46 protein-coding genes and 1 pseudogene (2 of these 47 running past the window's edge) are annotated in these 57,671 nt (G+C 72.8%); 28 read left to right on the top strand and 19 right to left on the bottom strand.

Annotated elements, in window-relative coordinates:
- The 4 genes from Q5762_RS18685 to pepN form a co-directional block, all read left to right on the top strand.
- Nucleotides 1-2,106 carry the 3' portion of a S8 family serine peptidase gene (locus Q5762_RS18685; RefSeq protein ID WP_315893278.1) on the top strand. The gene continues 1,212 nt to the left of window position 1, outside the view, so 2,106 of the gene's 3,318 nt are visible here — the last part of the coding sequence; its start codon lies off the left edge, out of view; its stop codon occupies nucleotides 2,104-2,106.
- Nucleotides 2,107-2,252: 146 nt separating this feature from the next.
- The gene (locus Q5762_RS18680; protein ID WP_315893277.1) at nucleotides 2,253-3,269 is read left to right on the top strand and encodes an aspartate-semialdehyde dehydrogenase; all 1,017 of its coding nucleotides are present in this window, start codon (nucleotides 2,253-2,255) and stop codon (nucleotides 3,267-3,269) included.
- Nucleotides 3,270-3,396: 127 nt separating this feature from the next.
- Nucleotides 3,397-4,563, top strand: a complete 1,167-nt coding sequence (locus Q5762_RS18675; RefSeq protein WP_315893276.1) for a TerD family protein — start codon at nucleotides 3,397-3,399, stop codon at nucleotides 4,561-4,563.
- Nucleotides 4,564-4,615: 52 nt separating this feature from the next.
- A complete protein-coding gene (pepN, locus tag Q5762_RS18670; protein ID WP_315893275.1) occupies nucleotides 4,616-7,189 on the top strand; it encodes an aminopeptidase N in 2,574 nt (857 codons plus the stop codon).
- 130 nt (nucleotides 7,190-7,319) lie between these two features.
- Here the strand turns inward: pepN and alc are convergent, their stop codons facing one another.
- Together alc and Q5762_RS18660 are read right to left on the bottom strand one after the other, a co-directional pair.
- Entirely contained in the window at nucleotides 7,320-8,456 is a 1,137-nt protein-coding gene (alc, locus tag Q5762_RS18665; protein ID WP_315893274.1) for an allantoicase, read from the bottom strand.
- A gap of 81 nt (nucleotides 8,457-8,537) precedes the next feature.
- Entirely contained in the window at nucleotides 8,538-9,458 is a 921-nt protein-coding gene (locus Q5762_RS18660) for a LysR family transcriptional regulator (RefSeq protein WP_315893273.1), read from the bottom strand.
- A 94-nt stretch (nucleotides 9,459-9,552) separates the two neighbouring features.
- Between Q5762_RS18660 and Q5762_RS18655 the strand changes: the two genes are divergently transcribed.
- Nucleotides 9,553-9,942, top strand: coding sequence for a hypothetical protein (locus Q5762_RS18655; protein WP_315893272.1), 390 nt, complete (start codon nucleotides 9,553-9,555; stop codon nucleotides 9,940-9,942).
- 14 nt (nucleotides 9,943-9,956) lie between these two features.
- Here Q5762_RS18655 and Q5762_RS18650 read toward each other — a convergent pair whose 3' ends face one another.
- Together Q5762_RS18650 and Q5762_RS18645 are read right to left on the bottom strand one after the other, a co-directional pair.
- Complete coding sequence (locus Q5762_RS18650) at nucleotides 9,957-10,892, bottom strand: DMT family transporter (protein WP_399495201.1); 936 nt, start codon at nucleotides 10,890-10,892, stop codon at nucleotides 9,957-9,959.
- A gap of 26 nt (nucleotides 10,893-10,918) precedes the next feature.
- The gene (locus Q5762_RS18645) at nucleotides 10,919-11,380 is read right to left on the bottom strand and encodes an EamA family transporter (protein ID WP_399495200.1); all 462 of its coding nucleotides are present in this window, start codon (nucleotides 11,378-11,380) and stop codon (nucleotides 10,919-10,921) included.
- Nucleotides 11,381-11,406: 26 nt separating this feature from the next.
- Here Q5762_RS18645 and Q5762_RS18640 point away from each other — a divergent pair.
- Nucleotides 11,407-11,547, top strand: a pseudogene (locus Q5762_RS18640) (MarR family transcriptional regulator); the annotation flags it as partial.
- 87 nt (nucleotides 11,548-11,634) lie between these two features.
- On the opposite strand, the gene Q5762_RS18635 reads toward Q5762_RS18640, so the two are convergent.
- The 3 genes from Q5762_RS18635 to Q5762_RS18625 all read right to left on the bottom strand — a co-directional run bounded on the left by Q5762_RS18635 (nucleotide 11,635) and on the right by Q5762_RS18625 (nucleotide 14,272).
- Nucleotides 11,635-11,862: a hypothetical protein gene (locus Q5762_RS18635; protein ID WP_315893271.1), complete on the bottom strand. Its 228-nt coding sequence runs from the start codon at nucleotides 11,860-11,862 to the stop codon at nucleotides 11,635-11,637.
- Between the two features lie 20 nt (nucleotides 11,863-11,882).
- Nucleotides 11,883-13,988: a 4-alpha-glucanotransferase gene (malQ, locus tag Q5762_RS18630; RefSeq protein WP_315893270.1), complete on the bottom strand. Its 2,106-nt coding sequence runs from the start codon at nucleotides 13,986-13,988 to the stop codon at nucleotides 11,883-11,885.
- Nucleotides 13,989-14,050: 62 nt separating this feature from the next.
- The gene (locus Q5762_RS18625) at nucleotides 14,051-14,272 is read right to left on the bottom strand and encodes a hypothetical protein (RefSeq protein WP_399495199.1); all 222 of its coding nucleotides are present in this window, start codon (nucleotides 14,270-14,272) and stop codon (nucleotides 14,051-14,053) included.
- 246 nt (nucleotides 14,273-14,518) lie between these two features.
- Between Q5762_RS18625 and Q5762_RS18620 the strand changes: the two genes are divergently transcribed.
- Nucleotides 14,519-17,584, top strand: coding sequence for a beta-N-acetylglucosaminidase domain-containing protein (locus Q5762_RS18620; RefSeq protein ID WP_315893269.1), 3,066 nt, complete (start codon nucleotides 14,519-14,521; stop codon nucleotides 17,582-17,584).
- 83 nt (nucleotides 17,585-17,667) lie between these two features.
- On the opposite strand, the gene Q5762_RS18615 is transcribed toward Q5762_RS18620, so the two are convergent.
- Nucleotides 17,668-18,231, bottom strand: a complete 564-nt coding sequence (locus Q5762_RS18615; protein ID WP_315893268.1) for an HNH endonuclease — start codon at nucleotides 18,229-18,231, stop codon at nucleotides 17,668-17,670.
- Nucleotides 18,232-18,478: 247 nt separating this feature from the next.
- Here Q5762_RS18615 and Q5762_RS18610 point away from each other — a divergent pair, with 247 nt between their 5' ends.
- Nucleotides 18,479-19,540 (top strand): mechanosensitive ion channel family protein, encoded by a 1,062-nt coding sequence (locus Q5762_RS18610; protein WP_315893267.1) that lies wholly within the window; start codon nucleotides 18,479-18,481, stop codon nucleotides 19,538-19,540.
- A gap of 66 nt (nucleotides 19,541-19,606) precedes the next feature.
- On the opposite strand, the gene Q5762_RS18605 is transcribed toward Q5762_RS18610, so the two are convergent.
- Both Q5762_RS18605 and Q5762_RS18600 read right to left on the bottom strand, forming a co-directional pair.
- Nucleotides 19,607-19,813: a DUF397 domain-containing protein gene (locus Q5762_RS18605; RefSeq protein WP_315893266.1), complete on the bottom strand. Its 207-nt coding sequence runs from the start codon at nucleotides 19,811-19,813 to the stop codon at nucleotides 19,607-19,609.
- Nucleotides 19,810-20,649, bottom strand: coding sequence for a helix-turn-helix transcriptional regulator (locus tag Q5762_RS18600; RefSeq protein ID WP_315893265.1), 840 nt, complete (start codon nucleotides 20,647-20,649; stop codon nucleotides 19,810-19,812). The genes Q5762_RS18605 and Q5762_RS18600 overlap by 4 nt, the downstream gene beginning before the upstream one ends.
- Nucleotides 20,650-20,743: 94 nt before the next feature.
- On the opposite strand from Q5762_RS18600, the gene Q5762_RS18595 reads away from it, so the two are divergent.
- The 15 genes from Q5762_RS18595 (at nucleotide 20,744) to Q5762_RS18525 (ending at nucleotide 39,201) form a co-directional block, all read left to right on the top strand.
- Nucleotides 20,744-21,172: a hypothetical protein gene (locus Q5762_RS18595; RefSeq protein ID WP_315893264.1), complete on the top strand. Its 429-nt coding sequence runs from the start codon at nucleotides 20,744-20,746 to the stop codon at nucleotides 21,170-21,172.
- A 66-nt stretch (nucleotides 21,173-21,238) separates the two neighbouring features.
- Entirely contained in the window at nucleotides 21,239-21,493 is a 255-nt protein-coding gene (locus Q5762_RS18590) for a hypothetical protein (RefSeq protein ID WP_315893263.1), read from the top strand.
- 162 nt (nucleotides 21,494-21,655) lie between these two features.
- The gene (locus tag Q5762_RS18585) at nucleotides 21,656-22,870 is read left to right on the top strand and encodes an ROK family transcriptional regulator (RefSeq protein WP_315893262.1); all 1,215 of its coding nucleotides are present in this window, start codon (nucleotides 21,656-21,658) and stop codon (nucleotides 22,868-22,870) included.
- Nucleotides 22,871-22,943: 73 nt separating this feature from the next.
- Nucleotides 22,944-24,281 (top strand): ABC transporter substrate-binding protein, encoded by a 1,338-nt coding sequence (locus tag Q5762_RS18580; protein WP_315893261.1) that lies wholly within the window; start codon nucleotides 22,944-22,946, stop codon nucleotides 24,279-24,281.
- Nucleotides 24,282-24,299: 18 nt separating this feature from the next.
- Nucleotides 24,300-25,262, top strand: coding sequence for a sugar ABC transporter permease (locus Q5762_RS18575; protein WP_315893260.1), 963 nt, complete (start codon nucleotides 24,300-24,302; stop codon nucleotides 25,260-25,262).
- Nucleotides 25,263-25,264: 2 nt separating this feature from the next.
- On the top strand, nucleotides 25,265-26,176 hold the full coding sequence (locus Q5762_RS18570) for a carbohydrate ABC transporter permease (RefSeq protein ID WP_315893259.1): 912 nt from the start codon (nucleotides 25,265-25,267) through the stop codon (nucleotides 26,174-26,176).
- Between the two features lie 9 nt (nucleotides 26,177-26,185).
- Nucleotides 26,186-27,451, top strand: a complete 1,266-nt coding sequence (locus tag Q5762_RS18565; protein WP_315893258.1) for a 6-phospho-beta-glucosidase — start codon at nucleotides 26,186-26,188, stop codon at nucleotides 27,449-27,451.
- Nucleotides 27,442-28,419, top strand: coding sequence for a BadF/BadG/BcrA/BcrD ATPase family protein (locus Q5762_RS18560; protein WP_315893257.1), 978 nt, complete (start codon nucleotides 27,442-27,444; stop codon nucleotides 28,417-28,419). Before Q5762_RS18565 ends, Q5762_RS18560 begins: the two co-directional genes overlap by 10 nt.
- A gap of 294 nt (nucleotides 28,420-28,713) precedes the next feature.
- On the top strand, nucleotides 28,714-30,063 hold the full coding sequence (locus tag Q5762_RS18555; protein ID WP_399495203.1) for a hypothetical protein: 1,350 nt from the start codon (nucleotides 28,714-28,716) through the stop codon (nucleotides 30,061-30,063).
- Nucleotides 30,064-30,074: 11 nt separating this feature from the next.
- Nucleotides 30,075-31,145 carry a glutamate ABC transporter substrate-binding protein gene (locus Q5762_RS18550; protein WP_399495198.1) on the top strand — a complete coding sequence of 357 codons (1,071 nt, stop codon included), beginning with the start codon at nucleotides 30,075-30,077 and terminating at the stop codon, nucleotides 31,143-31,145.
- Between the two features lie 15 nt (nucleotides 31,146-31,160).
- Complete coding sequence (locus tag Q5762_RS18545; protein ID WP_315893256.1) at nucleotides 31,161-32,462, top strand: hypothetical protein; 1,302 nt, start codon at nucleotides 31,161-31,163, stop codon at nucleotides 32,460-32,462.
- A 77-nt stretch (nucleotides 32,463-32,539) separates the two neighbouring features.
- The gene (locus Q5762_RS18540) at nucleotides 32,540-35,209 is read left to right on the top strand and encodes a tetratricopeptide repeat protein (protein WP_315893319.1); all 2,670 of its coding nucleotides are present in this window, start codon (nucleotides 32,540-32,542) and stop codon (nucleotides 35,207-35,209) included.
- A 2-nt stretch (nucleotides 35,210-35,211) separates the two neighbouring features.
- Nucleotides 35,212-36,555: a PP2C family serine/threonine-protein phosphatase gene (locus Q5762_RS18535; RefSeq protein ID WP_315893255.1), complete on the top strand. Its 1,344-nt coding sequence runs from the start codon at nucleotides 35,212-35,214 to the stop codon at nucleotides 36,553-36,555.
- 52 nt (nucleotides 36,556-36,607) lie between these two features.
- Nucleotides 36,608-37,936, top strand: coding sequence for a VWA domain-containing protein (locus Q5762_RS18530; RefSeq protein WP_315893254.1), 1,329 nt, complete (start codon nucleotides 36,608-36,610; stop codon nucleotides 37,934-37,936).
- Nucleotides 37,937-37,977: 41 nt separating this feature from the next.
- Entirely contained in the window at nucleotides 37,978-39,201 is a 1,224-nt protein-coding gene (locus tag Q5762_RS18525) for an FHA domain-containing protein (protein ID WP_315893253.1), read from the top strand.
- A 154-nt stretch (nucleotides 39,202-39,355) separates the two neighbouring features.
- Here Q5762_RS18525 and Q5762_RS18520 read toward each other — a convergent pair whose 3' ends face one another.
- Nucleotides 39,356-40,330 (bottom strand): methyltransferase domain-containing protein, encoded by a 975-nt coding sequence (locus Q5762_RS18520; protein ID WP_315893252.1) that lies wholly within the window; start codon nucleotides 40,328-40,330, stop codon nucleotides 39,356-39,358.
- A gap of 109 nt (nucleotides 40,331-40,439) precedes the next feature.
- Between Q5762_RS18520 and Q5762_RS18515 the strand changes: the two genes are divergently transcribed.
- The 4 genes from Q5762_RS18515 to Q5762_RS18500 all read left to right on the top strand — a co-directional run bounded on the left by Q5762_RS18515 (nucleotide 40,440) and on the right by Q5762_RS18500 (nucleotide 48,259).
- Entirely contained in the window at nucleotides 40,440-40,844 is a 405-nt protein-coding gene (locus Q5762_RS18515; RefSeq protein WP_315893251.1) for a globin, read from the top strand.
- A gap of 205 nt (nucleotides 40,845-41,049) precedes the next feature.
- Entirely contained in the window at nucleotides 41,050-44,421 is a 3,372-nt protein-coding gene (locus Q5762_RS18510) for an ABC transporter permease (protein WP_315893250.1), read from the top strand.
- Nucleotides 44,422-44,465: 44 nt separating this feature from the next.
- Nucleotides 44,466-47,318, top strand: coding sequence for an FtsX-like permease family protein (locus Q5762_RS18505; protein WP_315893249.1), 2,853 nt, complete (start codon nucleotides 44,466-44,468; stop codon nucleotides 47,316-47,318).
- Nucleotides 47,315-48,259 carry an ABC transporter ATP-binding protein gene (locus Q5762_RS18500; RefSeq protein WP_315893248.1) on the top strand — a complete coding sequence of 315 codons (945 nt, stop codon included), beginning with the start codon at nucleotides 47,315-47,317 and terminating at the stop codon, nucleotides 48,257-48,259. Before Q5762_RS18505 ends, Q5762_RS18500 begins: the two co-directional genes overlap by 4 nt.
- Before the next feature lie 128 nt (nucleotides 48,260-48,387).
- Here the strand turns inward: Q5762_RS18500 and Q5762_RS18495 are convergent, their stop codons facing one another.
- The 4 genes from Q5762_RS18495 to Q5762_RS18480 all read right to left on the bottom strand — a co-directional run bounded on the left by Q5762_RS18495 (nucleotide 48,388) and on the right by Q5762_RS18480 (nucleotide 52,351).
- Nucleotides 48,388-49,041: a hypothetical protein gene (locus tag Q5762_RS18495; protein WP_315893247.1), complete on the bottom strand. Its 654-nt coding sequence runs from the start codon at nucleotides 49,039-49,041 to the stop codon at nucleotides 48,388-48,390.
- The gene (locus Q5762_RS18490; protein WP_315893246.1) at nucleotides 49,038-49,460 is read right to left on the bottom strand and encodes a thioesterase family protein; all 423 of its coding nucleotides are present in this window, start codon (nucleotides 49,458-49,460) and stop codon (nucleotides 49,038-49,040) included. The genes Q5762_RS18495 and Q5762_RS18490 overlap by 4 nt, the downstream gene beginning before the upstream one ends.
- 2 nt (nucleotides 49,461-49,462) lie before the next feature.
- The gene (ettA, locus tag Q5762_RS18485) at nucleotides 49,463-51,127 is read right to left on the bottom strand and encodes an energy-dependent translational throttle protein EttA (RefSeq protein ID WP_315893245.1); all 1,665 of its coding nucleotides are present in this window, start codon (nucleotides 51,125-51,127) and stop codon (nucleotides 49,463-49,465) included.
- Between the two features lie 132 nt (nucleotides 51,128-51,259).
- A complete protein-coding gene (locus Q5762_RS18480; protein WP_315893244.1) occupies nucleotides 51,260-52,351 on the bottom strand; it encodes an RNA polymerase subunit sigma-70 in 1,092 nt (363 codons plus the stop codon).
- A gap of 130 nt (nucleotides 52,352-52,481) precedes the next feature.
- Here Q5762_RS18480 and Q5762_RS18475 point away from each other — a divergent pair, with 130 nt between their 5' ends.
- Nucleotides 52,482-53,273 (top strand): SDR family oxidoreductase, encoded by a 792-nt coding sequence (locus Q5762_RS18475; protein ID WP_315893243.1) that lies wholly within the window; start codon nucleotides 52,482-52,484, stop codon nucleotides 53,271-53,273.
- Between the two features lie 170 nt (nucleotides 53,274-53,443).
- On the opposite strand, the gene Q5762_RS18470 is transcribed toward Q5762_RS18475, so the two are convergent.
- The 4 genes from Q5762_RS18470 to Q5762_RS18455 form a co-directional block, all read right to left on the bottom strand.
- Nucleotides 53,444-54,850: a Cys-Gln thioester bond-forming surface protein gene (locus tag Q5762_RS18470; RefSeq protein ID WP_315893242.1), complete on the bottom strand. Its 1,407-nt coding sequence runs from the start codon at nucleotides 54,848-54,850 to the stop codon at nucleotides 53,444-53,446.
- Nucleotides 54,851-55,121: 271 nt separating this feature from the next.
- A complete protein-coding gene (locus tag Q5762_RS18465) occupies nucleotides 55,122-55,628 on the bottom strand; it encodes a single-stranded DNA-binding protein (protein ID WP_315893241.1) in 507 nt (168 codons plus the stop codon).
- 167 nt (nucleotides 55,629-55,795) lie between these two features.
- On the bottom strand, nucleotides 55,796-57,589 hold the full coding sequence (locus Q5762_RS18460) for a GTPase (RefSeq protein ID WP_315893240.1): 1,794 nt from the start codon (nucleotides 57,587-57,589) through the stop codon (nucleotides 55,796-55,798).
- Between the two features lie 6 nt (nucleotides 57,590-57,595).
- Nucleotides 57,596-57,671: the end of a dynamin family protein gene (locus Q5762_RS18455; RefSeq protein WP_315893239.1), read on the bottom strand. The gene runs 1,523 nt beyond the window's last position; only the last 76 of its 1,599 coding nucleotides appear in the window; the start codon falls outside the window, past its right edge; the stop codon is at nucleotides 57,596-57,598.

Below are 57,671 nucleotides of genomic sequence, written 5' to 3'. Positions count from 1 at the left end.
GCGAATGGCCTCTTCGGCGGCAGGATGAACGGTGCCGCGCCCGGCGCGAAGATCGTCTCCTCGCGTGCCTGCACGTGGACCGGCGGCTGCACCAACACCGCCCTCACCGAGGGCATGACGGACCTCGTCGTCAACCGTGGCGTCGACATCGTCAACATGTCGATCGGCGGTCTGCCCGCGCAGAACGACGGCGACAACGTCCGCGCCCGCCTCTACACCCGGCTGATCGACCAGTACGGCGTGCAGCTGGTCATCTCGGCCGGCAACTCCGGTCCGGGCATCAACACCATCGGCGACCCCGGCCTGGCCGACAAGGTCGTCTCGGTCGGCGCGGCGATCTCCCAGTCGACCTGGGCCGCCAACTACGGCTCGGCCGTCAGCAAGTCGTACGCGATGTTCCCCTTCTCCTCGCGCGGCCCGCGTGAGGACGGCGGCTTCACCCCGACCATCACCGGTCCGGGCTCGGCCGTGAACACCATCCCGACCTGGCAGGCCGGTTCCGGCGTCGCCGAGGCGGGCTACGCGCTGCCCGCCGGTTACGGGATGCTCAACGGCACCTCGATGTCCTCCCCGCAGGTCGCGGGCGCGAGCGCGCTGCTGATCTCGGCCGCGAAGCAGAAGCGGATCGAGCTCGACCCGCTGACCCTGCGCACCGCGCTGACCTCGACCGCCGACCGGATCCCCGGTGTCGCGGCCCACGAGCAGGGCTCGGGCCGGATCGACATCAACGACGCCTGGGAGTCGATCAAGGACGGCGCCACGGCGCACGACTACAAGGTCCAGGCCCCGGTCGACACCGCGATCTTCCCGGCCCCGCACACCGGCACCGGTGTGTACGACCGTGAGGGCGGCCTCAAGGTCGGCCAGAAGAAGGTCTACGACGTCACCGTCACGCGCACGAGCGGCCCGAACCGGCCGATCGAGCACGATCTGAAGCTGAAGTACAACGACGGCACCTTCCGGATCCTCGGCGACGACGAGGTCGACCTGCCGCTGAACACGCCGGTCACCGTCAAGGTCCAGGCCGCGCCGCGCAGTGCCGGTGTGCACAGCGTGATCCTGGAGGCCGACGACGACCGCACCGAGGGCGTCGACAAGCAGATCCTCGCCACCTCGGTCGTCGCGTCCGACCTGGTCGCGCCCGGCTACGGCCTCTCCGCGACCGGCTCGGTCCAGCGCAACAGCCACAAGTCGTACTTCGTGACCGTTCCGGCGGGCGCCAAGACCCTTGAGGTCGCCCTCGGCGGTCTGAAGGAGAAGAGCCAGACCCGGTTCATCGCGATCCACCCGTACGGTGTGGCGTTCGAGTCGACCGCGTCCACCGCGTGCTACCCGCACTACAACCCGGCCAACACCTGCCGTCCGGACCTGCGTTCGTACGCCAACCCGACGCCGGGCGTCTGGGAGATCGAGGTCGAGTCGCGTCGCACCTCGCCCGACCTGGACAACCCGTTCAAGCTGGACGTCTCGGTGCTCGGCGCCGACTTCGACCCGGCCACGCAGACCGTCGCCGAGGCGAAGGTCGGCACCCCGGCCGCCGTCGAGTGGACCGTCACCAACAAGTTCGCCGGCATCGACGGCAAGCTGAAGGGCGGCCCGCTGGGCTCCGTGAAGGCCGAGACGCCGACGATCAAGCACCACGAGCAGCAGACGAAGACCGTCACCATCGGTGAAGGTGTCGAGCGGCTCGACGTGGCGATCGGCAACACCTCCGACAAGGCCGCCGACCTGGACCTGACGGTCCTGCTCAACGGTGTCCAGGTGGGCCAGGCCGCGGACGGTGACTCGGAGGAGGCCGTCTCGCTGCTGAAGCCGGCCGCCGGCACGTACACGGTCGTGATCGACGGCTACTCGGTGCAGGCCGAGGGCGGTACGACCTACGACTACAAGGACGTGTTCTACTCGGCCGCGCTCGGCAGCGTCCAGGTCGACGCGGCCAAGAGCTACCCGCTGGCCAACGGCGGGACCGCGAAGGTCGGCGCCGAGGTCCTCGTCGCCGGTGCCGCGCCCGAGGGCCGGCAGTTCTTCGGTGAGGTCCAGCTGGTGAACGCGCGCGGCACGGTCGCGGGCGTGGGCAGCGTCGTGATCGGCAAGGTCACGCCGTAACACCGCTGTGTGAGTGAGGGGCGGGCGCCGAAACCGGTGCCCGCCCCTTTCGCGTCCCGATCCTCGGACAATGGATTGGACAAGGCAGGCCGGGACATACGCATCATGGACGGCAGCAGCCTGCACAAACGTACGGAGGAGTCCCCGTGAAGGTCGGAATCGTCGGAGCCACCGGTCAGGTCGGCACAGTCATGCGCAGCATCCTGGCCGAGCGGAAGTTCCCTGTGGACGAGCTGCGGCTCTTCGCCTCCGCCCGCTCCGCCGGCACCGTGGTGGACGGGGTCACGGTCGAGGACGCCTCCACCGCCGACTACACCGGCCTGGACATCGTCCTGTTCTCCGCCGGTGGCGCGACCTCGAAGGCGCTCGCCGAGAAGGTCGCCTCCCAGGGCGCGGTAGTGATCGACAACTCCTCCGCGTGGCGCCGCGACCCCGAGGTCCCGCTGGTGGTCTCCGAGGTCAACCCGCACGCGATCAAGGACCGCCCCAAGGGCATCATCGCCAACCCGAACTGCACCACGATGGCCGCGATGCCGGTCCTCAAGCCGCTCCACCAGGAGGCCGGCCTGACCGCGCTCATCGCCACCACCTACCAGGCCGTGTCCGGTTCGGGCGTGGCCGGCGTCGCCGAGCTGGACGGCCAGATCAAGGCCGTCGCCGAGCGCGCGACGGAGCTGGCCCACGACGGCGAGGCCGTCGCCTTCCCCGAGCCGGGCGTCTACCGCCGCCCGATCGCCTTCAACGTGCTGCCGCTGGCCGGCAACCTGGTGGACGACGGCTCGCACGAGACCGACGAGGAGCAGAAGCTCCGCAACGAGTCCCGCAAGATCCTGGAGATCCCCGAGCTGAAGGTCTCCGGAACCTGCGTGCGCGTGCCGGTCTTCTCCGGCCACTCGCTCCAGGTCAACGTCCGCTTCGAGCGCCCGATCAGCGTCGAGCGCGCGTACGAGCTGCTCGCGGACGCCGAGGGCGTCGAGCTCTCGGAGATCCCGACCCCGCTCCAGGCGGCCGGCAAGGACGCGTCGTACGTGGGCCGCATCCGCGTGGACGAGACCGTCGACAACGGCCTGGCGCTCTTCCTCTCCAACGACAACCTCCGCAAGGGCGCGGCACTGAACGCGGTCCAGATCGCGGAGCTGGTGGCGGCGGAGCTGAAGGGCTGACGCCCCCGATTCACGTGAAGGGGCGGCCGTCCGGGAGGGCGGCCGCCCTTCGGCATGCCGTGGCCACCGTCCGGCGGAATTCGAGCAACGCGTTCGAAACCGGACCCCGGAGTGACAGGAGCCGAGCATGACCCAGTTACCGCGGGGCGCGAACGTCCCCGTGCCTACCCAGGCGGCTCTCCAGGTCGCCGTCGCCTGGCGGGCCGTTCCCGGGGCGCCCTTCGTGGACGTGTCCGCGCTGTTGCTCGACGGTGGTGGGCGGGTGCGTGGGGACGGGGATCTCGTCTTCTACAACCAAGCCGAGCACCCCTCGGGCGCGGTTCGGCACCTGGGGAAGTCGGCGCCGGGCGCGCCGGGCAGCGCCGCCGCGGACTGGCTCTGGCTCGACCTCGCGCGCGTGGAGCCCGCGATCGGCCGGATCGTGGTCGCCGCCTCCGCCGACGGGGGCGCGTTCGGGCAGGTGCCGGGTCTTGACGTCCGGGTCACGGATCTCTCGGGCGCGCCGGTGGCGTACTTCGCCATCGGGGACGCGACGCGCGAGACGGCGTTCGTCCTCGGCGAGTTCTACCGGCAGGAGGGCGGCTGGCGGTTCCGCGCGGTGGGGCAGGGGTACGCCTCCGGGCTCGCCGGGCTCGCGACGGACTTCGGCATCGTTGTCGAGGCCCCGCCGGCCCCGATCCCGGGCCCGGGGTACGTACCCCCCGCACCCGCACCGACGTACGTCGCCGACCCCTTCTCCTCCTCCTTCCGGCCCTCCACCCACCAGGGCCGCGGCAAGGAGACCGTGCACTGCGACCCCACCCTCCCGCCGGGCTGGGCGCTCCTGGAGATCGAGTCGTACCACTCGATCTCCACCACCATCGAGTCCTGCGACGCCCACGGCCGCGCCGAGGACTTCCTGCTCATGGCGTACGAGGACGACGTCCGCGCCCGTACCGTGGCGCTCGTCCCGCCCGACCGGCCGCTGACGCTGCGGGTCGACGCGGACACCCCCTGGACGCTGCGGGTCCTCCCGCTCACCCACGCCCGCCGCTTCGACAGCCATATCGAGGGCCACGCCCACGACCTCGTCGTCTACGACGGGCCGCCCGGCGTCCTCGACTTCTCCCACCACGGCGAGTCCAACTTCACCGTCCACCGGCACACCCCGCCCCGCGAGCCCGAGTACGACGCCGAGGACCAGGACCTCCTGGTCAACGAGATCGGCGAGGTCCATGTCAGCGCCCCCGTGCCCGGCCCCGGGCTGCTGCGGATCAGCGGCGACGGGCCGTGGAAATGCGCGGTGCGACGCTGACGCGGCGCGTGGAAGGATGGCCCAAACGTCACGAAACCGAGGAGTTGACCGGGTGCCTGGCACAAACCTGACCCGTGAAGAGGCGCAGCAGCGGGCGAAGCTGCTGACCGTGGACGCGTACGAGGTCGAACTGGACCTCTCCGGTGCGCAGGAGGGCGGCACCTACCGGTCCGTCACCACCGTCCGCTTCGATTCCGCCGAGGCGAACGCCGAGACGTTCATCGACCTCGTCGCCCCCGCCGTGCACGAGGTCGTCCTCAACGGCCACGCGCTCGACGTCGCCGCCGTGTTCCGGGACTCCCGGATCGCCCTGGCCCATCTGCACCAGGGTCCGAACGAGCTGAAGGTCGTCGCCGACTGCGCGTACACCAACACGGGCGAGGGTCTGCACCGCTTCGTCGACCCGGTCGACGAACAGGCGTACCTCTACACCCAGTTCGAGGTGCCGGACGCCCGCCGGGTCTTCGCCTCCTTCGAGCAGCCGGACCTGAAGGCGACCTTCCAGTTCACCGTGAAGGCGCCCAGCGGCTGGACGGTGATCTCCAACTCGCCGACGCCGGAGCCCAAGGACGACCTGTGGGTCTTCGAGCCCACCCCGCGCATCTCCACGTACATCACCGCGCTGATCGTCGGCCCGTACCACTCGGTGCACTCGACGTACGAGAAGGACGGCCAGACCGTCCCGCTCGGCATCTACTGCCGCCCGTCGCTTGCCGAGTACCTCGACTCGGACCACATCTTCGACGTCACGCGCCAGGGCTTCGACTGGTTCCAGGAGAAGTTCGCGTACGACTACCCGTTCGCCAAGTACGACCAGCTCTTCGTGCCGGAGTTCAACGCCGGCGCGATGGAGAACGCGGGCGCGGTCACCATCCGCGACCAGTACGTCTTCCGCTCGAAGGTGACGGACGCGGCGTACGAGCGCCGGGCCGAGACGATCCTGCACGAGCTCGCGCACATGTGGTTCGGCGACCTGGTCACCATGGAGTGGTGGAACGACCTCTGGCTGAACGAGTCGTTCGCGACCTTCACCTCGGTCGCCTGCCAGGCCTCGGTGGCGGGCACCCGCTGGCCGAACGCCTGGACCACCTTCGCCAACGCGGAGAAGACCTGGGCGTACCGCCAGGACCAGCTGCCGTCCACGCACCCGATCATGGCCGAGATCAACGATCTCGAGGACGTGCTGGTCAACTTCGACGGCATCACGTACGCCAAGGGCGCCTCGGTCCTCAAGCAGCTGGTGGCGTACGTCGGCCAGGACGAGTTCTTCAAGGGCGTCCAGGCGTACTTCAAGGCGCACGCCTTCGGGAACACGCGCCTTGCCGACCTGCTCGGCGCGCTGGAGGAGACCTCCGGCCGTGACCTGAAGGTCTGGTCGAAGCTGTGGCTGGAGACGGCCGGCATCAACATCCTGCGCCCGGAGATCGAGACCGACGAGAACGGTGCCATCACCTCCTTCGCGGTCAAGCAGGAGGCGCCGGCGCTGCCGGCCGGGGCCAAGGGCGAGTCGACGCTGCGTCCGCACCGGATCGCGATCGGCTTCTACGACCTGGACGCGGCGGGCAAGCTGGTCCGCTCCGACCGTCTTGAGCTGGACATCGAGGCGGCCGGGCTGACCGCCGTACCGCAGCTGGCGGGCAAGCGCCGCCCGGCGGTCGTGCTGCTCAACGACGACGACCTGTCGTACGCCAAGGTCCGGCTCGACGAGGTGTCGCTGAAGAACGTGACCGCGCACCTCGGGGACTTCGCCGAGTCGCTGCCGCGCGCGCTGTGCTGGGCCTCGGCCTGGGACATGACGCGGGACGGCGAGCTGGCCACGCGCGACTACCTGGACCTGGTCCTCTCCGGAATCACCAAGGAGAGCGACATCGGTATGGTCCAGTCGCTGCAGGGTCAGGTGAAGGCCGCCCTGGAGCTGTACGCGGCGCCGGACTGGCGTCCGACGGGTCTGACGCGCTGGACGGAGGCCGCGCAGGAGCAGCTGCGGGCGGCGGCGCCGGCGAGCGACCACCAGCTGGCGTGGGCGCGGGCGTTCGCCGCGACCGCGCGCACCGACGCGGAGCTCGACGTACTGGCCGGTCTGCTCGACGGCACGCACATCATCGGGGGTCTGGCCGTGGACACCGAGCTGCGCTGGGCGTTCGTGCAGCGGCTCGCGGCGACCGGGCGGTTCGACGAGCCGCAGATCGCGGCCGAGCTGGAGCGGGACCGTACGGCGGCGGGCGAGCGGCACGCGGCGACGGCGCGGGCGGCGCGTCCGACCGAGGCGGCGAAGGCCGAGGCCTGGGCGTCGGTCGTGGAGTCCGACAAGCTGGCGAACGCGGTGCAGGAGGCGGTGATCGGGGGCTTCGTCCAGACCGACCAGCGTGAGCTGCTCGCCCCGTACACGGCGAAGTACTTCGCCTCGATCAAGGGCATCTCGGAGACCCGCAGCCACGAGATCGTCCAGCAGATCGTGGTCGGTCTCTACCCGACGATCCAGGTCTCGCAGGAGACGCTGGACGCCACGGACGCCTGGATCGCGGCGAACGACCCGGCGCCGGCGCTGAAGCGCCTGGTGACGGAGTGCCGGGCGGGCGTGGAGCGCGCGCTCAAGGCGCAGGCGGCGGACGCGGCCGCCGCGTGACGACGCGGTAGGTGAAAGACGAAGGGGCACCCTCCCCCACGGAGGTGCCCCTTCGTCCGTTTCGAGTCCGCTCGGCGGGCGGGCGTCGGTGCGCGGCCGCCCGCCGGGCGGAGATCCCGGGTCGGCCGGCTCAGCCACCGAGCGCCGCGTACCGCGCGCGGAGGTCGGCCGCGCCCTGCTCCGTCAGCGCGCCGTGCAGCCGCATCCGGGCGACGCCGCCGTCGGGGAAGGCGTCCAGGCGGACGTGGGTGACGACGGCCTGCGCGGGGAGCTTGAAGCGGTGCAGGGTGTCGGGCTGGAGCTTGGTCCGGGGGATGATCTCGAACCACTCGCCCGTCTCGCCGTTACGTCCCTGGAGCGCGATCCAGCCGGCCGAGTTGCCCTTGAGGTACGCGGTGTCGATCTCGACGGCCCGTACGGCGCCCTGGGCGGCGAGCCGGAAGCGGACCCAGTCGTTGGTGCCCCGGACCCGGCGGCGGCGGTTCTCCCAGCCGTCGTCCATCTTGCGGGAGGTGCCCGGCAGGATGATCTGGGTCGGCGAGGAGTAGAACTTGTCCGACGCGTCCTCGTACACGCCTCCGTTGAGTACGGAGACGAGGTCGAGGGTGCCGAGCAGCTCCAGCCACTCGGGGTCCGGCACGACCTCGCCGTGGACGCGCAGCCGCGCGATGCCGCCGTCGGGGTGCTGGCAGACCCGGAGGTGGGTGAAGCGGCGCTCGGCGTCGATCGCGAAGCCGTTCGCGGCGTGGCCGCGGACGGGGGTGGGCGGGACGAGCTCCTCCCACTTCACGTCGTCGGCGAGCAGCTGCTCGGGGCTGGGCGAACCCTCGACGGCGGCGGCCTGGACCGACACCCGCTGCGGGTAGTTGCCGCGGAAGTGGGCGGTGTCGACGATGATGCCGCGGATCACGCCGGGGGCGCCGAGGCGGACGATCGCCCAGTCGTGGTCCTCGGCGGCGGGGAAGACGTTCTCGGCGTCGGCGCCACGGCGGCGGCGGGTCTCCCAGCCGTCCATGATCTTGCCCTTGTGGCCGAAGTGCTCCGGGTCGAAGACGGCGCGCTCGCGGACGAGGAGGTTCTCGCGCTCGGCGAAGAACTCGTCGTTGGCGGCGACGACACCGGCGCCGAGACGGCGGTCGGCCAGGTCGACCAGCTCGGTGAAGGGGAAGTCACCGGTGCGGTAGTCGGCGTACGGGTCGCCGCCACCGTAGGGCGCGGCGTCGTTGGCGTGCGGGTCGGCGTTCGCGGCGTTCTCGTCGAAGCTCATGGATCGAGGGTGCGCCTCGGGCGGGGCCCGGGTCCATCGAATGTTTTCGATGATTACTTTCAGCTGTACTGAACGATGGTGCTACTGAACGGTCTCGCGCTGGACGGCCGCCTGCCGGAGCGCGGCGAGGACGCGGGCGACGGCCGGGCCCTCCTCCGCGCCACGCCGGACCGCCGCGACGACATGGCGGCGCGGCTGGTCGGCGGAGAGGACGCGCATGACGACGCCGCGTTCGCCGCGCCGCTCGGCGGAGGCCATCCGGGGCACGAGGGCGACGCCCATCCCGGCCTCGACCATGGCGAGGATGGTGGTCCAGCCGGCGGCGCTGTGGGCCTGTTCGGGGACGAACCCGGCGGCCTCGCAGGCGGCGGTGGTGATCTCGGACCAGGGTCCGGAGCCGCCGAAGATCCAGGGTTCGGCGGAGAGGTCGGCGAGCCGGAGGCCGGGCGCGTCGGCGAGCGGGTGCCCGGCGGGCAGGGCGACGTCGAGCGGGTCGGCGAGGAGCGGGACCCGGCTGAACTTGGGGTCGCGCGCGGAGGGGGCGTGCGCGGCGAGCGAGAGCGCCAGGTCGACGTCGCCGGTGCCGAGGAGCTCGTACGCCTCCGCCGCCTCGGCCTCGCGGATCTTGACGTCGAGCCCGGGGTGGGCGGTACGGAGCTGCTGCACGGCGGGGACGACCAGGGCGGGCACGGCGGTGGAGAAGGCGGCCACCCGGACCTGCCCTGCCTCGCCGCGCAGATAGCCGTCCAGCTCGGCGTCGGCCCGCTCCAACTGGGCGAAGACGACCTCGGCGTGCCGCAGCACCAGATGCGCGGCATCGGTGAGCCGCACCCGCCGCCCCTGCGCCTCGAGCAACTGCACACCGAGCTGCTTGGCGAGATTGGTGAGCTGCTGCGAGACGGCCGAGGGGGTCATGAGCAACGCCTCCGCGGTCGCGGTGACGGTACCGCGATCACGGAGGGTACGGAGGATCTGCAGCTTCTTGATGTCCCACTCGCTCATGGGGCGCAACCTACCGGGCGGGCGGGCGGATCCATGCTTGAACGCGTTCAAGAAAGACCTTGAACGCGTTCAATTCAGCTGCCGGGATGGGCGCATGACGACCCGCGGCCCCTGGGCCAGACTTGGTGCACTCGGCCTCCTGCCGGCCGACGTCACCGCTCGCTACCTCCTGACGTACGCGGCGGCGTTCGGCGCGCTCGCCCTCTTCCTGGACGAGCCCGGATACGAGTCGTACTGGACGACCGGCCTGAAGGGCGCCCCGAGCATCGCCGTGCCGTCCGTCGTGATCCTCTGGATCTTCGGGCTGGCGAGCCGGCGCACGGGGGTGATGTTCCGGTGGCAGCTCGCCTGGCTGCTCCTGCTGCCGCTGTGGCCCCTGTTGTTCGCGTCGACGCCGGTACCGCTGCTGACCCTGCGCGTGTCCCAGACCCTCTTCGCGGCCGCGCTCACACGCGCACCACTGGTCCCGGCGGACTGGCGCTGATTCACCTGCCGCGCTCAGGCCCTCCGGGCCGAGGCCAGCGCCACGCCGCCCAGGATGAGGGCCATGCAGGCGCCGCCGAGGAGGCCGAGCTGCTCGCCGAGGAGGGCGTACGAGAGGAGGGCCACGCAGACCGGCTGGAGGTAGTAGACGACCCCGGCGCGGGCCGCGCCGATCAGGGCGATGGCCTTGTTCCAGGCGAAGAAGGCGAGGGCCGAGGAGAAGACGCCGACGTAGAGGAGCGGACCGGCCGTGCCGGCCGTGGGCTCGAAGCCGCCCTGCGCGGCGAGGCTGACGCCGTAGGCCGGGAGCAGCATCAGCGCGCCGAGCACGAAGGTGGTGAAGAGGAAGGCCAGGCCGCCGAGTTCGGCCGGGCGGCGCTTCAGCAGGGCGCTGTACGAGGCGAAGCTGACGGCCGCCGCGAGCATCCACAGGTCGCCGGCCGCGAGCCGGGTGGGCAGCGCGCCCTCGCCGACCAGGAGCAGCACGCCGGCGCAGGCGATCAGCATGCCGGTCACCCGGCGGGCGCCGAGCCGGCCGCCGCCGAGCCGTTCGTACCCGGCCATCAGGACCGGGGAGGCGGCCATGATCATGCCCATGTTGCCGGCGGAGGTGGTGAGTCCGGCCTGGTTGACCAGGGTGTTGTAGACGGTGACGCCGAGCAGCGCGGCGAGCGCGACGAAGCCGAGGTGACGGCGGATCAGCGCCCGCTGCCGCCAGGTCTCGCGGACCGCGAAGGGCGCGACGGCGAGGATCGCCACGATCCAGCGCCAGAAGGCGGCCTGGACGGGCGGGACGGAGTCGTGCAGGGCGCGGGAGGCGACGAAGCTGCCGGACCAGACGACCGTGGCGACCAGCGCGAGGAGCAGCCCCACGCCGGCGCCCCGCGCGAGGCGGCGCGGGGCGGCGGAGGTGAGCTGCTCTGCGGTACGGACGCGGTCCAGGAGTGCCACGGTGATCCTTTCGGTCGGTGTGGCGTCTACCGTCGCACCACGGAACCCTCCAGGTCCATCGAAACTTTCTTGGTGTTTTGTTCAGTTGAACTGAACGTTTTACGCGGGGTCAGCTGGCCCACCAGGGTGGCCCCGAAGGCGATCGCCATACCGGCAAGCTGCACCGGCCCGAGTGCCTGCCCGAGCGCCACCCAGCCCACGACGGCCGCGGTGATCGGCGAGAGCGGGCCGAGGAGGGTCACCGAGGAGGCGCTCAGCCGCTCGATCCCGCGGAACCAGAGGAAGTAGGAGATCGCGGTGTTGCCGAGGGCGAGGTAGGCGTAACCGACCAGGTTGGTGGAGTCCAGGGCCGGCGGGGCGCCCTCGACCAGGGCGGCGATCGGCAGGATGACCAGTCCGCCGGCGGTGAGCTGCCACCCGGTGAGCGCCGGCGCGCCCACCCCCTCGGGCCTGCCCCAGCGCTTGGTGAGGACGACGCCGGCCGACATCGAGAGCGCCGACAGGAGCCCGGCGGCGCGGGATGGAGCTGGTGGACCAGGCGGTCGGCGCCGGTCTCGCGCAGCAGCGGGCGGCGCTGGAGGCCGCGCTCACGCCCGAGGAGGCGGAGCAGCTGGCGGGCCTGCTGCGCAGGCTCCTGGCGACGACGGTGGCGTGAAGGGGCCCTGGAGCCCAGGAGACACGCGCGAAGGCGCCGCGCCGGTACTCACGTACCGGTGCGGCGCCTTCGTGCAGCGATGGGGCCTCAGGCCTTCTTGGACTTGTCGAGCACCATCACGAGACCGGCGATCACCAGGAACAGCACGATCGGCGCGGCCACGTACAGACCGAGCGTCTCGACGACGCTCAGCTTGGGGGCCGGGTCGTCACCGTCGTCGCGGGTCAGCGCGAGCGCGGGGGACGACATGAGCAGCATCATCAGCGTCGTACCGGCCGCGACAGCACCGGCGCGCAGGGCGTTCTTCTTGTCCACGGTGCAAACGTAGCGAACACCTAAACCGGCCGCGCGTCCGGGGGTGCCGTACGGACGCCCTCCGGGGATCCGAACACCGCGAGCAGGCGGTGTGCCCGGGGCGAGGCGGCCAGCTCCTCCAGGGTCATCGGCTGGCCCTCCGGGCCGGCCACCGGCAGCCGCCAGTTGGGGTACTGGTCCCAGGTCCCGGGCAGGTTCTGCGGCCGCCGGTCCCCCACCGCGTCCGGCAGCCAGACCCCGACCATCGTGGCCGGCGTCCGCAGCAGGAACCGGTGGACGGCCCTGACCTCGGCCTCCTCGTCGCCCGGCCCCTCCGGGAGCAGCCCGAGCCGCTCCAGGTACGTCAGCCACTCGGCGACCTCCGCCGCGTCCCGGGCGCGCTCGCGCGCCAGGTCGCCGGTGAGCAGCCCGAGCCGGTGGCGCAGGGCGACGTGGTCACCGGAGAGCCGGGCGGCGGTGGACGGGAGGTCGTGAGTGGTGGCGGTGGCCACGCAGTCGGTGCGCCACTCCTCGGGGGCGAGCGGCCGCCCCGTGCCCGACCAGTCCCGTTCGAACCAGAGCACGGAGGTGCCCAGCACCCCGTGCAGCGCGAGCTGTTCGCGGACGCCCGGCTCGACCGTGCCGAGGTCCTCGCCGATGACGACGGCGCCGGCCCGGTGGGCCTCCAGGGCGAGGATCGCGAGCATCGCCTCGGCGTCGTACCGGACGTACGTGCCCTCGGTGGGTTCGCGGCCCTCGGGGACCCACCAGAGCCGGAACAGGCCCATCACATGGTCGATCCGCAGCGCGCCCGCGTGCCGCAGCAGCTCCCGCAGGAGACCGCGGTACGGGGCGTAGCCGGAGGCGGCGAGGGCGTCGGGGCGCCACGGCGGCAGGCCCCAGTCCTGGCCGCGGGAGTTGAAGGCGTCGGGCGGGGCGCCGACCGACATGCCGGCGGCGAAGGCGTCCTGCTGCGCCCAGGCGTCGGAGCCGTCCGGATGGACGCCGACGGCGAGGTCGTGGACGATCCCGACCGCCATCCCGGCCTCCCGCGCGGCCGCGCTCGCGGCGGCCAGCTGGTGGTCGGTCAGCCAGGCGAGCCGGCAGTGGAAGTCGACCCGGGCGGTCAGCTCGTCGTCGGCGCGGACGGCCTCGGCGGCGGTACGGGGATCGCGCAGCTCCTCGGGCCAGCTCCGCCAGTGGTGCCCGTGCCGCTCGGCGAGGGCCTGGTAGGTGGCGTGGTCCTCCAGGGCGCGGCCGCGCTCGGCGAGGAAGTCGCGGTACGCGGCGCGTCTGCCGGGGCCGAGCTCCACCGTCCGTACGAGCTCCAGGGCGCGCCGCTTGACCTCCCACACGGCGTCCCGGTCGATCAACGCGCCCTTGCGCAGCACGCGTTCGCGCAGCTCGGCGGCGTCCGCCCCGATCGCGGCCAGCTCGTCGCGGTACTCCGGGCCCACGAAGCCGTACTCGGGGACGTCCTCGATCCGCAGATGGACGGGGTCGGGGAAGCGGCGGGAGGACGGGCGGTACGGGGAGGGGTCGGTGGGCGCCCCGGGCACGCCCGCGTGCAGCGGGTTGACCTGGACGAAGCCGGCGCCGTGCGTCCGGCCCGCCCAGGTCGCCAGTTCGCGCAGGTCGCCGAGGTCGCCCATGCCCCAGGAGCGGGTGGAGAGCACCGAGTACAGCTGGGCGAGCAGCCCGAAGACCCGCCGCTCGGGCCGGGGCACGCGCGCGGGGGCGACGATCAGGGTGCTCGTACCGCCCCGGGTGCCGGTGTCGGCTCGCCCGTCCGGGGCCAGCACCTCCACCCGGTGGACGCCGAGCGGCAGCCCGTCCCAGTCCTCGCCCTCCACCACCGCGCCCGACTCCGTGGTGACGCGCAGCCGGGTGCCGGGCGGCAGGCCCTCGGGCGGGCGCACCGGGCGGCCGTCCCGGCGGCGCACCAGGGTGGGCGGGAGCAGCCGGGCCTCCTCGGCCCGCCGCGCCGCCGCCAGGGCGGCGGCGACCGCCTCGGGCGTACCGGCGTCGACGTCGAGGGCGGCGAGCACGGCCACGACCGTGGCGTCGGGCACCTGGACGGTGACGCCCGCGGACGGCTCGTACGCGGTGGCGACGCCGTGGACGGCGGCGAGGCGGGCCAGGGTCACTTCACACACTCCAGAGGTCTGGGTCGGTGGGGGACGCGCCCGGTGGCCCGGCGGCCCTGCGGTCAGATGCCTGGGGACTCCGGGCCGCCCGCGGTCCAGGGGGCGGTCGGTTCGCTGGTGAGCGGGGCCGCCGAGGTCAGGGGCGGCTCGCTGGTCAGGGGCGCCGCGTCGGCGAGCGGCGGCTCGCTGGTGAGCGGCAGGGCGTCGGCGAGGGGCGGCTCACTGGTGAGCGGGCCCTGTTTCGGTACCGGTATGTCGGTGCGGTGGGGGGTGGTCACGGTCACGGGGGTCTCCCGGCTTGGTCTCGACAGGTGGAACGAGCAAGCCCTACCCACCGCGCCCTGTTTTACCGGCGGAAGTTGGTGGAGCGACGCCACCTCGCCGAAAGCCCGCCGGGCAAAGCAGACACATCGACCACCCGCATTGACACCCCCGCCGGACGGGTGGTGGGCTCGTGACCCACTCGTGACCCACCGGTAGCCACGCGCGACCCGCACCGGCGGCGTCACCCACAGGAGAGGGGAGTTCCCGTGCACCTCGGGCGCAGGAAGCGGACGGCCCAGGCCGTGGCCGCCGCGGTGATCGGCGGGCTCCTCGGCGGCGGGCTCACCGGCACCGCCCAGGCCGCCCCGGTCTCCCCCGTCACCACCCCCGACGTACCGCGGAGCCCGGCCGAGCCGGCCGTGTGGCCGCGCCCGCAGTCCCTGCGGGCCGCAGGTCCCGCCGTGCCGCTCGGCGACGAGGTGACGCTGCTCGCGGACGCCGACGCCGACCCGTACGCGGTGGCCGCGCTCCGCGAGGTGCTGCGGGCGGCGGGCGTACGGACCGTCCACACGGCCCTGCCGGGCGGCGGGACCGTGCTGCGGGTGGGCTCCGGAGCCGCCCAGGAAGCCCTGCGGGCGCTGCGCGTGGCCGAGCGGGCCGATCTGCCGGCCGGCGGCTACCGGCTCGCGACGGGCCGCTTCCAGGGCCGGGACACCGTCGCCCTGGACGGCGTCGGCACGGACGGGCTCTTCCACGGCGTCCAGACGCTCCGTCAGCTCATCGAAGGGCGGGCGGACGGCGAGGACGGCGGGCGGCGGATCCCCGGGGTCGTCGTCCGCGACTGGCCCGGCACCGCCGTGCGCGGCCTCACGGAGGGCTTCTACGGCCGCCCCTGGAGCCACGAACAGCGGCTCGCCCAGCTCGACTTCATGGGCCGCACCAAGCAGAACCGGTACCTCTACGCGCCCGGCGACGACCCGTACCGCCAGACCCAGTGGCGCGACCCCTACCCCGCCGAACGGCGCGCCGAGTTCCGCGCGCTGGCCGAGCGGGCCCGCGCCAACCATGTGACCCTCGCCTGGGCCGTGGCGCCCGCCCAGTCCATGTGCCTGGCCTCGGACGCCGACGTGAAGGCGCTCACCCGCAAGATCGACGCGATGTGGGCGCTGGGGGTGCGCTCCTTCCAGCTCCAGTTCCAGGACGTCAGCTACAGCGAGTGGCGCTGCTCGCAGGACAAGGACACCTTCGGGCGCGGGCCCGAGGCGGGCGCGACCGCCCACGCGCGCGTGGCGAACGCGGTGGCCCGGCACCTGGCCGACCGGTACCCGGGCGCGGAGCCGCTGACGCTGATGCCGACGGAGTACTACCAGGACGGCGCGACCGCGTACCGCACGGCGCTCGCCGCGGGCCTCGACGGCCGGGTCCAGGTCGCCTGGACCGGTGTGGGCGCCGTGCCGCCCACGATCACCGGGCGCCAACTGGCCGGGGCCCGGGACGCGCTGCGCCACCCGCTGGTCACCATGGACAACTACCCGGTCAACGACTACGCGCAGGACCGTCTCTTCCTCGGCCCCGCCGTGGGCCGCGAGCCGGCCGTCGCGGCCGGCTCGGCCGCGTTCCTCGCCAACGCCATGGAGCAGGCCGCGGTCTCCCGCATCCCGCTCTTCACCGCCGCCGACTACGCCTGGAACCCGCGGGGTTACCGGCCCCAGGAGTCCTGGCGGGCCGCCGTCGACGACCTGGCGGGACCGCACCCGGCCGCCCGCGAGGCGCTGCGCGCACTGGCCGGCAACGACGCCTCGTCGCTCCTCGACCCGGCGGGCGAGTCCGCGTACCTGAAGCCGCTGATGGCCGCGTTCTGGCGCAGCCGTACGTCCCCGGACACGGCGGTACGGGAGAAGGCGGCGCGCGAGCTGCGCGCGGCGTTCACCGTGATGCGGGAGGCCCCCCAGCGGCTTGCCGGGACCGCCGGCGGTGCCCTGGACGACGAGATCGGGCCCTGGCTCGATCAGCTGTCGCGCTACGGCCTCGCGGGCGAGACGGCGGTCGACATGCTGCTCGCCCAGGCCCGCGGCGAGGGCGCGGCGGCCTGGCAGTCCCAGCTGCAGCTGGAGCCGCTGCGGGAGGCGCTGAAGGCGAGCCGGGCGACCGTCGGCGCGGGCGTCCTCGATCCCTTCCTCACGCGCGCGGTGACCGAGGCGGCGGCCTGGACGGGCGCCGACCGCCAGCGCGACGCCGGCCGCTCGGCGGCCCTGGACGTGGACGTCGAGCCCGACGCGTACACCGTCCGGCTCGACCGTTCGCGGCCCGTGGACACGGTGACGGTGATGACGGAACCGGGTTCGGGCGACTCCGCGCGCGTGGAGGCGTACGTCGCCGGCGAAGGCTGGCGTGCGCTCGGCGCGGTCTCGCCGACCGGCTGGACCCAGACGGAGCTGAAGGGGCTGCGCGCGGAGGCGGTCCGGATCGCGTGGGACGGCGCGGGCGGGCAGGGCGCCCCCCGGGTGCGCTCCCTCGTGCCGTGGTTCGCCGACGAGCCGCCCGCCGAACTCGAGCTGGCCCGCGCCACGACGGACGCCGTGATCGGCGGGCCCGCCCAGCGGGTGGACGTCCGGCTGGTGGGCCGCAGCACCGACGAGGTGCGCGGGGCGCTGACGGCGCGGGCGCCGCGGGGCATCCAGGTCCGGCTGCCCAAGGAGGCCCGGATTCCGCGCGGCACGCGCGCGACGGTGCCGCTCCAGGTGTCGGTCGCCCCGGACGTGCCCGCGGGCTCGTACCAGGTGCCGGTCTCCTTCGCGGGCGAGGAGCGGGTGCTGACGGTCCGCGCGTTCCCGCGCACGGCGGGCCCGGACCTGGCGCGCACCGCGACGGCCTCCTCCTCCGGCGACGAGACCCCCGACTTCCCGGCCGTCTCGGCCCTGGACGGCGATCCGGCCACCCGCTGGTCCTCCCAGGCCGAGGACGGCGCCTGGTGGCAGCTGGAGCTGACGAACCCGGCCCGGATAGGGCAGGTGGTCCTGCACTGGCAGGACGCGTACGCCTCCCGGTACCGCGTCCAGGTCTCCGCCGACGGCCGCGTCTGGCGCACGGCGGCGACGGTCGCCGACGGCCGGGGCGGCCGCGAGAGCGTCCGCATGGACGCGGCGGACACCCGCTTCCTGCGGGTCCAGGGCGACGCGCGGGCGACGCGGTACGGCTACTCGCTCTGGTCGGTGGAGACGTACGCGGTGGCCCCGCCGCCCCCGGCGGAGGACGCCGGGCAGCAGGACGGGGCGGACCCGGCGACACCGGCGGACGGGCCCGAGCAGCCGGAACGGATCGGGCAGCCCTAGGAGGGGCGCCTCCGCGAGGCACCCCTCCTACGGCCGGACCGGCCGGGACAGGCCGGGACCGGCCGGGACGACGAAGGCCCGGCTCAACCCGTCTTCACGGCCCCCGTGGGGGCGGTGGAGACGGCGTCGATCCGGGCCATCACGTCGTCCGCGCCGTACGGCTGCAAGTACGGCAGCCAGCGTGGGTCCCGATGTCCGGTCCCGATGATCCGCCAGGCCAGGCCGCTGGGCGGGGCCGGCTGATGGCGCAGCCGCCAGCCCAGGTCGTGCAGGTGGCGGTCGGCCTTGACGTGGTTGCAGCGGCGGCAGGCCGCCACGACGTTCTCCCAGGCGTGCGTGCCCCCGCGGCTGCGCGGAATGACGTGGTCGACGCTGGTTGCGACGCCACCGCAGTACATGCAGCGCCCGCCGTCTCGGGCGAAGAGGGCTCTGCGGGTCAGAGGAACGGGCCCCCGGTAGGGGACCCGCACGAACCGCTTCAGCCGGACCACACTGGGTGCGGGGATGACGCGGGTCTCGCTGTGCAGGAAGGCGCCGGACTCCTCGAGGCAGAGTGCCTTGTTCTCGAGGACGAGGACGAGCGCGCGGCGGAGCGGTACGACGCCGAGGGGCTCGTACGACGCGTTGAGGACCAGGACATGCGGCACGGATGCCTCCTAATACGCCGGCGGCGCGTGGCTCGCGCCGGGACGAACTGCTCTCAGTCTCTCCTCATGCCTGGTCGGAGCGCCACCACGTGCCGGTAACGGGCTTGGAGTGTTCTCGACCACATAGGCATTCGTCCCCTGGTACATCCCCGCGTGAGGTCGGTCTCTCCCTCGAACAGCACCACCGGAGCACACCCGATGCCCCGTTAGTGTGGATGTTCGCGTACACCACGCATGGAGGTCTCACGTGTCCTGGTCCGCCCTGCCGACCGCCGACGATCCGCAGAAGGTTCCCGTCTCCCTCGACGAGGCCGCGGAGAAGGCGACCAACGCCGCGGGCTGGGTGGAGGAGAACTGGTCCACCTGGCTGAACACCGGCCTGCGGATCCTGCTCATCCTGGTCGTCGCCCTGCTGCTGCGGATGGCGATCCGGCGCGCCCTGACCAAGCTGATAGAGCGGATGAACCGCTCCGCGCAGGCCGTGGAGGGCACCGCGCTCGGCGGCCTGCTCGTCAACGCCGAGCGGCGCCGGCAGCGCTCGGAGGCGATCGGCTCCGTGCTCCGCTCGGTCGCGTCGTTCGTGATCCTGGGCACGGCGGGGCTGATGATCCTCGGCGCGTTCCAGATCGATCTGGCGCCGCTGCTCGCCTCCGCGGGTGTGGCCGGTGTGGCGATCGGTTTCGGCGCCCGGAACCTGGTCACGGACTTCCTGTCCGGTGTCTTCATGATCCTGGAGGACCAGTACGGCGTCGGTGACTCGGTCGACGCGGGAGTGGCGTCCGGCGAGGTCATAGAGGTCGGTCTGCGGGTGACGAAGCTGCGGGGCGTCGACGGCGAGATCTGGTACGTCCGCAACGGCGAGATCAAGCGGATCGGCAACCTCAGCCAGGGCTGGGCGACGGCGGCGGTCGACGTGACGGTCCGCCCGACGGAGGACATGGACCGGGTGCGCTCGGTGATCGAGCAGGCCACGGCGTCCATGGCGAAGGACGAGCCGTGGAACGAGCGGCTGTGGGGTCCGGTGGAGATCCTCGGTCTCACCGAGGTGCTCCTCGACTCCATGACGATCCGGGTCTCGGCGAAGACGATGCCGGGCAAGGCGCTGGGCGTCGAGCGCGAGCTGCGGTGGCGGATCAAGCACGGCCTGGACGCGGCCGGCATCCGGATCGTCGGCGGCCTCCCGGCCCAGGCGGAGGACTCCCCGGCGGACCCGACGGCGTCGATGGCGGCCCCCTCGGCCTTCTCCTCGACGACCTCCCCGCAGGGCATGGCGGCGAGCCCCCTGCCGAGGCCGGACCTCAGCAAGTAGCTTCTGGTACGACGAAGGGGCGCCCCGCCGTTTGTCGCGGGGCGCCCCTTCGACGTACGAGCCCGGTCAGCGGCCGAGCCCGCCGCCCTTGACGCTCGCGACGAACGAGGAGAACGCGGCGACGGAGAGGTCCAGGACCGGGCCCTCGGCGTTCTTGGAGTCGCGGACGGGGACGATGCCGCGCGAGGCGGCGAGGTTGGCGGCGACCTCGACGCACTCACCGCCACTGGAGCTGTACGAGGACTTGTACCAACGGGGGGATTCGGACGTCACGACATGCCCTTTCGTGCCTGCTCGATCACGGCCACGGAATCTGCCTGGGAGAGGCATTCGGCCTGCAGTTGATGGTAGGACGTCAAGAGGGACACTACGGCGGTGCGCTCACGGTCCACGTACCCCTGCGTAGGGGTCTCCGTGTACGCGACCATCGAACGGTCCGGCAGCGTGAGCAGGTTGACCGGCAGATCGAACGAGCGGCGCTCGCCTATCTCGTACGGCGCCATCTGAAGCATGCTGTTCGGCAGCTCTGCGAACTCAGCCAGTCGCTCCAACTGTGCGCCCATGACCGCAGCCCCGCCGACCGACCAGCGGATACAGCTCTCGTCCATCACCACGAGCAACATGGGCGGACGGTCCCTCACCAACGCCGCTTGGCGCTCTATGAGGAACGCGACGCGTTCGTCCGCCTGGTGTTGCGTGATGGAGCCGCGCCGCACATCGGCGTCGGCAAGCGCCTGCGCGTAGTCCGGCGTCTGCAACAGCCCTGGAATGATCCCGATATGGAACGACCGGATCTCGACGGCGCGCCCCTCGTATCCGACGTACTCCGGGAAGCCCTCCAGCAGACTTCCGTACCGCATCTCGCTCCACAGGCGCTCGAACGAGTCGGCCGTCCCCGCCGTACCGAAGATCCGATCAAGCTCCCGCGAGAACGGGAGGGTCGGCGGTTTGCGAGCAGTTTCAACTGCCGAGATGTGCTGGCTCGAATAGGTCGTGTGCCCGGCCAGGTCTTCCTGGGTCCAACCTCGACGCTCACGCCACCTGCGCAGATGGGCGCCGAAGGCCGCTCGTGGACTGGACTCGGGATCTAACTCCTTGCGATTGACCACAACTCTTCCTTCGGATCCGCCCAGTTGAAGGGGAATTGACTCTACGCCACGCTGGCGACCCCTGGTAGCCGATTCGCTACAGAGAGGAATTGCCATGCCTGAACCTCCCTTCACCCCCGGCTCGTTCGTCGTGGACACCAGCGAAGGAGCCGTCCGGCTCGGCAGGGTGACCGCCCACGACGGCGGGGCCCTCTACCTGCGCCCGCCGGGCGGCGGCACCGAGTGGATCACGGAGCCGGCGAACCTCAGGCCGCCCACAGAGGGCGAGTGGGCGCGGATCCGGGTGCTCACCACCCCCGTATCGACGACGCACGTCCTCTCCGCCGACCACGGGCTCCGCCCCCGCCCCGAGCCGGTTCCGGGCTGCCCCGCATGCGCGTCCCTGGTGCAGTGGTTCGACCACTACACGGGGACCGGTCCGCAGCACGACGAGTCCGCCGCCGTGGACTGCGTGGTGGAGGTCCGTAACCACCCGCACAGCCCGCCGAAGATGACGATCAAGGAGTTCCCCGCCCCCCGGTGATGTCCGGCAAGACCGTCCGGGGGCGGGGCCTGGTCCCCACCGAAAAGAGACAGGAGACAACAGGTAATGAGCGATCTGTACGAGCGGGAGGTGTCCGGGCCGTTCGCCGCGCTCTGCGGCGGGGGAACGGCCAACGACGGGAACATGGAGAGCTGCATCACGCTCGCCGAGCTGCACGGCGGCGGATACGCCCTCGGGGAGACACTGCGGCTGACCGCCGGGAACGACGTGGTCTACGGGTACTACTCCAAGTCCCAGCAGTACGTCTCGCGGTCGCTCATCGCCTGCCCTCGCGCGGACGGGCAACCATGCCCGTACTGACGCGGTCGCACGGAGCCCCCGCAGGTAACGCTTTGGTTGCCTTCGGGGGCTTCGCGCATGCCCGGGTATTGACGGCCCGGTGACGGCCGCCCTACCGTCCTCCCAACCCAATAGGAAACTTTCCTAACAGTGCATTCCGTAGAGCGAGGCAGGTGCGTCGTGATGGCCGGTACGACCCCAGGTACCCCCGGCACCCCGCGCGTGCTGCGGGCCATGAACGACCGCGCGGCTCTCGATCTGCTCCTGGAGCACGGGGCCCTGTCCCGTACCCGGATCGGCAAGCTCACCGGCCTGTCGAAGCCGACCGCCTCCCAGCTGCTCGCCCGCCTGGAAGCCGCCGGGCTCGTCGTCGCCACCGGTACCACCGAGGGCCGGCCGGGACCCAGCGCGCAGCTGTACGCCGTGAACTCCCGGGCGGCCTTCGCGGCCGGAATCGACGCGAACCCGCACCGGATCCGCGCCGCCGTCGCCGACATCACCGGCACGGTCGTCGGCGAGTTCGAGCTCCGCACTCCCGGCCGCGGGAGCGACGGCGTCGTCCGCCAGGTGACCACCGCCCTCGACGGCGCGGTCAAGGACGCCGGGATCACCCGGGCCGACGTGCACCGGCTCGTCATCGGCACCCCCGGCGCCTTCGACCCGGCCACCGGCCGCCTGCGGTACGCCTCCCACCTGCCCGGCTGGCACTCCCCCACGCTCCTGGAGGAGCTGGCGGCCGTGCTGCCGATGCCGTTCGAGTACGAGAACGACGTCAACCTGGTGGCCGTCGCCGAGCAGCGCCTGGGCGCCGCGCGGGGCCACGAGGACTTCGTGCTGCTGTGGAACGAGGAGGGCCTCGGCGCCGCCCTCGTCCTCGGCGGCCGGCTGCACCGCGGCTTCACCGGCGGCGCCGGCGAGGTCGGCTTCCTGCCCGTGCCCGGCACCCCGCTCGTACGGCAGGTCACCAAGGCCAACTCCGGCGGCTTCCAGGAGCTCGCCGGCGTCCAGTCCGTACCCCGGATCGCCCGCTCGCTCGGCATCGAGACCGCCGATCAGCCCTACGTCCCCACCGCGTCCCGGCTGCTCGGCCACGCGGCCGCCCACCACGGCGACGACCCCCGGTACGCGGCGCTGCTCGACCAGTACGCCGAGCGCCTCGCGACCGGTCTCGCCTCCCTCGTCGCCGTACTCGACCCCGAACTCGTCGTCCTCTCCGGTGATGTGATCGTCGCCGGCGGGGAGCCCCTGCGCGAGCGCGTCCAGGCCGAACTGGCCGAGCTCGCCGCCTCCCGGCCGAGGCTCGTCCTCGCCGACGTCGACCGGCACCCCGTCCTGCGCGGGGCGCTGGAGAGCGCGCTCGCCACCACCCGCGACGAGGTCTTCGACACGTCCCGGTAGGCCACCCGCAGCCCCGTCTCACCCCCGAACCACCCCCGTAGTTCCGCCCCGTCCGCCACAGGGAGACCCCGTCATGCCCGCACGCACGCGCAGAGCCGCCGTCGCGCTCGCCGCCACCGCCTCCGTCGCCCTCCTCGCCTCGGCCTGTACGGGCTCGGCGGACAACAAGGCGAGCGACGACCCGAACGCCAAGACCACGATCACCTTCTGGCACGGCTGGTCGGCGCCCTCCGAGGTCAAGGCGATCCAGGAGAACGTCGCCCGCTTCGAGAAGGCCCACCCGAACATCAAGGTGAAGGTCGTCGGCAACATCAACGACGACAAGCTGAGCCAGGCGCTGCGCGCGGGCGGCTCGAACGGTCCGGACGTGGCGGCCTCCTTCACCACCTCCAACGTCGGCAAGTTCTGCCACTCGGGCGCGTTCGCGGACCTCAAGCCCTTCCTGGAGAAGGACAAGGTGGACCTGGACAAGACCTTCTCGAAGGTCCTGCAGGACTACACCCAGTTCGAGGGCAAGCGCTGCTCGCTGCCGCTGCTCTCCGACGCGTACGGGCTCTACTACAACAAGGACGCCTTCAAGGCGGCCGGCATCACCGCCCCGCCGAAGACCTGGTCGGAGTTCGCGCAGGTCGCGAAGAAGCTGACCAAGGAGAAGGGCGACAGCTACGAACAGCTCGGCTTCATGCCGAACTACCTCGGCTACGAGACCGTCCCCTCCCACTACATGTCGCAGTGGGACCACAGGTACTTCGACGAGAGCGGCAAGTCCAACCTCGCCAAGGACCCCGGCTTCGCCGAGATGCTGACCTACCAGAAGTCGCTGGTCGACGGCCTGGGCGGATTCGCGAAGCTGGACAGGTACCGCACCACCTTCGGTGACGAGTGGGGCGCGAAGCACCCCTTCCACACCGGCCAGGTCGCCATGCAGCTGGACGGCGAGTGGCGGCTGAACTTCATCAAGGACGCCAAGGTCGACTTCGAGGTCGGCGTCGCGCCGCTGCCGGTCGCCGACGACGAGGTGGCCGAGTACGGCAAGGGCTACCTGTCCGGCACGATCATCGGCATCGCGCCGCAGAGCAAGAAGCAGAACGCGGCCTGGGAACTGATCAAGTACATGACGATGGACACCGACGCGGTGGTCGAGTTCGCCAACGGCATCGGCAACGTCCCCTCCACCCTGGAGGCGCTGAAGTCGCCGAAGCTGAAGGTCGACGAGCGCTTCAAGGTCTTCCTGGACATCGCCCAGCACCCGAAGTCCTCGACCTCCGACGGCGCGGTGAACGGCTCCACGTACCAGGACACCTTCCAGGACTTCGCCCAGAAGTACGAGAAGGGCCAGGTCAAGGACCTGAAAAAGGGCCTTGAGGAGACCGCGGCCCAGATCGACCGCGACATCGCCCAGGCGAAGTAAGACCAGGACCGGTACCTCATGTCCTCCGACACCCTCGAAGGGCGTCAGGTGACGCTGCGGTCGAAGCGCGTACGCAACGCGCTTCGCACCGCGGCGTTCATGTCGCCCTGGCTGATCGGCTTCGGCTTCTTCTTCGCGTACCCGCTCGTCTCGACCGTCTACTTCTCACTGATGAAGTACGACGGGCTGAACCCGCCGACCTGGCGGGGCCTGGACAACTGGACGTACGTCTTCTCCGACCTGCCGAAGTTCTGGCCGGCGATGCAGAACACCCTCTGGCTGGCGGTCGTCATGGTCGCCTGCCGGGTGGTCTTCGGCCTCGGCATCGGCATGCTCATCACCAAGATCAAGCTGGCTGCGGGCGTCTTCCGCACCCTCTTCTACCTGCCGTACCTGGCGCCGCCGGTCGCCGCGACGCTGGCCTTCGTCTTCCTGCTCAACCCGGGCACGGGACCGGTCAACTCGCTCCTTGAGGCCGTCGGCATCCCCGCGCCCTCCTGGTTCAACGACACCGCGTGGGCCAAGCCGGCCCTGACCGTCCTCGCCGTGTGGGGCGTCGGGGACCTGATGGTCATCTTCATGGCCGCGCTGCTCGACGTACCGAAGGAGCAGTACGAGGCGGCGGAGCTGGACGGGGCCTCGGCCTGGCAGCGGTTCCGCTACGTCACCCTGCCGAACATCTCGCCGATCGTGCTCTTCGCGGTCGTCACCGGGATCATCGGCGCGATGCAGTACTACACGCAGCCGATCGTGGCGGCGAAGGTGGCGTCCGGTGTGATGGGCGGCTCCGGTCAGACCTTCGAGCCGGGCTACCCGGACGACTCGACGCTGACGCTGCCGCAGCTGGTCTACAACCTCGGCTTCGGCCGCTTCGACTACGGCGCGGCCAGCGTCGTGGCCCTCGTCCTGTTCGCGCTCTCCATGGCCTTCACCGCGCTGCTGATGCGCCGGCGGGGCGGCCTGATCGGCTCGGGTGACTGATCATGACCTCCTCCGTATCCACGCTCGACCGCCCCGGGGGCAGGACCCCCGGCAAGACCTCCCGCGGGGCCGCCGAGAAGACGGCCCGGCGCAAGGCGCTGCTGCACTGGATCGCCGTGCACTCGCTCGGGATAGCCGCGGCGCTGTTCTTCGTGCTGCCGTTCGTCTTCGTCTTCCTGACCTCGCTGATGAGCGACCAGCAGGCGCTGACCCGCGACCTGACGCCGAACAGCTGGCACTGGGACAACTACGTCCGGGTCTTCCAGACCCCGGGCTTCCTGGACTGGTGGAAGAACTCCCTGCTGTACGCCGGGCTCGGCACCGTGCTCGTCGTGGTGTCCTCGATCCCGGTGGCGTACGCGCTCGCCAAGTTCCGCTTCCGGGGCCGGCACCTGTCGCTGCTGCTCGTCATCTCGATGATGATGCTGCCGCCGCAGGTGATCATCATTCCGATGTACCTGTTCTGGGCCAAGCAGATGGACCTCTCCGGCACCTTGTGGCCGCTGATCATTCCGATGGCGTTCGGTGACGCCTTCGCGATCTTCCTGCTGCGCCAGTTCCTGCTGACGATCCCGAACGAGTACATCGAGGCGGCGAAGATCGACGGGTGCGGGGAGTTCCGCACCCTCCTCAGGATCGTGCTCCCGATGGCCAGGCCGGGCATCGCCGCCGTCGCGCTGTTCCAGTTCTTCTACTGCTGGAACGACTACTTCGGACCGCAGATCTACACGTCGGAGAACCCGATGGCGTACACGCTGAGTTACGGCCTGGAGTCCTTCAAGGGCGCGCACCACACCGACTGGAATCTGACCATGGCCGCGACCGTACTGGTCATGGCCCCCGTGATCCTCGTCTTCTTCTTCGCCCAGAAGGCGTTCGTCGAGGGAGTCACACTGACCGGAGTGAAGGGCTAGCTGAACGATATGAAGCTCGCTGTCGTGGGGGGCGGCTCCACCTACACCCCCGAACTGATCGACGGATTCGCGCGGTTGCGCGACACGTTGCCCATCACCGAACTCGTCCTCGTCGACCCGGCCACCGACCGTCTCGAACTGGTCGGCGGGCTCGCCCGGCGGATCTTCGCCAAGCTGGGCCACGACGGGAAGATCGTCACCACCTCCGACCTCGACGCCGGGGTGGAGGGCGCGGACGCCGTCCTGCTCCAGCTGCGGGTCGGCGGGCAGGCCGCCCGGAACCAGGACGAGACGTGGCCGCTCGAGTGCGGCTGCGTCGGCCAGGAGACCACCGGCGCCGGCGGTCTCGCCAAGGCGCTGCGGACCGTGCCGGTGGTCCTGGACATCGCCGAGCGGGTCCGGCGCGCCAACCCGGACGCCTGGATCATCGACTTCACCAACCCGGTCGGCATCGTCACGCGCGCGCTGCTCCAGGCCGGTCACAAGGCCGTGGGTCTGTGCAACGTGGCGATCGGCTTCCAGCGGAAGTTCGCGAAGCTGCTCGACGTGGCCCCGTCCGAGGTCCACCTCGACCACGTCGGGCTCAACCACCTGACCTGGGAGACCGGTGTCCGCCTCGGCGGTCCGGAGGGCGAGAACGTGCTGCCGCGGCTGCTCGCCGCGCACGGCGAGGCCATCGCCGAGGACCTGCACCTGCCGCTCTCGGTGGTGGACCGGCTCGGCGTCGTCCCCTCGTACTACCTGCGCTACTTCTACGCGCACGACGAGGTTGTACGGGAGCTGGGCACCAAGCCCTCGCGGGCGGCCGAGGTCGCGGCGATGGAGAAGGAACTCCTGGAGATGTACGGCGACCCGTCCTTGGACGAGAAGCCGGCCCTGCTCGCCAAGCGCGGCGGCGCCTTCTACTCGGAGGCGGCCGTGGACCTGGCGGCTTCCCTCTTGGGCGGCGGAGGCTCGCCGTACCAGGTGGTGAACACGTACAACAACGGCACACTGCCGTTCCTCGCCGACGACGCCGTCATCGAGGTGCAGGCGGCGGTCGGGCCGAGCGGCCCGGTGCCGCTGTCGGTCGCCCCGCTCGACCCGCTGTTCGCCGGGCTGATCGCGAACGTGACCGCGTACGAGGACCTGGCCCTGGAGGCGGCGCTGCGCGGCGGACGGGACCGGGTGTTCAAGGCGCTGCTCGCGCACCCGCTGGTCGGGCAGCACGCGTACGCCGACGGGCTCACCGACCGGCTGATCGCGCACAACCGGGAGCACCTGGCGTGGGCGTGAACCTTCAGGGCCTGCTCCTGGCGATCGACGCGGGCAACAGCAAGACCGACGTGGCGATCGTGGGGGCGGACGGGACCGTGCTCGGCACGGCGCGCGGCGGGGGGTTCCAGCCGCCCGTGATCGGGGTCGAGCCGGCCCTGGACGGGCTCGCGGAGATCACGGGGCGCGCCGCCGCGGAGGCGGGCCTCCCGCCGGCGTTCGCGCACGTCTCGGCCTGTCTCGCCAACGCCGATCTCCCGGTGGAGGAGGCGGAGTTGGCCACCGCCCTGGAGGCGAGGGGCTGGAGCCGCTCGATCCGCGTGTACAACGACACGTTCGCCATCCTGCGCGCCGGGCTCGACGAGCCGCGCGGGGTCGCGGTGGTGTGCGGGGCGGGCATCAACTGCGTCGGCATGCTGCCGGACGGGCGGACCGCCCGGTTCCCCGCGATCGGGAAGATCTCCGGGGACTGGGGCGGGGGCAGCGGACTGGCCGAGGAGGCGCTCTGGTTCGCGGCCCGCGCGGAGGACGGCCGGGGTGAGGCGACGGCGCTCGCGCGGACGCTGCCCGCGCACTTCGGTCTGGAGACGATGTACGCGCTGATCGAGGCGCTGCACCTGGGGCGGATCCCCTACGAGCGGCGGCACGAGCTGACGCCCGTGCTGTTCCGTACGAGCGCGGAGGGCGACGGGGTCGCCCGGTCGCTGGTCCACCGGCTGGCCGAGGAGGTCGCCGCGCTGTCGACGGTGGCGCTCGGACGGCTCGGGCTGCTGGACGAGCAGGCTCCGGTGATGCTGGGCGGCAGCGTGCTGGCCGCGGGCCATCCGGAACTGGACGTGCGGATCGCCGAACTCCTCGCGGTCAAGGCGCCGAAGGCCGTGATCGGGGTGGTCACGGCTCCGCCGGTGCTCGGCGCGGCGCTCCTCGCCCTTGACGAGGTGGCGGCGGGACCGGAGGCCGCGGCGCGGCTGCGAGGCCACTACGCCTGATGTCCCTCGGGCGAGGTGACGCCGGGGCGCTTCCTTCGCGGGGGCGCCCCGGTCATCGTTCACCGTTCTCGTCGACCGTCGCCACCCACCGCCATCGTTCACTCGTTCGAGTGGGGCGGGGAGTGGAACCGACGGGGGTGGAAAGTCGTATTGATAGCAGGGGATTCGCCCACGCGGGTGGGGCGCGATGGGAACGATAGGAACAAGATCCAGTCATTCCTGGTGTGCGGGTGGGGTCCCTGAGGCCATACTGCTGGCCGGGGACGTCGGACCGAGGGGGAGGCCACGTTGACGTTGACACAGCCGCCGAACGCACCCGCCACCCCGGCGCCCGAAGGCCGGGGGGCCTGGGGCGAGGCCAGGGCGGTGCTGCGCCGTGCCGCCACGACGGAGCCGGGCCGGCTCCAGATCCTCGGGGCCGTACTGGCCCTGCTGGTCGTCGCGTTCGGGGCCGTCACGGCCTACGAGGTGTCCGACCGGTCCTCCTCCGCCGACGACGTGGTGAGCCGCAGCCAGCCGCTGAGCGCCGACGCCGCCGACATCTACCGCTCGCTCGCCGACGCGGACACGGCCGCCGCCAGCGCCTTCCTCTCCACGAAGCGTGACCCCGCGGACCTCCAGAAGCGGTACACGGACGACATCACCACCGCCTCCCGCCTGCTGGTGAAGGCCGCGGCGAGCACCGGCGGCTCGGCGGAGTCGGCCCGCGAGATCACCGTCCTGAACGAACAACTCCCCCTCTACACCGGCCTGGTCGAGCGCGCCCGCGCCGCCAACCGGCAGGGGTTGCCGCTCGGCGGCGCCTATCTGCGGTACGCGAACCAGAAGATGACCACGCAGCTGCTGCCGGCCGCCGAGCGGCTGTACGCGGCGGAGACAGCGCGGCTCCAGCAGGACGACGAGGAGGCCAGGGACTGGCCGTTCATGTCGCTCGCCCTCGGGATCGTCGCCCTCGCCGTCCTGGTCTGGGCCCAGCGCCGTACGTACGCGCGGACGAACCGGGTGTTCAACCAGGGGCTGCTGGCCGCGACCGCCGCCTCCGTGGTCGTCCTGCTCTGGCTGGCGGCGGCGCACACCGTGGCCCGCGCCGGCCTGAGCGACGCCCGCACGGACGGGCAGAACTCCCTCCAGGTCCTCAACACCGCCCGGATCAACTCCCTGAAGGCCCGGGCGAACGAGAACCTGACGCTGGTCGCGCGCGGCGCGGTCCTCACCGACGACGGCAAGAACGACAAGTACGAGACCGACTACGTCAGCAGCATGAAGGCGCTGACGGCCGCGCTCACCCAAGCCGAAGGCCTCGCCGACGACGACGCCGGGCGCACTCCGCTGACCGACGCCTCGACCCGTACCGAGGAGTGGCAGCAGCGCCACAAGGACGCCCGGGAGAAGGACAACGCGGGCAACTACGAGGGCGCGCGGGCCGGCGTCGTGGGTGGCGACGGGTCGACGGGGCAGTCCTTCGACCAGGTCGACGCGGACCTGAAGAAGGCCCTGGACCACGAGCAGCGCGAGTTCACCGAGGCCGCCGAGGGCGGCCGGGGCGCGCTGACCGCCCTCCCGCTGGGCGCGGCGGCACTCGGCATCCTGGGCGCGGCGGGCGCTGTCATGGGGATCAACCGCAGGCTGTCGGAGTACCGGTGAGAGGGGGCGGGATGCGGAACGGCGTCGACGGCGCGAGGAGGCGTGGCCCGGCCGGGCTCGCCGGGCTGCTGAGCGACCGTCCCCTGGCGCGTCCGCGCGGCTGGGGCGGGGTGGCCGCGATGGCGGTGGCCTGCGGGCTGACGGCCTCGCTGACGCTGCTGCCGCTCGCCCGCGGCGGGAGCGGCCCGCCGGCCGCGCACTCCGTGGTCACCGGCCCCGGTGTCGGCACCGGCGTGCAGGTCAGGGCGGACACCTGCCAGAACCCGGAGGCCTCGCTCACCCCGTCCACCGAGGACGGCCCGGCGGTGGCGGCGATCAAGGAGCGCGGCAAGCTCGTCGTCGGCGTCGACCAGAACAGCTTCAACTGGGGGTACTTCAACCCCGAGAGCCGGGAGCTGGAAGGCTTCGACATCACGCTGGCCAAGGCGATCGCCAAGGAGCTGCTGGGCAGCGAGGACGCGATCATCTACCGCACGATCCCGACCAACCAGCGGATCGCGGCCCTGGACTCCGGCAAGGTCGACCTCGTCGTCCGCACGATGACGATCAACTGCAAGCGGATCCAGCAGGTCGCGTTCTCCACCGCCTACTTCCAGGCCGGCCAGCAGGTCCTGGCGGCCAAGGACGACGAGACGATCACCGGGTACGACTCCTCCCTCGCCGGGAAGCGGGTCTGCACGGCCGAGGGCTCCACCGCCTACGAGGCCCTGGAGACCGACTCCTTCGGAGCCACCTTCAAGGACGAGGGCGACGGTACGAAGGAGGACCGGGACCGGTTCACCGTCCCGAACCAGCTGGACTGCCTGGCCCGGCTCCAGATGGGCGAGGTCGACGCCGTCGTCACGGACAACGCGCTGGCGGCGGGACAGGCCGCGCAGGACCCGGCCGTCGAGCTCAAGGGCAAGCCGTTCACCACCGAGTTCTACGGAGTCGCCGCCAAGCTGGGCAACGACGACCTGGTCCGCCGGGTCAACCAGGTCCTGGTCCAGTACCGCCAGAACGGCTGGCAGGCGGCGTACGACCGGTGGCTGAAGGCGGACCTGCCCGGGATATCCGGGCCGCCCGCACCCATGTACAAGTAGAGCGAGAGGTGATCGATGGGCGTCGCGGGCACCCCCGGGCCGGTGATGGACCGGGACGAGGTGGACCGTGCGCTGGCGCGGCTCGACGCGGAGCACAAGGCGATCGAGGACTCGCTGCTCGCGCTCCAGGACCACGCGGGCCGCAGGCTGCTCGAAGGCGCCGAGCTGACCGGGACCACCCGGGACCGCTGGCAGTCCACCGAGCGGTCGATCACCGTGCTCTGGACCTACTTCGACGCGTACACCGGCGCCCTCCACGAAGCCCGTGAGCTGCGGGCCCGGCGGCGCTGGGCCAGCCGCGAGGACCTGGTGGAGCTGACCGAGCGGCTGCGCGGCGAGAGCGTACTCGTCGCGGGCGGGGCGCAGCAGCCCGCCGGGCCGACGGCGGCCGGTCCCGCCCGGCTCTCCGAGCGGTTCAGCCTGGAGGCGCTGGTCGAGCGGATGAACGAGCTGTACGCGTCCTCGCTCGACATGGTCGTGACCGCCGACGCCGTCTGGTCCGCGCTGCCCGCCCGGATAGACCTGCTCGCCGCCGAGCTGGGCCGGACGCGGTCGCTCGCGCACTCCGTCGGCGTCCGGCCCGGAGAGCATCCGGCCGGTGACGAGCTGGAGGCGATCACGGCCGAGCTGACCGCACTGCGCTCCCAGGTCGTCACCGACCCGCTGGCCTTCTGGCGGCCGGCCGCCGGGAGTTCGGCCCCGGGCGGCGGACGGCCGGACACCGAGCGGTACGACCGGGCGGCCCGCGCCCTGGAGGACATCCGGCGGGAGATCGAGGCGGTCCTCGCGGTCCGGCAGGACTCCGAGGAGCGGCTGCTGCGGCTGCGGGACGTCCTCTCGCGCGCCGACCGGACGCTCGCCGAGGCGCGGGTGGCGCGCGGCGAGGTCCTCGCCAAGATCGCCGCCTCCGAGGTGCCGGCCGTCAGCGGCCCGCCGACCGCCCTCCAGGAGCGCCTGGCGACGGCCGCCGAGTACCGCAGGCACGCCCAGTGGCACCGGCTCTCGCCGCTCCTGGAGTCCCTGGAGCAGGAGGCCGAGGACGAACTGCAGCGCGCCCGCGCCTCCTTGACCGCCGTCACCGCGCCGCTCGCGGTCCGCGCCGAGCTGCGCGGCCGGCTCGACGCGTACAAGGCGAAGGTGGCCCGGCTCGGCGCGGCGGAGGATCCGCTGCTGATCGAGCGGTACGACGCGGCGCGCCGGATGCTGTGGAGCGCGCCCTGCGACCTGCGGGTCGCCGGGCAGGCGGTGCTGCGCTACCAGCAGGCGGCGGCCGAGGTGCTGTCCGGTCCGAGAGATGCCAGGGGGAGCCAGTGGTGAGCGGGGAGTCCGTCGTGGGCGGGGAGACCGTCGTGAACAGCTGTCAGCGTCCCTCCTGCGAGGGCTCGTACGAGGACATGGGCGGCGGCGAGCTGTACTGCGACACCTGCGGGCTCGCCCCCGTCGTGGCAGCATTGGGGTCTCCCCTGCTCGAGCGAAGCCGAGAGCTTGGGGACGGCCGGCTCCAGTCCAACCCGACGGGGATGGCCGTGCCCGGCAGGGGCGGCTCCGGGTCCGGCTCGTCCCGGTCGAGCTCGCGGGCCTCGGCCCGCTCCTCCTCGCGCTCCTCCCGGTCCTCGACCTCGCGCCGCTCGGTCTCCGGACGGCTGTCGCGCTCGCTGTCGGGCAGCAGCACCGCCCGTTCGGTGTCGGTGCGCAGCTCCGGCTCGTCGACCGCGCAGTCCGGTCGGAACCGGCTGGGCGCCGGCCTGGTGACGATCCCGGAGGTGCCGCGCCCGGACCCGCGCGCCGCGGTGATGGAGAACCCCGAGGTTCCCGAGCGGAAGCGATTCTGTTCGCGCTCGGACTGCGGCGCCCCGGTGGGCCGTTCGCGCGGTGACCGACCGGGCCGTACGGAAGGTTTCTGCACCAAGTGCGGGCACCCGTACTCCTTCATGCCGAAGCTGCGCGGCGGGGACATCGTGCACGGGCAGTACGAGGTCGCGGGCTGTCTCGCGCACGGCGGCCTCGGCTGGATCTACCTCGCCGTCGACCGGGCGGTCTCCGACCGCTGGGTCGTCCTCAAGGGCCTGCTCGACACGGGCGACCAGGACGCGATGGCGGCGGCGATCTCGGAGCGCCGCTTCCTCGCCGAGATCGAGCACTCCAACATCGTCCGGATCTACAACTTCGTCGAGCACCTCGACACCCGCACCGGCTCCCTCGACGGCTACATCGTGATGGAGTACGTCGGCGGCAAGTCGCTCAAGGAGATCGCCAACGACCGTCGGACGCCGGACGGCCGCCGTGACCCGCTGCCGGTGGAGCTGGCCTGCGCGTACGGGATCGAGGCCCTGGAGGCGCTCGGCCACCTGCACAGCCGGAACCTGCTGTACTGCGACTTCAAGGTCGACAACGCGATCCAGTCCGAGGACCAGCTCAAGCTGATCGACATGGGCGCGGTCCGGCGGATGGACGACGACGACTCCGCGATCTACGGCACGGTCGGCTACCAGGCGCCCGAGGTGGCCGAGGTCGGCCCGTCGGTTGCGAGCGACCTGTACACGGTGGCGCGCACGCTCGCCGTGCTGACCTTCGACTTCCAGGGCTACACGAACGTCTTCGTCGACTCGCTGCCCGACCCGGAGAACGTCGAGGTCCTGCGGACGTACGAGTCGTTCTACCGCTTCCTGGTGCGCGCGACGGACCCCGACCCGGCCCGCCGGTTCGCCTCCGCGCAGGAGATGGCGGAGCAGCTGACGGGTGTGCTTCGCGAGGTCGTCGCGCTCCAGACGGGCCGCCCGCGCCCGGCGCTCTCGACTCTGTTCGGGACGGAACTGCGGGTCACGGACACGGAGTTGTTCGGGGAGCTGACGGAGGACGTGTCGGCCCTGGGGGCGCGGGAGACGGGGCGGCGCAAGGCCGCTCCGCTTCCGGGGCAGGCCGGGTCGGCTGCCGTGGCGGCTCCGGGCGGTGCGCCGGCTCCGGGCGGTGCGCCGGCTCCGGGCGGTGCGCCGGCTCCGGGCGGTGCGCCGGCTCCGGGCGGTGTGCCGGCTCCGGGCGGTGTGCCGGCCACGGTGCCGGCGCAGAGAGCGGCCGGTGGGCCGGCTCCGGTGCCGGTTCCGGCGCAGGGCGGGGCCGTCGCCGTTCCGGACGGGGTCTTCCTCGCGCCGCTCGACGGGCCGGCCGCGTCGCTCGCGCTGCCCGTGCCGCGCGTGGACCCGGGCGATCCCAACGCAGGGTTCCTCGCCGGAATGATGGCCTCCGCGCCCGCCGAGCTGATCAGCGCCCTGCACACCGCGCCCGCGCCCTCCCTGGAGCTGCGGCTGCGGGAGCTGCGGGCCCGCCTGGAGATGGCCGATCTGGGCGCGGCCGGGCGCGCGCTCACCACGCTGGAGGAGCAGCACCCGGACGACTGGCGGGTCGTCTGGTACCGGGGCGTCACCTCGCTGGTGACCGGCGACCACGAGAACGCGGCGCTGTCGTTCGACGCGATCTACGACGCGTTCCCCGGGGAGCCCGCGCCCAAGCTGGCCCTCGGCATCTGCGCCGAGGTGCTCGGCCAGCTGGACAACGCGGCCGAGTACTACCGCCTGGTGTGGGCGACCGACCCGAGCCATGTGAGCGCCGCGTTCGGGCTCGCCCGGGTCCGGCTGGCGGCCGGCGACCGTACCGGAGCCGTACGGACCCTGGAGTCCGTACCGGAGGCGTCCATCCACTACACGGCGGCCCGGGTCGCGGCCGTACGGGCGCGGCTGCGGCGGCGCGCCGCGCACGAGGCGCTCGGCGCGGACCTGACGGCCGCCGCGGCGCAGGTCTCCGCGCTCCAGGACTTCGGCCTGGACGCGGTGCGCCGCGAACGGCTGTCGACCGAGGTCCTCGGCTCGGCGCTCGACTGGGTACTCTCCGGTAGTCCCGGAGCGGCTCCGGACGGCGCGCGGCTGCTCGGCAGCGAACTGGACGAGCGCGGGCTGCGCTTCGGCCTCGAACGCTCGTACCGGGTGCTCGCCCGGCTCGCTCAGCGGGGCGAGGAGAGGATCGAACTGGTGGAGCGGGCAAACCGTTTCCGCCCCCGGACGTGGGTGTGAGTATGTCCCAGATGCCCCAGCACGAACTGTCCGCCTGCCCGGGCTGCGCGGAGCCGGTGGAGGCGGTCGACCGGTTCTGCGGGGGGTGCGGACACGACCTCGCGGCCGTACCGGCGATGGCCGCCCCGGAGCCGGACCGTCCGACGGTCGCGATCGGCACGCCCGTGGCCTGGCCCGAGCCGCCGTCCCGCGAGCCGGGCTCGCTCTCGACGGCGACCCAGCACCCGGGCGACCTCCCGGGCACGGACTCGGGCGGGCGCGACCTGCCGACGGTGCCGGTCCGCACCGACGGCCTGCCCGCCGCCGCCTCCGCCCTTTCCGGACCGGAGGCCGTCGGAGGGGACTTCACGCTCGCGGCGCCCGACCCCCGGGCCGCCGCCCCGCAGGCCCTCGCACCGTCGACCGCCACCCCGCCCGCCGGGACCAAGCTGTGCGTCGCCTGCCGGGCCGGGGCCGTGGACTCCGACGGGTACTGCGAGAACTGCGGGCACGCCCAGCCGCGCGAACGCGACCACATGGAGGAGGAGCTCTCCACGGTCGCCGCCGTAAGCGACCGCGGGCTGCGCCACCACCGCAACGAGGACGCGTTCGCGGTCTCGGCCACCGCGCTGCCCGACGGCTCCCCCGCCACCCTGGCGATCGTCTGCGACGGCGTCTCCTCGGCGACCCGGCCCGACGAGGCCTCCGCCGCCGCCGCCCGCGCGGCCGGGCAGTCGCTGCTCACCGCCCTGCCCCGCGGCGCCCACCCGCAGCAGGCCATGCACGAGGCGATCGTCGCCGCCGCCGAAGCCGTCAACTCGCTCGCGGAGGAGCCCGGCAAGGACGGCGCGGAGCAGGACCCGCACCGCCACCAGAACGCCCCGGCCTGCACCATCGTCGGCGCGGTCGTCGCCGACGGACTCCTGATCGTCGGCTGGGTCGGCGACAGCCGGGCGTACTGGGTGCCGGACGACCGCACCTCCCCGCCCGCGCGGCTCACCCAGGACGACTCCTGGGCTGCCCAGATGGTCGCGGCGGGCCTGATGAACGAGGCGGAGGCGTACGCGGACGAGCGCGCCCACGCCATCACCGGCTGGCTCGGCGCCGACGCGTACGAACTGGAGCCGCACACCGCCGCGTTCAAGCCCGACCGCCCCGGGGTGGTCGTGGTCTGCACGGACGGGCTCTGGAACTACGCCGAGGCCGCTGTCGACATGGCCCGGGTGGTCCCGGCGGACGCCGCCGGGCGGCCGCTGCACGGCGCCCAGGTGCTGGTCGGCCACGCCCTGGACGGCGGTGGCCACGACAACGTAACAGTGGCGCTGCTGCCGTTCACCCTCTCTCCACAAGGGGCAGGATCGGCCTGAGCGGTCGCCACCCCTGTCCGTTTCACGCGTGTCTGTCGAGGAGCCTCAACCCATGGCGAACTTCTCCAAGTCGAACGTGCCGCAGTTCTCGGTGGACGTGTACCAGAACGAGTTCCTGCCCGAGGGCGGCCGCGAGGTCAACGCCATCGTCACGGTCACGTCGACCGGCGGCGGCACGAGCGGTGGCACGACCCTGAGCGGTTCCGGCGCGGACGCGGCCGTGGTGATCATGGTCGACTGCTCGGGGTCGATGGACTACCCGCCGACCAAGATGCGCGGCGCCCGGGACGCCACCGCCGCCGCCATCGACGCCCTGCGCGACGGCACGTCCTTCGCCGTCGTCGCCGGTACGCACGTGGCGAACGAGGTCTACCCCGGCAACGGCCGGCTCGCCGTCGCCGGACCCGCCACCCGCGGCCAGGCGAAGGACGCCCTGCGCCGGCTGAGCGCGGGCGGCGGTACGGCGATCGGCACCTGGCTGCGCCTCGCGGACCGGCTGCTCGGCTCGGCCGACGTGTCGATCCGGCACGGCATCCTGCTCACCGACGGCCGCAACGAGCACGAGTCGCCGGAGGACCTGCGGGCCGCGCTCGACGCGTGCGCGGGCCGCTTCACCTGTGACGCGCGCGGTGTCGGTACGGACTGGGAGGTCAAGGAGGTCACCGGGATCGCCTCCGCGCTGCTCGGCACGGCCGACATCGTCGCCGATCCGCAGGGGCTCGCGGCGGACTTCACGGTGATGATGGAGAACGCCATGGGCAAGGAGGTGGCGGATGTCGCGCTCCGGCTGTGGACCCCGGTCGGCGTGGAGATCGCCTTCGTCAAGCAGGTCGCGCCGACGGTCGAGGAGCTGACCGCGCGCCGGACGGAGGCGGGCCCGCGCGCCGGGGACTACCCGACCGGCTCGTGGGGCGACGAGTCCCGCGACTACCACGTCTGCGTCCGCGTCCCGCAGGCCGGGATCGGGCAGGAGATGCTCGCCGCCCGGGTCTCGCTGATCGTCCCGGACCCGCTGGGCGCCACCCCGAAGACGCTCGGCCAGGGGCTCGTACGGGCCGTGTGGACGGACGACATGGCGATGTCCACGTCGATCAATCCGCAGGTCGCGCACTACACGGGGCAGGCCGAGTTGGCGCAGGTCATCCAGCAGGGACTGGACGCCCGCAAGATCGGCGACCACGACGGGGCGACCGCGAAGCTGGGGCGCGCGGTGCAGTTGGCGGCCGCCTCCGGCAACGAGGACACTGCGAAACTGCTTTCGAAGGTGGTCGACGTCGTCGACGCGGCGACCGGTACTGTGCGTTTGAAGGCGAAGGTCGCGGAAGCGGACGAGATGACTCTCGAGACCCGCTCCACCAAGACGGTTCGCGTCAAGAAGTAGCCCGGCCAGGGGGCCGGACGACGAGAGGGGGAAGCACCGACATGCCGACCTGCCCGAACGGACATCAGTCGGTCTCCGACGACTGGTGCGAGGTCTGCGGCCACCGCATGGCCGGGGCGGGTGCGCCGGCGGGTGCCGTACCGCCGCCTCCCCCGCCGCCGCCCGCGTACGGCTACCCGGGGCCGGGCGGCCCCGGCGGTCATCCCGGTGGTCCCCCCGGCCCCCCGCCCGGGGGTTACGACCCGAACGCGACCGCCCACGCCGAGCTCTGCCCGCAGTGCCGCACCCCGCGCGAGGCCATGGCCCCGTTCTGCGAGGAGTGCCGCTGGAACTTCCTGACCAACACGGCGACCTCGTACACGCCGGTGGCACCGCCCTCGCCGCAGCAGAGCCCGCCACCGGGGCTCAACCTGCCGCCGGGCTTCCAGACGCCGCCGCGCCCCGCGCAGCCGCAGCCCGATCCTTACGAGTACCAGAGCTCGCGACCCTCGCAGATGAACCGGCCGGCCGAGCCGCTCTCCGCCGACCCCACCCACCACCAGGCACCGCCGCAGCAGCCGGGGCAGCCGGGGCAGCCGGGACACCCGCAGCAGCCCGGGTACCCGCAGCAGCCGCAGCAGCCCGGGCAGCCGCAGCCGCCGCAGGGTTTCCAGCAGGGACCGCCGCCGCCTCCGCCCGCCTTCTTCCAGGCCCCGGCGCCGGCCGCGCCGCCGGCACCGCCCCAGCGGCAGGATCCGCCCGCGGGCGACGACTGGGTGCTGCCGCCGCCGTCGCAGCCGCAGGCGCCCCCGCAGGCTCAGCAGCCCCAGATGCCTCAGCAGCAGATGCCGCAGCAGCAGTACCAGCCGCCGCGGCCCGCCGCGGGCTGGTCGGCGTACATCGGGCCGGACCGCGACTACTTCATGGCGATGATGCATCGCAGCGGTCCGGAGGCCACGGGGCTGAACCTGCCCGCGTACTCCCCCGAGCAGCATCTGCCGCTCCAGGGCAACCAGATCAGCATCGGCCGCCGCCGGCACTCCACCGGCGAATCCCCGGACATCGACCTGTCGGTGCCGCCGGAGGACCCGGGCGTCTCGCACCAGCACGCCGTGCTGGTGCAGCAGCCGGACGGCTCGTGGGCGGTGGTGGACCAGAACTCCACCAACGGCACGACGATCAACGGCGCGGAAGAACCGATCCAGCCGTACGTCCCGATCCAGCTCCAGGACGGCGACCGGGTCCACGTCGGCGCCTGGACGACGATCACGATCCGCCGCGGTTAGCCGGCCCTCGGATACCGGATCCCGGCCATTGGATCCGGGACATTGGATCCCGGATCTCGGATCCAATGTCCGGGGCGGGTCCGGATCCAATATCCAGGATCATGGATATTGGATCCAGGATCATGGATCCAATATCCGATATCCCGTAACCGGCTCAGTCGCTCGGCAGGGGCCAGGCGTACGGGCCCGTCGGGTCGTCCAGCCAGGCCCACTGCCGGCCCTCGCTCACCGTCACCCCGAAGCGCTCCCGTTCCGGCCGCCGTTCGCGCTGCCAGAGCGCGAGCGCTTCGCGCGCGTCGAGGGTTCCCTCCGCCAGCGTGCGCAGGAACTGGAAGCGGTCGTCCTCGAAGATGTGCCGGGGCAGCCCCATGGGCCGGCCGCGCGGGAAGCGGGCGTTGCCGCCGCGCAGGGCGACGAAGTACGCCGCCGTGGCGAGGAAGCGCCCCTCCGCGTGGCCGGCGTCGTCGACCCGGAGCAGGAGCAGCCCGGTGGAGAGCGGGGTGAGGACGAGGGCGTCGGGGCGGCACTGTGCGAGCCAGGCGTACGGCACCGACGGCAGGGTGCAGGTCGCGACGATCCGGTCGAAGGGCGCGCGCCCGGGGCAGCCGCGGGCGCCGTCGCCGGTGATCACGGTGGGCCGGTGTCCGGCGGCGGCGAGGTGGACGCGGGCGGAGTCGGTGATCTCCGCGTCGATGTCGACGGTGGTGACGTGCTCCGCGCCGAGCCGGTGGCTGAGCAGGGCGGCGTTGTAGCCGGTGCCGGCGCCGATCTCCAGGACGTCGTGCCCGTCCCGTACGTCCAGCGCCTCCAGCATCTGGGCCATCAGGGAGGGCTGGCTGGAGGAGGTGACCAGCTCTCCGTCCCGTACCCGGGTGGCCAGCGGCACGTCCCGGTACGCCCCGCGCAGCCAGCGGGCGCGGCGGGCGGGGTCGGGGTCGCCGGACCAGAGGCGTTCGTAGCCGGCGGCCCCGGAGACGTAGTAGGAGGGGACGAACAGATGGCGGGGGACGGCGGAGAAGGCCGCGTGCCAGGCGGGGTCGCGCAGTGCGCCGTACGCCTCGATCTCCCGCACGAGGGCCCGTCGCGCCCGCGCGCCGTCCTCGGCGAAGCCGTCCGGCTGAGCGCCCATGCCTCCACTGTCCCGCCCGGGAGGGACGGAGGCGAGTGGCCGGACGGGTGGTCGGACGAGTGGTCCTAGACCTCCGGTCCTCGGCCGGAGCATCTGAGACGATGGAACGGTGAACGAGATTCCGCGCGGCACGCTTCAGGAGCAGACCTTCTACGAGCAGGTGGGTGGCGAGGAGACCTTCCGGCGTCTCGTCCGCCGCTTCTACCAGGGAGTCGCGGAGGACCCCCTGCTGCGCCCGATGTACCCCGAGGAGGACCTCGGCCCGGCGGAGGAGCGGCTCGTGCTCTTCCTGATCCAGTACTGGGGCGGCCCGCGCACGTACAGCGACAATCGCGGTCACCCCCGGCTGCGGATGCGCCACGCGCCGTTCCAGGTCGACCGCGCGGCGCACGACGCCTGGCTGAAGCACATGCGCGCGGCGGTGGACGAGCTCGGTCTCGCGCCCGAGCACGAGAGCCAGCTGTGGAAGTACCTGACGTACGCGGCGGCCTCCATGGTGAACACCGCGGAGTGACGCCTTCCGGACCGCGTTGCGGACCGCGTTCCGGACCGCCTTCCGGACCGCGTTCCGGACGGCCACATTCCGGACTGATGCATTCCGGAGCCTGAATCCCGGATAACGGTCACGATCCAGTCAAGGTGCCCCTGCAAGCGGTTTCCAGAGGCATGTGCCCTCTGAAAGCATCGGACGAACGTTCGGCGGGGGTTCAGGGGGATGTGTGACCGGGTTCGTCTTTCTGCGTGTGCGGGCGCACCGGTTGCTGCTCGCGGCCGCCCTCCTCGCCGTTCTGCTCACCACGTCCGTGCTCGCCGCCCTCGCCGCCTTCTCGGGCTCCATCGGCAACGCCGCCCTGCAGGGCACCCTCCGGGGCCGGGCCGCGCCCGCCGCCGCGCTCGTGGTCGCCGGGCAGGTGCCGCTGGACCGGCGGGAGAGCGCCGACGCCGCCGTACGCGAGGCGGCGGGCCGGACCTTCGACGGGCTGCCGGTGAGCGTACGGAAGCTGGAGCGCTCGGGGCCGTACGCGCTCCCCCGCACGCTGCAGAGCGCGGCCGCGCGCCAGGGCGAGCCGGACCTCACGCACATCGCCGCCCTCGACCGTTCCCGCCTGACACTCGTCAAGGGCACCTGGCCCGGCAAGGGGACGGACCCCACGACGGACCCCACGGCGGACCCCGCGATCGACGTCGCCGTGCCCGAAGAGGCGGCGAAGCGGCTGCGGATCGGCGCCGGAACCGTCCTCGACCTCGCCGACCGGCTCGGCGGGAAGCCACTGAAGGCCCGGGTCACCGGGGTCTACCGACCCGTCGATCTGACCGACCTGTACTGGCAGTTGGACCCGGCGGGCGGGCGCGGCGTGAAGACCGTCGTGTTCACGACGTACGGTCCGCTGCTCGCCGACCCGGCCGTCCTCGCCGCCGGTCGGGTCACCTCGGGCGAGTCGTGGTGGCTGGCCTCCGCCGACTTCACCGGGGTCACCACCGGCCGGATCGAGGCGCTGAGCGCCGCCGCCTCGACCGCCCCGAAGACGCTCACCACCGACACGGCCGCCTTCGGCGGGACCGTCACCGCGCGCACCTCGCTGCCGACGGTCCTGGCGCAGACCGAGCGGGCCCTGCTGGTCTCCCGGTCCACCCTGATGATCGTCGCGGTGCAGCTGGTGCTGCTCGCCGCGTACGCCCTGCTGCTGGTCGCCCGGCTGCTCAGCTCCGAGCGGTCCGGGGAGACCGCGCTGCTGCGGGCCCGCGGCGGTTCGCGGGGCCGGATCGCCGGGCTCGCCGCCGTGGAGGCGCTGCTGCTCGCGCTGCCCGCCGCCGTGATCGCCCCGCTGGTCGCCGGGCCGCTGACCCGGCTGCTCGCGGACCGGTCCGCGCTCGGCGCGCTCGGTGTCCGGCTGGACGACGTCCCGCTCGGCCAGGTGTGGCTGGTCGCGGCGCTCGTCGCGGTGTGCTGTGCGGCCGCGGTCGTGGCGCCCGCGCTGAGCACCGGCGACGGCGGTGTGGTCTCGCTGCGCAGGAAGCGCGCGGCTGCGCTGCCCGCGCCGGTACGGGCCGGGGCGGACGTCGGTCTGCTCGTCGTCGCGGCCGTCGCGTACTGGCAGCTCGACCGGCAGACCGGCGGCTCCGGAGGTTCCGGGGACGCCGGCTCGGGGGCCCTCACCGGTGACCGCGCGGGCGCGCTCGGCATCGATCCGCTGCTCGTCGCCGCCCCCGCGCTCGCGCTGCTCGCCGGCACCGTCCTGACCCTGCGTCTGCTGCCGCCGACGGCCCGGCTGGCCGAGCGGCGCGCCGCGAGCGGGCGGGGGCTGCCGGCCGCGCTCGCGGGCTGGCAGTTCAGCCGCCGCCCGCTGCGCGGCGCGGGCCCGGTGCTGCTGCTCGTGCTCGCGGTCGCGATGGGCATGCTCGCCATCGGGCAGAGCGCGTCCTGGGACCGTTCGCAGGAGGACCGGGCCGACTTCCGTACGGGAACGGCGGTACGGGTCCTGGTGAACGGCGCCGCCGACCCGGCCCAGGCCGGGGAGTTCACGGCCCTGCCCGGGGTCGAATCGGTCGCCCCCGCGCACCGCTCGACGACGAGCTTCGCGGGCAACCGGACCGGGACCGTCCTCGCCCTCGACACCCGGCACGCCGCCGAAGGCGTCCTGCTCCGCCCGGACCTCGCGGACGTCCCGGCCCGCGAACTGCTCACCTCGCTGGCCCCGAAGGCGGGCCCGCGCCCCGGGATCGCGCTGCCGGACGGCAGCCGCGGGCTGGCGCTCGACCTGCGCCGCACGGCGCGCCCCGGCACCGAACCGGTGCAGGTGACGGTGGTCGTGGAGGACCAGTACGGCGTTCCGTACCGTCAGCTCCTCGGCCCGCTGCCCGCCGACGGGCAGCGGCACCGCCTCACGCTCGATCTGAGCACCTCGGGCAGTACGGCGAAGAGCGGACCCCTGGGCCCGCTGACGCTGACCGCGGTGGATCTCGACGGATCGGTGGTCGACGGACTGGGCGGGGAGCAGACCTTCGCGGTCGAGCGGCTCGTCTCCCGCCACGAGGGCGGCGCCGAGCGGCCGGTCGACGCCGTGCGCTCCCTGACCTCCTGGACCGCCGCCTATCAGGTGAGCGTGGCCGGCGAACGCAAGGAGCCGGTCCCGCTGTCCGGCCGGTCCGCCGGATCGACGCCGTACAGGGTCGGGTTCGTGGCCGGGACGCCGGATCCGGGTTTCGGCGGGTCGGAGGACTACGGTCTGCGGCTCGCCGCCCCCCGCCCCACCCCGCCCGCGACGCTGAGCGGGGTGGCGACCGACGCGTTCCTCTCGGCCGCCGGGGCGAAGAAGGGCGACCGGGTCGAGGTGTCCCTCGGCGGCCTGCGGCTGAACGTGACGATCGTGGACACGGTCCGGGATCTGCCGACCACGGGCCCGGGAGCCACGCCCGTGTCCGCCGGCGCCCCGGCCGCCACGCCCGACGACGGGGGCGCGCTGCTGGTCGATCTGCACGCGGCGAACCGTTTCCTCGCCACCGATCCCACCGCGACCCTGCCGCCCAACGAGTGGTGGCTGACCACCGCGCCCGACCGCACCGCCCAGGTCGCCGACGCGCTCCGCGCCCGGCCGGACGCGGACCCCGCGCAGGTGCTCGTACGGGACGAGACGGCGGCCGAACTGCTCGGCGACCCGCTCGGCGCGGGCCCCAACGCGGCGCTGATGGCGGTCGCGGCGGCAGCGGCGGCGCTCGCGGCGGTCGGCTTCGCGGTGAGCGCGGCCGGTTCGACGCGTGAACGGTCGGCGGAGTTCGGGGTGTTGCGGGCGCTCGGCGCCCCGCGCCGCCAGCTGGCCCGGCTGATCGCCGCCGAGCAGGGGCTGCTTGTCGGCATCGGCCTGCTGGTGGGCGTGGCGCTGGGCACCGTACTGACGCGGGCCGTCGTCCCGCTGATCGTGCTGACCGGGCAGGCGGCCCAGCCCGTCCCGCGCGTCCTGGTCCAACTCCCGCCCGGTCACGTGGCCCTGCTGCTCGCCGGGGTCGCCGCGCTGCCGCTGCTGATCGTCGCCACGATCGCGCTGCGCCGCACCGACCCGGTCGTGACCCTGCGCCACCAGGGGGACCAGTGAAGCGCCGTACAGCACGTCAGACATCTGCCAGGAAGGCGACCGACATGCCCCGCAAGGACGGCCGACCCGCCGACCCGGCCGCCGACCCGGCCGGCTCCCGCGGACGTCCCGCCCGCGGACGTCCGGCCCGCGGACGTCCCGCCCGCGCCGTCGCGCCCTGGGTGCGGACCCGGCTGCGGACCGCGCCGGGGACGGCGGCGGCCTTCGCGCTGCTCGTCCTGGTCACCGCGTTCCTCGCGGCCGCCCTCCCCCGTACCGTCGACGCGTACGAGACCGAGGGCCTGCGCCACGACATCGTGAGCGCCAAGCCCAGCACCACGGTCCTCGACATCACCACCGCCCAGCCGCCCGCCGACCTCCCCCGGCAGGCCCGGGCGGAGGAGGTGTCGCCGGCCCGCCTCGCGGAGAAGAGCACCGAGCTCCGGGAGCTGCTGCCCGCGCCGCTCCGCGTCGACCCGGCGCAGTCCGCGCACGGCGTACGGACCACCAAGCGGGTCACCGGACTCGAATCCTGGCTCCCGAAACCGTCCGGCCTGCCCCCGGAGTTCACCCTCACCACGCTCCCGGAGCTCGACCGCCACGCGACCGTACGGGAGGGCAGGCTGCCCACCCGCGCCGAACCCGGCCGGACGAGCGAGGTCGCCGTCACCCGGGAGACGGCGAAGTCGCTGCGCCTGAAGGTCGGTTCGGTCGTCCACGTACCGGAGCTGTTCGCCAAGGAGCCGCTCGCCCTGACCGTGGTCGGGATCGTCGAGCCGCGCGGCCCGCAGGGCTCCTACTGGTCCGTCGACCCGCTCCTGCGCACCCCGGTGTACGCGTCGAAGACCACCGCCGGCGGCACGTACTTCTACTGGCAGGCCGGCCTGCTGCTGCCGCCGGCCGGTACCACCACGATCCTGGCGAGCAACGGCGAGCCCGAGGTGTACTGGCGGTTCGCCCCCGACGCCGGCGCGCTCACCGCGCAGGACGAGCCGCGGCTGACCACCGCCCTCGCCTCACTGTCCGGCGGCCCCGACCTGGTACGGATCCGGGAGACGGTCGGCGGGACCGGCGCGGTCTCCACCGGACTCGACGAGATCGTGGCGGCGTACGGCGGGATGCGGTCGGCGATCGCGCCGGTCGTCGCCGTCGCCGCCTTCGGCATCGGCGCGGTCGCGGCGGTCGTGATCACCATGACGGGCGGGCTCTTCGCCGCCCGGCGCGCCGCCGAGCTGGCGCTGCTGCGCTCGCGCGGCGGTTCGCTGGCCGGGATCGGCGTCCGGCTGCTCGGCGAGACGGCGGTGCTCGCGCTGCCCGCCGCCGCGCTCGGCCTGCTGCTCGCCACCCTCGCCTTCCCCGAGGCCCGGTTCCTGCCCGCGCTCGCCGCCGCCGGCGCGGTCGCGCTGCTCGCCACGGTGGCGCTGCCGCTGCGGGCGCTGTTCCTGCACCGCAAGCCGCTCGCCCACGGCGGGCGCGAGGACCTGGTCGCCGCCCGCCCGTCCCGGGGCCGTACGGTCGCCGAACTCACCGTCCTCGCCCTGGCCGTCGGCGCGGTCGCCGCGCTGCGCCGCCGCGGTACCGGGGATTCCGGGGACTACCTGGTGAGTTCGGCTCCGGTGCTCGTCGCGCTGATCGCCGCGCTCGTCCTCGTACGGCTGTATCCGCTGCCGCTGCGGTGGGCGGCCCGGCCGGCGCGCCGGCTGCGTGGTGCGGTCGGCTATCTGTCGCTCGCCCGGGCCGGGCGGTCCTCGGCGACGGGCACGCTGCCGCTGCTGGCGCTCCTGGTGGCGCTGACGACGGCCGCTTTCGGCGGTTCGGTGCTCGCCGGGGTCGCCGACGCGCGGGACCGGGCGGCGCTCCTGGAGACGGGCGCGGACGCGCGGGTGACCGGGAACGCCGATTCCGTCCCGCTCACGGACGGGCTCACGACGGCGGTGCGCCGCACGGCCGGGGTGACGGACGTGGCCACCGTCCAGGTCGAGTACGGCGTGGCACTGCCGGACGGGACGGGACAGCGGCCGGAGCTGCGGACCACGGCGCTGGTGGGCGTGGACCCGGAGTCGTACACCCGGCTCGCCGGACGGACCGGCTTCGGCCCCTTCCCGGCGGACCTGTTGAAGCCCACGGGGGCGGACGGGAAGGCCGGCGGCAAGCGGATCCTGCCGGCGATCGCCTCGCCCGCGATCGCCGAGCGGCTTGGCACGGAGCCGCGGGACCTGGAAGCGGCGGCCGGTGAGTTCGCCGTACGGATCGTGGCGGTACGGAACTCCACGCCGGCCCTGCCCGAGCAGGACTTCCTGCTGGTCGACGGCGCCGACCTGCCCCGCGGCGAGGACACCGTCCTGCTGGCCTCGGGCCCCGCGATGGACGGGACGGCGCTGCGGAAGGTGGTCGCGGCGAAGTCCCCGGACTTCTCGGTGGTGCTGCGGACCGAGCGGCGGGCCACGTACGTGGACTCGCCGATGCAGGCGGGCGCCGAGCGGATCTATCTGGCGGCGATCGGGGCGGGCGCGGGCTACGCCGTCCTCGCCCTGCTGCTTTCGCTCATGCAGTCCGCGCCGGAACGGGCCACGCTCCTCGCCCGGTTGCGGACGATGGGACTCACCCGGAGGGAGGGCAGGCGGCTCCTCGGCCTGGAGGCGCTGCCGCAGGCGCTGCTCGCGGCGGTCGGCGGCACGCTCGTCGGCTGGGCGACGATCCTGCTGCTCGCGCCGGGCGTGGACCTGGTCCGGCTCTCGCTGGCGGCGCCGCCCGGTACCGCCACGCTCGACAGCGCACCGCTGCGGGCGGACCTGTGGTCGCTGGCCCTGCCGGCGGCGGGCGTCGTGGTCCTCGCGGCGCTGGCGGCGGCCCTTCAGGCGTGGTGGTCCGCGCGTACCGGATCGATCAAGGAACTCAGGGCAGGAGACGCACGATGACGACGACCGACACCACTCTGGCGGAGCTGGAGCAGCGGGCGACGGCGCGCCGCGACCGGCCCTCGTACGGGCACGACGCCCTGATCGCCTGCGATCGGCTGGTACGGATCTTCACCACGGACGGCGTGGAGGTGCAGGCGCTCCAGGGCCTCGATCTGCTGGTGCGGGAGGGCGAGTTGATGGCCCTGGTCGGGGCGTCGGGCAGCGGGAAGTCGACGCTCATGAACATCCTGGCCGGCCTCGACGTGCCCACGGCGGGCGCGGCGAAGGTCGCGGGCCGCGACCTGCTGGCGATGGACGCGAAGGCGCGCCTCGGGTACCGGCGGGACGTGGTGGGCTTCGTCTGGCAGCAGACCGCGCGCAACCTGCTCCCGTATCTGACGGCAGCCCAGAACGTCGCTCTCCCCATGCAGTTGCGGGGCCGGTCGAAGCGGAAGGCGGAGCGGGCGGAGGAGCTGCTCGCGATGCTGGAGGTGGCGGACTGCCGGGACCGCAGGCCGCACCAGATGTCCGGCGGCCAGCAGCAGCGGGTAGCGATCGCCGTCGCGCTGGCCAACTCCCCCTCGGTGCTGCTCGCCGACGAGCCGACGGGTGAGCTGGACTCGGCGACGGGCGAGCAGGTCTTCGCGGCCTTCCGGCGCGCCAACGAGGAGTTGGGCACGACGATCGTGATCGTCACCCACGACCAGACGGTCGCCTCCGAGGTGCGCCGCACGGTCGCCATCCGCGACGGCCGCACCTCCTCCGAGGTGCTGCGCCGCACGGAGGTCGACGCGGAGGGCCAGGAGTCCCTGGTGTCCCGCGAGTACGCGATGCTCGACCGCGCGGGCCGGCTGCAACTCCCGGCGGAGTACACGGAGTCCCTGGGGATGGAAGACCGCGTCCTCCTGGAGCTGGAGCAGGACCACATCGGCGTGTGGCCGGACGACGCGGAGGGCTGAGCGGGGGGGCTGGGGCTCGGCCTGACGGCAGGGGCCGAACGGCAGGGGCTTGGCCTGACGGCAGGGGCTTGGCCTGACGGCAGGGGCCGAACGGCACAGGGGCCGAACGGCAGGGGCTCGGCCGACGGTCAGGCCGGGGCGAAGGGCAGGGATGACGGTACGGTCCGTACCGCTATCGAACCGAACGGCGTACGGAGCCGGAGCCACGGGCCCGAGGCGAACAGCGCCACCGGCACGCCCTCCCCCGGCAGGAAGCCCAGGGACTGCGCCGCGTGCACCGCCCGCAGCGGGAGGCCGGTCTCCGCGACCGTCCGCGACCAGATCTCGCGCCCGATCCGGTCCCGCTCGGCCCGCGTGCGCCGCGCCTCGGGCAACTCCTCGTCCCGCGCACGGAATTCGGCGACCGCCGCGGCGACCGCCCCGCGCAGACCGACCGCGACCGGCAGTCCGGCGACCGGCTGCCAGCCGCCCCGGGGCGGCAGGACACCGGCCCACGGCGGTCCGGTGACGGCGTCGGGGACGACGGCCTTGCCGGCCGACTCCTCGATGCCTTCGAGGAGTTCACCGGCGGACACCGTCACATCCAGATCCACCGCGTCGACCAGCCGCGCCGTACGGATCGCCAGCACCTCGAAGGACGGCGGCCGCCCGAAGACGGCGAGCGCGCCGCCCCCGGCCTGGAGGCGGACGGCGGCGGCGCGGTCGTAGTGGATCAGCCGGGCCAGGAAGGCGGCGAGGTCCGCCGCCTCCCGGGCGTCGGCGAAGTGCAGCGGCGCGATCATGCGGCGGCTGTCATCCCGTCGTCCATGTACTCCTCCAGGTACGACCGCTCCTCGGCGGAGATCCGGCGCGGACGCTGGGCCTCCAGATCGAAGGGGACGACGACCGTGGCGGCCCGTACGTACGTGACCTCCGGGTCCTTGATCTCGTACGCGATCGTCAGCGACGCCGCGCCTATCTTCGTGACCCACGACTCGATGGTGACCGGCGCGTGCCGGTGCACCAACGGCCTCACGTAGTCGATCTCGTGCCGGGCCACGACGGACCCGCCGGAGAACGACGGCGAACCGTCGCCCGGCGCGAGCCGGAACATGAAGTCGATCCGCGCCTCTTCCAGGTACCGCAGGAAGACGACGTTGTTGACGTGCCCGAAGGCGTCCATGTCCGACCAGCGCAGGGGACAGCTGTAAATATGTCGCACGCTCAGCCTCGGGTCAGCTTCTTGTACGTGGCGCGGTGCGGACGGGCCGCGTCCGCACCCAGGCGCTCGATCTTGTTCTTCTCGTACGACTCGAAGTTGCCCTCGAACCAGTACCACTTCGACTCACCCTCGTACGCGAGGATGTGCGTGGCCACTCGGTCCAGGAACCAGCGGTCGTGGGAGACGACCACGGCCGCACCGGGGAACTCCAGGAGCGCGTTCTCGAGCGAGGACAGGGTCTCGACGTCGAGGTCGTTGGTGGGCTCGTCGAGGAGCAGCAGGTTGCCGCCCTGCTTGAGGGTGAGCGCGAGGTTCAGGCGGTTGCGCTCACCACCGGAGAGCACGCCGGCCGGCTTCTGCTGGTCCGGGCCCTTGAAGCCGAACGCGGAGACGTAGGCGCGGGACGGCATCTCGACCTGGCCGACGTTGATGTAGTCCAGCTCGTCGGAGACGACGGCCCACAGCGTCTTCTTGGGGTCGATGTTGGCGCGGCTCTGGTCGACGTACGAGATCTTGACGGTCTCGCCGACCTTGATCTCGCCGGAGTCCGGGGTCTCGAGACCCTGGATCATCTTGAAGAGCGTGGTCTTGCCGGCGCCGTTCGGGCCGATGATGCCGACGATGCCGTTACGCGGCAGGGTGAAGCTGAGGTCGTCGATCAGGACCTTCTCGCCGAAGGCCTTGGAGAGGTTGTTGACCTCGACGACGATGGAGCCCAGGCGCGGGCCCGGCGGGATCTGGATCTCCTCGAAGTCCAGCTTCCGCATCTTGTCGGCCTCGGCCGCCATCTCCTCGTAGCGGGCGAGACGGGCCTTGGACTTGGCCTGACGCCCCTTGGCGTTGGACCGCACCCACTCGAGCTCTTCCTTCAGACGCTTCGCGCGCTTGGCGTCCTTCTGGCCCTCGACCTTGAGACGGGTCGCCTTGTTCTCCAGGTAGGTGGAGTAGTTGCCCTCGTAGGGGTGGGCGCGACCGCGGTCGAGCTCCAGGATCCACTCGGCGACGTTGTCGAGGAAGTACCGGTCGTGGGTGACGGCGACGACGGTGCCGGGGTACTTGGCGAGGTGCTGCTCCAGCCACTGCACGGACTCGGCGTCCAGGTGGTTGGTGGGCTCGTCGAGGAGCAGCAGGTCGGGGGCCTCGAGCAGCAGCTTGCAGAGCGCGACGCGGCGCTTCTCGCCACCGGAGAGGTTGGTGACGGCCCAGTCGCCGGGCGGGCAGCCCAGGGCGTCCATGGCCTGCTCCAGCTGCGCGTCGAGGTCCCACGCGTTGGCATGGTCCAGGTCCTCCTGGAGCTTGCCCATCTCCTCCAGGAGCGCGTCCGAGTAGTCGGTCGCCATGAGCTCGGCGACCTCGTTGAAGCGGTGCAGCTTCCCCATGATCTCGGCGGCGCCGTCCTGCACGTTCTGCAGAACCGTCTTGGACTCGTCGAGCGGGGGCTCCTGGAGGAGCATGCCGACGGTGAACCCCGGCGACAGGAAGGCGTCACCGTTGGACGGCTGCTCAAGGCCGGCCATGATCTTGAGGACGGTGGACTTACCGGCACCGTTCGGGCCGACCACACCGATCTTCGCACCGGGCAGGAAGCTCAGCGTCACGTCATCGAGGATGACCTTGTCGCCGTGCGCCTTGCGCGTCTTGCGCATCGTGTAGATGTACTCAGCCAAGAGAAACCGTCCGGCAAGGAGTGAGTGGGCAGATACACCCCATCTTGCCTGACGTCCACCCCGCGATGGAAACCCGTACCTCGGGGCTGCCCTGAGCTGGGGCTTCCCTCGGGGGTCGGGGTGACCGGGCGGTCACGTCCCGTGGTCGGGGAGTGCGGGCGGGAGGCCGAACCACGGGAGCAGGGTCGCCTCGAAGCGGGTGAAGGCGTGGATCCGGTCGCCGGTGAGGGTGAGGACGAAGAGGCCGGCCGCGGGGTGGGGGGACGTGGGCGTACGGAGATACGCGGCCAGGGCCGGCTGGCCGTTGGCTCGGGTGGGGACGAGGCGGACCCGGCGGCCCGAGTCGAAGACGGCGGCGAAGAGGCGGGCGGCGGCGTCGCGGCCCTCGTACGTGAGGGGGATCGGCGGCATGGAGACGAGGACGTCGTCGGTGAGGAGGGCGAGGAGGGCGTCCAGGTCACCGGATTCGTAGGCGCGGACGAAGGCCGTCACGAGCGCCTGTTCGGCGGGGCTGCCGGGGGCGGGTGGCGGTTCGCGGTCGCCGCGGCGCTTGAGGGTGGCGCGGGCGCGCTTCAGGGCGCTGTCGACCGCGTCGACGGTCGCGTCGAGCATCTCGGCGACCTCGGCCGCGTGGAAGCCGAGGACGTCGCGGAGGACGAGTACGGCGAGCTGGCGGGGCGGCAGGGTCTGGAGGGCGGTGACGAAGGCCAGGGAGAGGGACTCCGTCTGCTCGTAGCGGGCCTCGGGGCCGAGCGGGGCGTCGATCGCGCGGTCGGTCGCCCCGTCGGTCGCGCCGGCTGTCGCCCCGGCGGTAGTCCCGACGGTCGCCCCGGCGGTCGTCCCGGCCAGGAGGGCGTCGGGCAGGGGCTCCAGCCACGGGACCTCGCCGCGCCGGGTCGGCTCGGGCGCTTCCACGCCGGGCATGTCCCACTCGCGGGCCCGGCGCCGGCTCGCCGAGCGGCGCGCGTTGAGGCAGCGGTTGGTGGCGATCCGGTAGAGCCAGGTACGGATCGAGGCGCGGCCCTCGAACCCGCCCAGGCCCTGCCAGGCGGCGAGGAGCGTGTCCTGGAGCGCGTCCTCGGCGTCCTGCAGGGAGCCGAGCATCCGGTAGCAGTGCACGTGCAGCTCGCGGCGGTGCGGCTCGGTCAGCTCGCGGAACGCCTCGCCGTCGCCGGCCCGCGCCCTGGCGATCAGATCGGCTGGATCAGCTGGATCGGCTGTCATCGGCTCCACCACCTCCATCCTGTACGGACACCGGCCGACGGGCGAACCGGGCGGCCGGCGGGCGCCCGGTTTCCGCCGAACGCGGTGTCTGCCTCTTCGAGGGCTGGACGGAGATCGGAGAGGAGCGGTCATGATGCTCGACGACAACGTCGCGGTGATCCATGGAGCCGGTGGCGCGATCGGCGGCGCCGTCGCGCGGGCCTTCGCTGCCGAGGGCGCCCGGGTCTTTCTGGCCGGGCGGCGGCTGGGACCGGTCGCCGCGGTCGCGGACGACATCGTCTCGGCCGGCGGATCGGCGGAGGCGGCGGAGGTGGACGCCCTCGACGAGGAGGCGGTGGACCGGTATCTGCGCTCGGTGACCGAGCGGGCGGGACGCGTCGACATCTCCTTCGACGCCGTCGGCATCCCGAACGCGGAGATCCTGGGTGTCCCGCTGCTTGAGCTGGACGCGGACCGGTTCGCCCGGCCGATCGCGGCGTACACACGGGCGTACTTCCTGACGGCTCGGCTGGCCGCCCGGCGGATGGTCGCGCGCGGATCCGGGGTGATCATGACCGTCACCGCGCTGCACTCCCGTACGGGCATCCCCCTGGTGGGCGGCTACGGCCCCGCGATGGCGGCGAAGGAGGCGCTCACCCGGGACCTGTCCGCCGAACTCGCCCCGCTCGGGATCCGCGTGGTCGGCCTGCGCCCCCAGGCCATGCCGGAGACGCGCACGATCCGGGAGGCCTTCGAACCGCGCGCCGAGGCGTCGGGGCTGACCTGGGAGCAGTGGCAGGAGTTCCTCGCGTCCCGGACCCACCCCCGCCGGCTCATGAACCTGGACGAGCTGGCGGGCGCGGCGGTCTTCCTGGCCTCCGACCGCGCGAGCGCCCTGACCGGGACCACCGTCAACCTGACCATGGGAAGCCTGGACGACTAGGGCCTGTCCGGCGGATCAGGGTCGGCCCCGGCCATGATCCGCCGGACAGGCCCTAGCCACCGCGGGGAGGGCAGGACGCGCGACGGCCCCGGTGCGCGTCGTGCGCACCGGGGCCGGTCGGCTGCCGTCAGGCAGGGGTACTGCTCCCTGCCGTGAGGCAGGGGTACTTCTTACTGGCCGGCCGTCTTCTTCTTACGGAGGAAGAAGACCGCGCCGCCGCCCAGGACGACGAGGACCGCGGCGATGCCGGCGATCATCGGCGTGGCGCTGGAGCCGCCGGTCTCGGCGAGGTCGCCGCCACCGGTGGTGGAGCCGGTGGAGGAACCGCCGGCCGTGCCCGGGGTGGGCGAGGTGGAGACGGACGGCTCGGTCGACGGGGTCTCCGACGGGAGCGGGCCCGGGGTGGCCGTCTTGCAGTCGAGGACGCCCTTGAAGTTCTTCTCGAAGTTCGGGCCGGTGATCGTGAAGTCGTAGGCCTCGTCCTCGGCCAGCGGGACCGTCACGGTCTTGGACTGACCACCGGGGATGGTGACCTTCTGGCCCTTGACCTCGAAGGTGAAGTCCTCGTCACCCTCGTTGGACGCCGTGACGTCCAGGCCGCCCTTGGCGCAGTTCTTCTCGACCGTCACGGCCGGGATCGCGCCCTTCTTCGCCCACGTGGCGGTCGCCTTGGCGTTGACGCTGGAGGTGCTGGTGCCGGCCAGGATCAGCGTCTGGCTCTTGACCTTGGTGGAAACGAAGGCGCGGCCGATCGGGACCGTGGTGTCGGCCTGGACCTGCAGCTCGGCGGCACCGTCGGGCGTGCCTGCGGGAACGTCGAAGAACACCTGGCCGCCCTTGGCGACGTTGGTGACGACCTTGCCGTCCTTGTCGACCAGCTTGACGCCCTCGGGCGCACCCGGAGTGAGGGATACCGCGGCCGAGCCGGTGTTGGTGTCGACCGTGATCGGCCCGAGGCGCTCGCCCGACTTACCGGCGACGGAGGCCGGGGAGAGGCTGAGGGAGGCCTTGGGCTCCTCCAGGTTCACCGCCTCCTTCTCCAGGAACGCGGTGAGCTTCTGCGCGTCCTTGTTGACCGGCTCCGCCTCGACGTTGTCCGAGAAGTACCAGATCGCGGCCTGCGTGGCAGCGGCGGCGGTCTCCTTGGTCAGGTTCTTCGCGCCGACCTTGGCGGCGAGCTCGTCGAGCTTGTCCACCTGCGGGTAGGAGTTCTGCAGGATCCAGCGGATCTTGCCCGCGTTCTCGTTGTTGTGCAGGGAGGACTGGTCCCAGCCGACCTCCTTGTACTCCTGGCCCGTCTTCGCGCCGGTGTAGAGGTCGATGCAGTAGGTCTGGAGCACGCCGCCCGGCGTCACCTGCATCTCGAACAGGCCGGCCGAGACCTTGCCCTGGCCCTTGATCTTGACCGTGTCGAAGACAGTGAGCTTGCCCAGCGTGGCGGTCGCGCCGCCGGTGCCGTCAGCCCCGCCCTCGGCCAGCGCCGGTCCCGCTACGGCTATCGCACCCGCAGCGACGAGGCCCGAGACCACGGTCGCGGCGGCAAGGCGGGCTACGCCGCGCCTCCGAACAGAAAACATGAATTTCCCCTCCGGGCGAGCTGCTCCGTGCCATCGGTCAGGACACGTGGGGGGAGCGCACGCCAGCAGATTCACAGACCCGGTTGACTCACTGTCGACTCAAGTACTGACTCAAGTCCCGTATGAGTACCTGCGAATCCTAGGGACGGGGAAGGGCCCGGTGCCCGTCCATACGACCTGATAACCATTCCGAATCGCAATCGTTATCACCGGGCCCGGCGCGCCGGGAAGTCGCAGGTCACGGAGTCGACAAATCTCCCACAACTCCTGCTCAGAGCACGGGTTCCAGGACCCGGGGGGCCGAGGGGGCCTCCGGACCCACCTCCGGGCCCTCCCAGGGGTCGCGCTCCACCCCGCCCCCGCCTCTGTTCCCCTGACGTTCCGTCGGGCGTGGATCGCCCTTCACCACCCGGCGGAACGCCGCCGTACCGCGCGTCAGATCGTGCCCCACCGCCACCGCGTCGATGTCCACGAACGTCCTGCGCCGCACCTCCGCCGGCCTGCCCTCGTCGGGCACGCCCTCCTCGCGCACCCGCAGCCGGCCGTGCACCACCAGCGGCTCCCCCACCGAGACCGACGCGGCCAGGTTGGCGCCGAGCGACCGCCACGCGAACACCGTGTAGAAGCTGGTGCGTCCGTCCGCCCAGGTGCCCCGCTCCCGGTCCCAGCGGCGCGCGGTCACCGCGAACCGGAACCGGGCCACCCCGCCCGTCGCCGTGTCCCGGTACTCCACGCTCGTCGCCACGTTCCCGACGAGCGTCACCATCGTGTCGTTCATGTCGTTCCTCCCCCGTTTCAAGGCCTTTCGGAGCACTTCGGCCGGTTCCATGCGCCAGTTCCATGCGCCGGTTCCATTCCCATGGTGGACCGCTCCGCCGAAGCGCGCCGAGGCCTGTGGAGGGAGGCCGGGTTGGGGACAACCCCCTCACCCCAGAGGGTGAAAGCTCACCTCAACCGCGCCCCCGGCCTCGTACCGCCCCATCGCATGCCGACGCCACCGCCGCCCAACCGCGCGACCCGCGCGCCCGAGCGCGTCCCCGACACCGTCACGTACTGGTCGCGTACCTCCCGGTAGCGCATCAACTCGGCCGAGATCGGGTCCAGGACGCGCGCCCGTCCGCACGCGGCCGCCGCCTCCCGCAGCTTGCGTTCGGCCTCCTGGCCGTACCGCCGGGCGGGCCCCTTCACCGCCGCCGCGCACGCCCACTCCACCAGCGGACCGCCGACGACGCCGCCGAGCATGATGAGGACGGGCGGCAGCAGCCCCGGCTCCACGACGCCGACGATCTGGCCGAGCAGCCACAGCGCGCCGAAGAGCTGCAGGAACGTCATCAGGACCTGTGCCAGGACCGCCGCCGGCCACCACGCGGGGCGCGGGGGCCGGGCGGCCGGGTCGCCGATGGTCGCGGTGAGTTCGTCGAGCGCCTCGGGCAGCCCGTCGGCGCCCCGGGCCGCCGCCTCGCGCACCGCCTGCGCCCAGGGGGCCGGGAGCCCGCGCGAGGCGTCGTCGGCGACGACCCGGACGGCCTGCTCGACCCGTTGCCGGGCGGTGAGTTCGTCCTCAAGGGGTGCCTGTTGGCGCGGGTCGGTGGCGGTACCGTGCGCGCGCAGCCGCTCGTACCAGCGGTAGAGCCGCAGCCAGGGCGTGCCGCAGGCGCGGATGGCGCCCCGGCGCCAGACGCGTTCGGCGGCCTCGCCCGCCGCGGTGGCGCCGACGGCGACCGCGAGCCGGGCCGCGAAGTCCTCCCGGGCCCGCTCCCCCAGGCCGGTCTGGCCGTCGGAGACGTACGCCGGGCGGAGCCGGGCCGCCGCCGCGTCGACGTCGGCGGAGAGGCGGAGGGCGGGCGCGGTCCGCTCCGTGACGAACCGGCCGAGGAGTTCGCGCAGTTCGCCCACCCCCTCGCCGGTGAGGGCGGAGAGGGCGAGGACGGTGGCACCGGGTTCGCCGTGTTCGCCGAGGGCCATGCCGTCCTCGTCGAGGAGGCGGCGCAGATCGTCCAGGACGAGGTCGGACGCGTCCGTACCGAGCCGGTCGATCTGGTTGAGGACGACGAAGGTGACCTCGGCGTGGCCGGCGAGCGGCCGCAGATAGCGCTCGTGGAGCGCGGCGTCGGCGTACTTCTCCGGGTCCACGACCCAGATCACCGCGTCGACCAGGCCGAGCACCCGGTCGACCTGGTCGCGGTGAGCGGTGACGGCCGAGTCGTGGTCGGGCAGGTCGATCAGGACGAGCCCCTGGAGGTCCTCGTCGGCGGCCCCGCCCGCGAGCGGGCGGCGGCGCAGCCGGCCGGGGACGGCGAGGCGGTCGAGGAGCCCGGCGGAGCCCTCGGACCAGCTGAGCGCGATCGGCGCGGAGGTGGTGGGGCGGCGCAGGCCGGTCTCGGAGACGGGGACGCCCGCGAGGGCGTTGAAGAGCGTCGACTTGCCGCTGCCGGTGGGTCCGGCGATCGCGACGACGGTGTGCCGGGCGGAGAGCCGCTGGCGGGCTGCGGCCTCGTCGAGGACGCGGCCGGCCTCGGCGAGGGTGTCGCCGGCCAGTCGCGTACGGGAGAGGCCGACGAGCTCGTGGAGGGCGTCGAGGCGGGTGCGCAGGGAGCCGCCGTACCGCCCTCCGAGAGCCGGCAGGCCGTCGTCCTCCACCGGGTCGGGGGCCACTTCGTGCGGCTGTGCCGCCTTCTCCTCCACTCTGCGGGCGATCAGTCCGTCGTCCCAGCGGTCGTCCACCGTGCTGCTGCTCACCGGTCCTCACTTCTCCTTCTGCAGTACGGAGAGCGCGGCGATCAGCTCCGCCTGCGGCTCGGGGGTCACGTCGAGGGCTTCC

The organism is Streptomyces sp. P9(2023) (genome assembly GCF_032436795.1).
Classification (GTDB): domain Bacteria; phylum Actinomycetota; class Actinomycetes; order Streptomycetales; family Streptomycetaceae; genus Streptomyces.
The sequence above is the reverse complement of the archived record's forward strand: the minus strand, read 5'-3'. Positions and strand labels throughout refer to the sequence as shown.

Coding starts and splice junctions, on each gene's coding strand:
- Q5762_RS18535 (WP_315893255.1), top strand. CDS start 35,212: ATGTCCCAGATGCCCCAGCACGAACTGTCCGCCTGCCCGGGCTGCGCG.
- Q5762_RS18655 (WP_315893272.1), top strand. CDS start 9,553: ATGACGACCCGCGGCCCCTGGGCCAGACTTGGTGCACTCGGCCTCCTG.
- alc (WP_315893274.1), bottom strand. CDS start 8,456: ATGAGCTTCGACGAGAACGCCGCGAACGCCGACCCGCACGCCAACGAC.
- Q5762_RS18500 (WP_315893248.1), top strand. CDS start 47,315: ATGACGACGACCGACACCACTCTGGCGGAGCTGGAGCAGCGGGCGACG.
- Q5762_RS18580 (WP_315893261.1), top strand. CDS start 22,944: ATGCCCGCACGCACGCGCAGAGCCGCCGTCGCGCTCGCCGCCACCGCC.
- Q5762_RS18675 (WP_315893276.1), top strand. CDS start 3,397: ATGACCCAGTTACCGCGGGGCGCGAACGTCCCCGTGCCTACCCAGGCG.
- Q5762_RS18545 (WP_315893256.1), top strand. CDS start 31,161: ATGGGCGTCGCGGGCACCCCCGGGCCGGTGATGGACCGGGACGAGGTG.
- Q5762_RS18660 (WP_315893273.1), bottom strand. CDS start 9,458: ATGAGCGAGTGGGACATCAAGAAGCTGCAGATCCTCCGTACCCTCCGT.
- Q5762_RS18595 (WP_315893264.1), top strand. CDS start 20,744: ATGCCTGAACCTCCCTTCACCCCCGGCTCGTTCGTCGTGGACACCAGC.
- Q5762_RS18645 (WP_399495200.1), bottom strand. CDS start 11,380: ATGTCGGCCGGCGTCGTCCTCACCAAGCGCTGGGGCAGGCCCGAGGGG.
- Q5762_RS18550 (WP_399495198.1), top strand. CDS start 30,075: ATGCGGAACGGCGTCGACGGCGCGAGGAGGCGTGGCCCGGCCGGGCTC.
- Q5762_RS18575 (WP_315893260.1), top strand. CDS start 24,300: ATGTCCTCCGACACCCTCGAAGGGCGTCAGGTGACGCTGCGGTCGAAG.
- Q5762_RS18590 (WP_315893263.1), top strand. CDS start 21,239: ATGAGCGATCTGTACGAGCGGGAGGTGTCCGGGCCGTTCGCCGCGCTC.
- Q5762_RS18530 (WP_315893254.1), top strand. CDS start 36,608: ATGGCGAACTTCTCCAAGTCGAACGTGCCGCAGTTCTCGGTGGACGTG.
- Q5762_RS18585 (WP_315893262.1), top strand. CDS start 21,656: ATGGCCGGTACGACCCCAGGTACCCCCGGCACCCCGCGCGTGCTGCGG.
- Q5762_RS18505 (WP_315893249.1), top strand. CDS start 44,466: ATGCCCCGCAAGGACGGCCGACCCGCCGACCCGGCCGCCGACCCGGCC.
- Q5762_RS18565 (WP_315893258.1), top strand. CDS start 26,186: ATGAAGCTCGCTGTCGTGGGGGGCGGCTCCACCTACACCCCCGAACTG.
- Q5762_RS18520 (WP_315893252.1), bottom strand. CDS start 40,330: ATGGGCGCTCAGCCGGACGGCTTCGCCGAGGACGGCGCGCGGGCGCGA.
- Q5762_RS18470 (WP_315893242.1), bottom strand. CDS start 54,850: ATGTTTTCTGTTCGGAGGCGCGGCGTAGCCCGCCTTGCCGCCGCGACC.
- Q5762_RS18480 (WP_315893244.1), bottom strand. CDS start 52,351: ATGACAGCCGATCCAGCTGATCCAGCCGATCTGATCGCCAGGGCGCGG.
- Q5762_RS18495 (WP_315893247.1), bottom strand. CDS start 49,041: ATGATCGCGCCGCTGCACTTCGCCGACGCCCGGGAGGCGGCGGACCTC.
- Q5762_RS18540 (WP_315893319.1), top strand. CDS start 32,540: ATGGGCGGCGGCGAGCTGTACTGCGACACCTGCGGGCTCGCCCCCGTC.
- Q5762_RS18465 (WP_315893241.1), bottom strand. CDS start 55,628: ATGAACGACACGATGGTGACGCTCGTCGGGAACGTGGCGACGAGCGTG.
- Q5762_RS18475 (WP_315893243.1), top strand. CDS start 52,482: ATGATGCTCGACGACAACGTCGCGGTGATCCATGGAGCCGGTGGCGCG.
- Q5762_RS18570 (WP_315893259.1), top strand. CDS start 25,265: ATGACCTCCTCCGTATCCACGCTCGACCGCCCCGGGGGCAGGACCCCC.
- Q5762_RS18525 (WP_315893253.1), top strand. CDS start 37,978: ATGCCGACCTGCCCGAACGGACATCAGTCGGTCTCCGACGACTGGTGC.